52 protein-coding genes (2 of these 52 running past the window's edge) are annotated in these 56558 nt (G+C 68.6%); 36 read left to right on the top strand and 16 right to left on the bottom strand.

The window, feature by feature from the left end:
* From BU28_RS0107040 to BU28_RS0107010, 7 genes are all read right to left on the bottom strand, one after another.
* A protein-coding gene (locus tag BU28_RS0107040; protein WP_028718846.1) for an HlyD family type I secretion periplasmic adaptor subunit crosses the window boundary here: on the bottom strand, window positions 1-874 show its 5' portion. Its footprint begins 416 nt before the window's first position; only the first 874 of its 1290 coding nucleotides appear in the window; the start codon lies at window positions 872-874; the stop codon falls past the left edge of the window.
* Complete coding sequence (locus tag BU28_RS0107035; protein WP_036762211.1) at window positions 871-2592, bottom strand: type I secretion system permease/ATPase; 1722 nt, start codon at window positions 2590-2592, stop codon at window positions 871-873. Before BU28_RS0107035 ends, BU28_RS0107040 begins: the two co-directional genes overlap by 4 nt.
* Complete coding sequence (locus BU28_RS0107030) at window positions 2585-3865, bottom strand: glycosyltransferase family 4 protein (RefSeq protein WP_028718844.1); 1281 nt, start codon at window positions 3863-3865, stop codon at window positions 2585-2587. The genes BU28_RS0107035 and BU28_RS0107030 overlap by 8 nt, the downstream gene beginning before the upstream one ends.
* Complete coding sequence (locus BU28_RS22280) at window positions 3862-6018, bottom strand: hypothetical protein (RefSeq protein WP_051577952.1); 2157 nt, start codon at window positions 6016-6018, stop codon at window positions 3862-3864. Before BU28_RS22280 ends, BU28_RS0107030 begins: the two co-directional genes overlap by 4 nt.
* A complete protein-coding gene (locus tag BU28_RS0107020; protein WP_028718843.1) occupies window positions 6015-7256 on the bottom strand; it encodes a glycosyltransferase family 4 protein in 1242 nt (413 codons plus the stop codon). The genes BU28_RS22280 and BU28_RS0107020 overlap by 4 nt, the downstream gene beginning before the upstream one ends.
* Window positions 7253-9223, bottom strand: coding sequence for a hypothetical protein (locus tag BU28_RS0107015; RefSeq protein WP_028718842.1), 1971 nt, complete (start codon window positions 9221-9223; stop codon window positions 7253-7255). The genes BU28_RS0107020 and BU28_RS0107015 overlap by 4 nt, the downstream gene beginning before the upstream one ends.
* Before the next feature lie 69 nt (window positions 9224-9292).
* On the bottom strand, window positions 9293-10135 hold the full coding sequence (locus BU28_RS0107010; protein ID WP_028718841.1) for a calcium-binding protein: 843 nt from the start codon (window positions 10133-10135) through the stop codon (window positions 9293-9295).
* 198 nt (window positions 10136-10333) lie between these two features.
* Between BU28_RS0107010 and BU28_RS22275 the strand changes: the two genes are divergently transcribed.
* From BU28_RS22275 to BU28_RS0106940, 14 genes are all read left to right on the top strand, one after another.
* The gene (locus BU28_RS22275; RefSeq protein WP_051577944.1) at window positions 10334-11524 is read left to right on the top strand and encodes a calcium-binding protein; all 1191 of its coding nucleotides are present in this window, start codon (window positions 10334-10336) and stop codon (window positions 11522-11524) included.
* Between the two features lie 125 nt (window positions 11525-11649).
* Window positions 11650-13035, top strand: a complete 1386-nt coding sequence (ehuR, locus tag BU28_RS0107000; protein ID WP_028718840.1) for a MocR-like ectoine utilization transcription factor EhuR — start codon at window positions 11650-11652, stop codon at window positions 13033-13035.
* A 78-nt stretch (window positions 13036-13113) separates the two neighbouring features.
* A complete protein-coding gene (gene ehuA, locus BU28_RS0106995) occupies window positions 13114-13899 on the top strand; it encodes an ectoine/hydroxyectoine ABC transporter ATP-binding protein EhuA (RefSeq protein WP_028718839.1) in 786 nt (261 codons plus the stop codon).
* Window positions 13900-13926: 27 nt separating this feature from the next.
* Entirely contained in the window at window positions 13927-14748 is an 822-nt protein-coding gene (gene ehuB / locus BU28_RS0106990) for an ectoine/hydroxyectoine ABC transporter substrate-binding protein EhuB (RefSeq protein ID WP_028718838.1), read from the top strand.
* Between the two features lie 40 nt (window positions 14749-14788).
* Window positions 14789-15445 (top strand): ectoine/hydroxyectoine ABC transporter permease subunit EhuC, encoded by a 657-nt coding sequence (gene ehuC / locus BU28_RS0106985; RefSeq protein WP_028718837.1) that lies wholly within the window; start codon window positions 14789-14791, stop codon window positions 15443-15445.
* Window positions 15445-16104, top strand: coding sequence for an ectoine/hydroxyectoine ABC transporter permease subunit EhuD (ehuD, locus tag BU28_RS0106980; protein WP_028718836.1), 660 nt, complete (start codon window positions 15445-15447; stop codon window positions 16102-16104). Before ehuC ends, ehuD begins: the two co-directional genes overlap by 1 nt.
* Window positions 16101-16838: an ectoine utilization protein EutA gene (gene eutA, locus BU28_RS0106975; RefSeq protein WP_028718835.1), complete on the top strand. Its 738-nt coding sequence runs from the start codon at window positions 16101-16103 to the stop codon at window positions 16836-16838. Before ehuD ends, eutA begins: the two co-directional genes overlap by 4 nt.
* Window positions 16838-17794 (top strand): hydroxyectoine utilization dehydratase EutB, encoded by a 957-nt coding sequence (eutB, locus tag BU28_RS0106970; protein WP_028718834.1) that lies wholly within the window; start codon window positions 16838-16840, stop codon window positions 17792-17794. Before eutA ends, eutB begins: the two co-directional genes overlap by 1 nt.
* Entirely contained in the window at window positions 17791-18753 is a 963-nt protein-coding gene (locus BU28_RS0106965) for a cyclodeaminase (protein ID WP_028718833.1), read from the top strand. The genes eutB and BU28_RS0106965 overlap by 4 nt, the downstream gene beginning before the upstream one ends.
* A 10-nt stretch (window positions 18754-18763) precedes the next feature.
* Window positions 18764-19945 carry an ectoine hydrolase DoeA gene (doeA, locus tag BU28_RS0106960; RefSeq protein ID WP_028718832.1) on the top strand — a complete coding sequence of 394 codons (1182 nt, stop codon included), beginning with the start codon at window positions 18764-18766 and terminating at the stop codon, window positions 19943-19945.
* Window positions 19946-19949: 4 nt separating this feature from the next.
* A complete protein-coding gene (gene doeB, locus BU28_RS0106955) occupies window positions 19950-20960 on the top strand; it encodes a N(2)-acetyl-L-2,4-diaminobutanoate deacetylase DoeB (RefSeq protein ID WP_028718831.1) in 1011 nt (336 codons plus the stop codon).
* A 1-nt stretch (window position 20961) separates the two neighbouring features.
* On the top strand, window positions 20962-22425 hold the full coding sequence (locus tag BU28_RS0106950) for an NAD-dependent succinate-semialdehyde dehydrogenase (RefSeq protein ID WP_028718830.1): 1464 nt from the start codon (window positions 20962-20964) through the stop codon (window positions 22423-22425).
* Between the two features lie 23 nt (window positions 22426-22448).
* Window positions 22449-23822: an aspartate aminotransferase family protein gene (locus tag BU28_RS0106945; RefSeq protein ID WP_028718829.1), complete on the top strand. Its 1374-nt coding sequence runs from the start codon at window positions 22449-22451 to the stop codon at window positions 23820-23822.
* Window positions 23823-23844: 22 nt separating this feature from the next.
* The gene (locus BU28_RS0106940) at window positions 23845-24906 is read left to right on the top strand and encodes an alcohol dehydrogenase catalytic domain-containing protein (RefSeq protein WP_051577935.1); all 1062 of its coding nucleotides are present in this window, start codon (window positions 23845-23847) and stop codon (window positions 24904-24906) included.
* On the opposite strand, the gene BU28_RS0106935 is transcribed toward BU28_RS0106940, so the two are convergent.
* Window positions 24900-25454 carry a helix-turn-helix domain-containing protein gene (locus BU28_RS0106935; RefSeq protein WP_028718827.1) on the bottom strand — a complete coding sequence of 185 codons (555 nt, stop codon included), beginning with the start codon at window positions 25452-25454 and terminating at the stop codon, window positions 24900-24902. The two genes, BU28_RS0106940 and BU28_RS0106935, sit on opposite strands and share 7 nt — an antisense overlap.
* A 222-nt stretch (window positions 25455-25676) precedes the next feature.
* Here BU28_RS0106935 and BU28_RS0106930 point away from each other — a divergent pair, with 222 nt between their 5' ends.
* Complete coding sequence (locus BU28_RS0106930; protein ID WP_028718826.1) at window positions 25677-28124, top strand: GcvT family protein; 2448 nt, start codon at window positions 25677-25679, stop codon at window positions 28122-28124.
* Between the two features lie 12 nt (window positions 28125-28136).
* Here BU28_RS0106930 and nadC read toward each other — a convergent pair whose 3' ends face one another.
* The 3 genes from nadC to nadA are packed head-to-tail and all read right to left on the bottom strand — an operon-like array spanning window position 28137 to window position 31575.
* Window positions 28137-28985 carry a carboxylating nicotinate-nucleotide diphosphorylase gene (gene nadC, locus BU28_RS0106925; protein ID WP_028718825.1) on the bottom strand — a complete coding sequence of 283 codons (849 nt, stop codon included), beginning with the start codon at window positions 28983-28985 and terminating at the stop codon, window positions 28137-28139.
* On the bottom strand, window positions 28982-30526 hold the full coding sequence (locus tag BU28_RS0106920; protein WP_028718824.1) for an L-aspartate oxidase: 1545 nt from the start codon (window positions 30524-30526) through the stop codon (window positions 28982-28984). Before BU28_RS0106920 ends, nadC begins: the two co-directional genes overlap by 4 nt.
* On the bottom strand, window positions 30523-31575 hold the full coding sequence (gene nadA, locus BU28_RS0106915) for a quinolinate synthase NadA (RefSeq protein WP_028718823.1): 1053 nt from the start codon (window positions 31573-31575) through the stop codon (window positions 30523-30525). Before nadA ends, BU28_RS0106920 begins: the two co-directional genes overlap by 4 nt.
* Window positions 31576-32094: 519 nt before the next feature.
* Between nadA and BU28_RS22270 the strand changes: the two genes are divergently transcribed.
* Entirely contained in the window at window positions 32095-33891 is a 1797-nt protein-coding gene (locus BU28_RS22270) for a peroxidase family protein (RefSeq protein ID WP_051577926.1), read from the top strand.
* Window positions 33892-33924: 33 nt separating this feature from the next.
* On the opposite strand, the gene BU28_RS0106905 is transcribed toward BU28_RS22270, so the two are convergent.
* Both BU28_RS0106905 and BU28_RS0106900 read right to left on the bottom strand, forming a co-directional pair.
* Complete coding sequence (locus tag BU28_RS0106905) at window positions 33925-34941, bottom strand: nucleotidyltransferase family protein (RefSeq protein WP_028718822.1); 1017 nt, start codon at window positions 34939-34941, stop codon at window positions 33925-33927.
* Between the two features lie 102 nt (window positions 34942-35043).
* Window positions 35044-35646, bottom strand: coding sequence for an autoinducer binding domain-containing protein (locus BU28_RS0106900; protein WP_028718821.1), 603 nt, complete (start codon window positions 35644-35646; stop codon window positions 35044-35046).
* A 238-nt stretch (window positions 35647-35884) separates the two neighbouring features.
* Here BU28_RS0106900 and BU28_RS0106895 point away from each other — a divergent pair, with 238 nt between their 5' ends.
* The 18 genes from BU28_RS0106895 to BU28_RS25290 all read left to right on the top strand — a co-directional run bounded on the left by BU28_RS0106895 (window position 35885) and on the right by BU28_RS25290 (window position 52159).
* Complete coding sequence (locus BU28_RS0106895) at window positions 35885-36808, top strand: hypothetical protein (protein WP_028718820.1); 924 nt, start codon at window positions 35885-35887, stop codon at window positions 36806-36808.
* An 89-nt stretch (window positions 36809-36897) separates the two neighbouring features.
* A complete protein-coding gene (locus BU28_RS0106890; RefSeq protein WP_028718819.1) occupies window positions 36898-37629 on the top strand; it encodes a sulfotransferase in 732 nt (243 codons plus the stop codon).
* A 203-nt stretch (window positions 37630-37832) separates the two neighbouring features.
* Window positions 37833-39254, top strand: coding sequence for a DUF6212 domain-containing protein (locus tag BU28_RS22265; protein ID WP_198945027.1), 1422 nt, complete (start codon window positions 37833-37835; stop codon window positions 39252-39254).
* The gene (locus BU28_RS22260) at window positions 39251-41905 is read left to right on the top strand and encodes a glycosyltransferase (protein WP_051577917.1); all 2655 of its coding nucleotides are present in this window, start codon (window positions 39251-39253) and stop codon (window positions 41903-41905) included. Before BU28_RS22265 ends, BU28_RS22260 begins: the two co-directional genes overlap by 4 nt.
* Window positions 41906-42016: 111 nt before the next feature.
* Entirely contained in the window at window positions 42017-42424 is a 408-nt protein-coding gene (locus BU28_RS22255; protein WP_233145077.1) for a hypothetical protein, read from the top strand.
* 116 nt (window positions 42425-42540) lie between these two features.
* Complete coding sequence (locus BU28_RS0106870; protein WP_028718818.1) at window positions 42541-43410, top strand: LysR family transcriptional regulator; 870 nt, start codon at window positions 42541-42543, stop codon at window positions 43408-43410.
* Window positions 43411-43650: 240 nt separating this feature from the next.
* Complete coding sequence (locus BU28_RS0106865) at window positions 43651-44475, top strand: hypothetical protein (protein WP_028718817.1); 825 nt, start codon at window positions 43651-43653, stop codon at window positions 44473-44475.
* Between the two features lie 84 nt (window positions 44476-44559).
* Window positions 44560-45789 carry a methylamine dehydrogenase (amicyanin) large subunit gene (gene mauB, locus BU28_RS0106860; RefSeq protein ID WP_028718816.1) on the top strand — a complete coding sequence of 410 codons (1230 nt, stop codon included), beginning with the start codon at window positions 44560-44562 and terminating at the stop codon, window positions 45787-45789.
* Between the two features lies 1 nt (window position 45790).
* Window positions 45791-46354, top strand: a complete 564-nt coding sequence (locus BU28_RS0106855) for a MauE/DoxX family redox-associated membrane protein (RefSeq protein WP_036762205.1) — start codon at window positions 45791-45793, stop codon at window positions 46352-46354.
* Between the two features lies 1 nt (window position 46355).
* Entirely contained in the window at window positions 46356-46955 is a 600-nt protein-coding gene (mauD, locus tag BU28_RS0106850) for a methylamine dehydrogenase accessory protein MauD (RefSeq protein WP_028718814.1), read from the top strand.
* Window positions 46956-46997: 42 nt separating this feature from the next.
* Window positions 46998-47564 (top strand): methylamine dehydrogenase (amicyanin) small subunit, encoded by a 567-nt coding sequence (gene mauA / locus BU28_RS0106845; RefSeq protein ID WP_028718813.1) that lies wholly within the window; start codon window positions 46998-47000, stop codon window positions 47562-47564.
* A 67-nt stretch (window positions 47565-47631) separates the two neighbouring features.
* Entirely contained in the window at window positions 47632-48018 is a 387-nt protein-coding gene (locus BU28_RS0106840) for an amicyanin (protein ID WP_036762255.1), read from the top strand.
* A 22-nt stretch (window positions 48019-48040) separates the two neighbouring features.
* Complete coding sequence (gene mauJ, locus BU28_RS0106835; protein ID WP_028718811.1) at window positions 48041-48928, top strand: methylamine utilization protein MauJ; 888 nt, start codon at window positions 48041-48043, stop codon at window positions 48926-48928.
* A 3-nt stretch (window positions 48929-48931) separates the two neighbouring features.
* Complete coding sequence (locus BU28_RS0106830; protein WP_088239281.1) at window positions 48932-50119, top strand: cytochrome-c peroxidase; 1188 nt, start codon at window positions 48932-48934, stop codon at window positions 50117-50119.
* A gap of 26 nt (window positions 50120-50145) precedes the next feature.
* Window positions 50146-50811 (top strand): ferredoxin-type protein NapG, encoded by a 666-nt coding sequence (napG, locus tag BU28_RS0106825; protein WP_028718809.1) that lies wholly within the window; start codon window positions 50146-50148, stop codon window positions 50809-50811.
* The gene (gene napH, locus BU28_RS0106820) at window positions 50808-51674 is read left to right on the top strand and encodes a quinol dehydrogenase ferredoxin subunit NapH (protein WP_028718808.1); all 867 of its coding nucleotides are present in this window, start codon (window positions 50808-50810) and stop codon (window positions 51672-51674) included. The genes napG and napH overlap by 4 nt, the downstream gene beginning before the upstream one ends.
* A 56-nt stretch (window positions 51675-51730) precedes the next feature.
* Window positions 51731-51979 carry a hypothetical protein gene (locus tag BU28_RS0106815; RefSeq protein ID WP_028718807.1) on the top strand — a complete coding sequence of 83 codons (249 nt, stop codon included), beginning with the start codon at window positions 51731-51733 and terminating at the stop codon, window positions 51977-51979.
* A gap of 33 nt (window positions 51980-52012) precedes the next feature.
* Window positions 52013-52159: a hypothetical protein gene (locus BU28_RS25290; protein WP_155992520.1), complete on the top strand. Its 147-nt coding sequence runs from the start codon at window positions 52013-52015 to the stop codon at window positions 52157-52159.
* On the opposite strand, the gene fni is transcribed toward BU28_RS25290, so the two are convergent.
* Window positions 52150-53232 carry a type 2 isopentenyl-diphosphate Delta-isomerase gene (gene fni, locus BU28_RS0106805; RefSeq protein WP_198945026.1) on the bottom strand — a complete coding sequence of 361 codons (1083 nt, stop codon included), beginning with the start codon at window positions 53230-53232 and terminating at the stop codon, window positions 52150-52152. The genes BU28_RS25290 and fni overlap by 10 nt on opposite strands.
* A 72-nt stretch (window positions 53233-53304) precedes the next feature.
* Between fni and BU28_RS22250 the strand changes: the two genes are divergently transcribed.
* Both BU28_RS22250 and BU28_RS22245 read left to right on the top strand, forming a co-directional pair.
* Window positions 53305-54252, top strand: coding sequence for a polyprenyl synthetase family protein (locus tag BU28_RS22250; RefSeq protein WP_051577912.1), 948 nt, complete (start codon window positions 53305-53307; stop codon window positions 54250-54252).
* Window positions 54249-54776, top strand: coding sequence for a sterol desaturase family protein (locus tag BU28_RS22245; RefSeq protein WP_081791292.1), 528 nt, complete (start codon window positions 54249-54251; stop codon window positions 54774-54776). The genes BU28_RS22250 and BU28_RS22245 overlap by 4 nt, the downstream gene beginning before the upstream one ends.
* Here the strand turns inward: BU28_RS22245 and BU28_RS0106790 are convergent.
* Window positions 54711-55637 carry a phytoene/squalene synthase family protein gene (locus BU28_RS0106790; RefSeq protein WP_028718805.1) on the bottom strand — a complete coding sequence of 309 codons (927 nt, stop codon included), beginning with the start codon at window positions 55635-55637 and terminating at the stop codon, window positions 54711-54713. The genes BU28_RS22245 and BU28_RS0106790 overlap by 66 nt on opposite strands.
* Window positions 55634-56558: the 3' portion of a phytoene desaturase gene (locus BU28_RS0106785; RefSeq protein ID WP_028718804.1), read on the bottom strand. 557 nt of this gene lie beyond the right edge of the window; only the last 925 of its 1482 coding nucleotides appear in the window; the start codon falls outside the window, past its right edge — the gene reads right to left on this strand; it ends in the stop codon at window positions 55634-55636. Before BU28_RS0106785 ends, BU28_RS0106790 begins: the two co-directional genes overlap by 4 nt.

Raw genomic sequence — 56558 nt, 5'->3', positions numbered from 1 at the left:
TATCGACCACCAGGCCATCCTGCGGCGCGCGCAGGGTGCGGCGGCGAAGCACATCTTCCGTTGCGCGCATCTGCGCTTCAAGCGCGGGAAGACTGCGGCGGGATTGCGCCAGCATTTCGTTTGCTTCGGCCACGCGCTGCTGGCGAAGGGTTGCGATATCGGCCAGGACGCGCGCGCCGTCGCGTTCGTTCGCCTCGGCCAGCGCGGCATATTCGTCGCGCTCACCCTCCAGGACAGAGATGGTGCGGCCAAGCTCTCGGAGCTTCTGGGGGGTGGCGGCACCGCGCTCGACGAGGGTTTCGGTATTCGCCAGTTCCTGTCGCCAGCTTTCGATCTGGCGTTCCGAGGCGCGGGCCTGTGCGCGATTGGCTCTTGCCTGGGCCGACAGATGTTCGGCCTGGCGCATCATCGAGGCGATCTGCCCCTGATGCAGGGCAAGCCGTGCGTCGTGCAGTCCGGCCTGGGCTGCGATCCGCTGGGGGTCCGCCTCGGGGGCATTGGCGGTATCAAGGGGCGTTCCCTGTGCCTCGGCCTCCAACCGCCAGATGTCGAAGACCAGAGCGCGACGCTCGGCCTCCATCTGTGCCAGGCGCTCGCGGTCTTGGGTGGTGTCGAGCTGGGCGACCGGCTGGCCGGCCACGACCCGATCACCCGGCGCAACCAGAAGCCGGGACAGAATGCCGCCTTCCAGGTTCTCGACGGTCTTTCGCTTGCTTTCCGCAAGGATGACCCCCTGCGTGACCACCGCGCCGTCAAGCCGGGCGTAAACGCCCCATCCGCCCAGTGTGCAGACCAGGAACAGGATCGTCGCTAGCGCCGTCAGAAAGACCGGCCGATAGGTGGGCAGGATTTCGTCATCGGCTGTCACGCTCATGACATGCGCGCCTCTGCCGCGGGGACAAGCTTGCGTCGGCTGGGGCCCAGTGCCGCAAGCACCTCCGCCTTGTCGCCGTATTGCGCCACCGCGCCGTCGCGCAGCAAAAGCAAGCGATCGGCCTTGTTCAGGATCGACATGCGCTGCGCGACGATCAGCACGGCCGCTCCGCGGGCGCGGGCATGCTCAACCGCTTCGACCAGCGCCGCCTCGCCATCGGCGTCCAGCGATGAGTTCGGCTCATCCAACACCAGAAGCTTCGGCATACCGAAAACGGCGCGCGCCAGGGCGATGCGCTGGCGCTGCCCCCCCGAAAGGCGCGCTCCGGCATCGAGCAGAGGCGTTTCGTAGCCCTTGGGTAGGCGGCCGATCATTTCGTGAACCCCGGCCTGGCGGGCTGCGGCCACCACGTCCTCGATAGGCACATCGCGGAACCGCGCGATGTTTTCGCGAACCGTTCCGTCAAGCAGCAGTGGCTCTTGCGGAAGATAGCCCAGGGCGGCACCAAAACTGGCCCTTTCGTGCAGGAAGGTGGATTGCCCATCAAGGAAGATGCCCCCCGTGGTCGGTCGCCAGAGCCCGACAACCAGACGCGCCAGGGTCGATTTTCCGGCGCCCGAGGGACCGATCACGCCCACCATCTCGCCCGGCGCGATGGAAAAGCTGATGTTGCGCAGCAGGGGCGCATCCTGCCCGGGCGGCACATAGCTGAGCCGGTCGACTTTCAACTCTGCCCGACCGACCGGAACCGGCACGGCCGAGCGGGTTCTCGCCCCCTCGTGAAGAAGATCGCGCAGCCGCCGCGCCACGACCGAGGCATTGACCCATTGCCGCCAGCCATCGATCAGATGTTCGAACGGGGACAGCATGCGCGAGATGATGACCGCTGCGGCCATGATGGTGCCTGGGCTGACCTCTTGCCGAATGACCAGCGTGGCCCCGGTGCAGATCACCGCAATCTGTAGCCCGACCCGAGATCCGCGTGCCAGCGCGGCAAGGAATTTTGCCGTGGTTCCGCCCGCCTCGATGCTGTCAAGCGACATGGCCTGGCCGCGCCGCCACCGCCGCGACAGTTCGGGCAGCATGCCCATCGCCGCGATGACTTCGGAATTGCGGATCGCGCTGGCGGTGTCGGCTTGCAGCACGACGTTCTTCTGGACTGCATTTGCGGCAGGGCGGCGGCCCAGGATCTCGGTCGCCAGCGCGATCAGCGTCAGCAGCCCTGCCCCGCAAAGCCCGACCGTTCCGTAGAGCGGATGCAGCAGGAACAGCACGGTCAGCAGGATCGGCGTGAAGGCCATGTCCATCGGCAAGGTGATCGCACCCCCGGCGACAAAGCCGCGAAGTCCGTTCAGGTCGCGCATGGCGGTCGCGGCCGAGGCTGCCCCCGACTTCAACGCGTTTTCGATCGTTGCCTCGAACACTGGGCGGCCGAGCGCCGTTGAAAGCCGGGCTGCGACGACCAGCAGCAGGCGGGACCGCAGGAAGTCCAGCATCGACTGGAAGATGAACAGGAACCCCACGATCAGCGTCAGCGCGACCAGCGTGTCGAGGTTTCCCGACGAGATCACGCGGTCGAAGATCTGAGATTGGTAAAGCGGCAGCGACAGGTAAAGCAGGTTGACGAAGAAACCGACGCATGCCGCTGCCGCCACCCCCTTGGCCAGGTCGCCCAGGGCCGTGCGCCAGGGATCCTGCACCAGGCCGCCGTCACCCATGACGCACCGCCAGCCCGGCCTTGGCATTCCGGGCGAGGATCTTTTCGAACAGGCTGGCGTGCAGCCGCGCGGCCTCGTCCGCGCCCGTCGGGGGCCGGATGCCGGCATGGAGACGATCCCAGACCTGCGGGTCCATGGCACGGGTCATCGCCTCGGCCAGGCTTTCCGGGTTCGAGACGCGGAAGTGTATTCCGTCGATGCCATCCCGCACTTTTTCCGCCATTCCGCCGATGTCCGATGCGATGATCGGACGGCGGTGGTGAAACGCCTCCTGAATGACGACGGGCGCGTTCTCCCACCAGGTCGAGGGCACGATCGTCCAGTCCACCTCGCGCATCAGATGCGGCAGGTCGGCGCTTTTGTACGACCCCATGAACCGCAGGCGGCGGCCGGAAAGGCGGAACAGTTCTTTGACCTGCGCCTGAAATTCCTCGGGCTGGTGCTCCAGGTTGCCGCCGAAGATATAGAGGATACCGTCGCCCCAGGTCTTCTCGGGGATGCGGGTGACGGCTTCGACCAGGACCTTGATGCCCTTGAAGGGGTTGAGCTGTCCGAAATAGGCGAAGCGGTTGCGCCGTCCGCCCGGCGGCAGGGCGCGCGCCTGGGCGACCGGTCCGCCATCCAGGCCATTCTCGATCATCACCAGCTTTTCGCGGGGCAGGCCCCAGTCCTGAAAGCGCTTCAACAGGAAGCGCGAAGGAGAGACGAAGGCGTCGACCTGGGCAAGGAAGGATTTGATGAACAGTTCCCGGCGCAGCATGTTCGCCGCGCCGATCTGGGGAAAGCACATGCCGCAGTCCGAGGCTGAGGCCTTCATGCACAGGGCACCATTCTTGGCCTTGATCATCTGGCCGTGATGGGCGCAGATCGGCAGGAACTCGTGCAGGGTATAGACGATCGGCACGTCGCCCAAGGCGCGGCGCGTGGCGCGGATCGCCTGGATCCCGAAGCCCATGACGTGATGAAAGTTCACGATATCGGGCCGCAGGTCCGCCAGGAACCGTTCGAAATGCTGGATCAAGGCGCCCGTATCGTTCAGTCCCAGGTGGAACCAGTCGTAGTCATTGGTCCAGAACAGGGTTTCATCCGGTGCTTGGCCCAAGGACATCAGGGGCGTCGCGGCATGGCGCGCGACCGGGGGGCCGACCCCGGCGATGTAGTGTGCGTCCCAGCCCGGCTGTCGCTTCATCGCCTGGAACAGGTTGTAGGATGCGACCTGTGCCCCGCCGATGGAAAAGGCCGGGTGGGCATGGCTCAGCACAAGGGCTTTCATCCGAGTCGGTCTCCGCTGACGGTGAACGCCATCTTGCCCGTCAAAGATGAATCAACCCTTTCCAGCAGGCGAACGATTGCATCGGTGGGGCCGGGAAGGTCCTCAAGCGCCCAGAAATCGACGCTGCGCGATGCCCAGGTGCCGAAGCCCTGGTCGTGCAAGCGGCGGGCAAGGTCGCGGTGGACCATCGCATCGGAATAAAGCTGCCCCGAAAAGCCCCCTGCCGCAGCCATCGCCTGGCGGTCGATCAGGGCAAGCTGGGCCGCGCCGGCGGGCATGGGGCGCGGCGCGCCGCGGATCATCCACCCCAGCGGATAGCCCAGCATGGGCGTGCTGTTTTCCTCGGTCGCGCCTTCGCCGCCGTAAAGGATGGACCCATCCTCATAGACCAAGGTGGGCGAGATCAGGCCGGGCGTGCCCAGCCCCGCAAGCTCGTCCTCTAGCAGGTCGAGCCAGCCAGGCGTCGCGGGCAGGGCCGAGGGCTGCCAGAGCAGCACCCGCGAGCCCGCGGCATGGGCAAGCCCAGCCTCGACCCGGGTGCAGAAATCGGTCTGGTCCGGAACCAGAAGCAGCCTGCCGCGAAGCCCGTAGAAGGCGAAAAGATCCTTGAGCCGCGTCGGAACACCTGCGGCTGCGGCCCGCGCCATCACGATCACCAGATCAAGCCGGTCTGCCTCGGGTGTCCCGGCCAGAAGCGCCATCATCGGTTGCAAGTGGTCAAGCTTGCCAAGCGGGACAATGGCCGCGATCTCTCCGGCCTGAGTGGACAGCGGAATCGGTCGCTGCGGGGCGCGGTTTTTCCGCTGCCGCGGAGGAAGCCGCGCCAGGAATGGCGCCAGCGCATCCTCGATGATCTGGTCAAGCGCCGGATCGTGCAGGGGAATGGCCGGAAGGATATGCGGCAACAACTCACGCCCCTCGAGCCGGGTGATCTTCAGCGGGCGGAACAGGCAGCTGCCATCGTCAAGGATCAGTTCCAGATAGAATTCCTCGTCCCCCTTGCGCGGGCCACCCGGCGCGAAGGCGATGAAGCCATGCATGGTGTCGGCGGGATCGAGCAGGCGCGCAAAGCGGGGATCGGCCGCGAAGCCATCGTTCAGGTCGGCGCGAGGAAGCGGGTTCCAGCGGTCATGCAAAGGCGCATAAAGCCCGGTCGTGCTTTTGATGATGACGCGTTCGACCCGCCGCAGCGGGTCCAGCAGCCAACCCATCGCCAGAAGCCCGCCCAAGGGCGCCTCGAACACCGCATCGAAGGCGGCGGCCACCGGCAGGAGGGTCGACGACAGGGTGTCGGTACCCTGATAGCGGGGGCGGCAGATGCGCCGGAAAACGCCCGCCGCATCGGCGTCGCAATCCAGCCGGGGCAGCATGTGGCGGACATGATCGGTCGCGGCCTCGCCACGCAGCCTGAGGACCGCGCCGCGCACCACCTCAAGCCGCTTCAGGATGCCGTCCTGTTCATAGAACAGGCAGTCGAGCGTCTCCAGATCGGCCCCGCGCCAGTCCAGGCTGAACAGGCAAAACCCCGTGCCCGGCGGTGGGATGTCGTCGCGTGGAAAGACGGCGGCATTCGCGTTGCAAAGCTCCAGCGGGCCGTTCAGGCGGGCCAGCCGCTGGGGACCTGGGGCCAGCGCCATCGCCCAGCCCTGGGCGAAAAGACCGCCCGTATCAGGACAGGCGAGGATTTCGACAAAGCCGCCGGCCTCCGACGCCATGGACAGGAAGGCGGCCCCGAATTCGTGGTCGCTGCCGCGTGTCTCGCCGGTCGCGGACCCGGCCAGCGCCTCGGTCAGGAACTCGAACACCTTTCGGCTGTTCAGGCCGCTGCGGCGGACGAATTCCGCCAGCGGTCCCGGTGCGACATCCACGGCGCGCGGCGTGGCGATCTGTCGTTCGTCGCCGCCGGGGCCACGCAGCCGGCCGGTCCCGACCAGCGGCGTTTCGACAAGCGCCAGCCCGGCGCGCCCGTCCTGTGCGGGCCAGCAGGTCGCGCGCCAGGGCGCATCCCCGCAAAAGCCGCGCCGTGGCAGTGCGCTGCCCAGCTGCGACAGCGCCAGAAGCGTCCGCCCGCCGGGCAGGATGATCGCCAGATCGGGGGTCAGCACCGCGTCTTCGGGCGGGGCTGCGAAAAAGGCGCCGTCGGCGGGGCTCATGCCGAAACCTTTCGTGAGAGGGTGCGATAGATGTCCAGATGGGCGTCGACAAAGGCGCGATAGGCGTCATCCCTGTGCCGGCTGCGCTGCGCCGCCGCCATGCGCGCATGGGCTGTCGGATCGCTGGCGGCGGTGCGCATCGCCTCGGCCAGGGCGCGGGGATCGCCCGGGGGGACATGCAGGCCGGTCGTGCCATGCGCCACCATCTCGGCCATGCCGCCGATGCCCGAGCAGATCACCGGCAGGCCCGCCGCGCGGGCCTCCAGCACCACCAGCGGGGCGTTTTCCCACCAGAGCGACGGCAGGACCAGCCAGTCGGCGCGCGCCATCAGCGCCGGCAGATCCGCGCGGTTATAGGGGCCATGGTGGGCAGCGTTGGGGGTCGCTGCAAGCGCCTCGGCGAACTCGCGGCGAAACCCGGCCTCGGCGTGGCCCAGCCCGCCGTGCAGGTCCAGCGTAAGCGCCTCTCCCGCAAGGCGGGTCGCGGCCATCAGGGGCAGCACGCCCTTGTGCGTGGCGATATTGCCGAAATAGGCGAAGCGGTCGGGATTTGCACGCGGACCGCGCTGCGGGTGGGGCGCAGGCTGAACCTGGTTGGGCAGGACGGTGATCCGGCCCGCGTCGAGCCCCCAATCGACAAAGCGTTCCGCCAGAAAGCGCGACGGCGCGATGAAGACATCGACCAGCGAAAGCAGCGCCGTCAGATGCGCCTTGCGCAGCAGATGCGCTGCGGCGGGCATGTCCGGGTAACAGCGCCGGCAGCGGTCCTGCCCGGGATTTCGGCAGCGCGCACCTTCGGGGACCGTCAGCATCAACCCGTCGTTCGGACACAGGATCTGGTAATCGTGCAAGGTCAATACGATGCGCGCCCGGGGCGCGAGGCGTCGCAGCACCGCCAGCACCTCGGCCCCGATCCGGTCCAGCCCGTGCAAATGCACCACGTCGGGGCGGACATGGCCCAACAGCCGCCCCATCGAGGCGACCCATTCGGTGCCATCCTGCCGCAGCATGGAAAAGCGGTCATAGCGCCCGGTGCGCAGCAGGTGATCCCCGCCCTCCAGGCCCAAGGCTCCCGGCGCGTCGCTCGGGCGCTGCAGCGCGGTGGTCGCGGCCAGCAATCGCGTCCGCACCCCCGGGGTCGCATCCAGCGCGCGGGTCAGGTCATGGGCCAGGATTTCCGTTCCGCCGCTTGTATAGGCGGGGTGGTCATGAACGATGTGCAGCACCTGAAGGGTCATGCGCGATCCCTTTCCATCAAGGCAAACCCCGCCTCGGCCAAGGCGGTGGTAAAGGCGCCGGGCGCCGGTCCAGGGCCGAACCTGCGAAACGGTCGGCGCGTTTCGGTCCGGGCGCTGCCGCTCAGGGCCGAGGCGATCCAGAGCGCCGGATCGGGGTGCGGCGCGGCCTTCAGCAGCCGCGCGATTCCCGCAGGCCCAAGCGCCAGACAGTCGACCAGCGGTCGGCGGACCGGCCGGCCCGAGGCGGGCAGATCCGTGGCCGGCAATCCACGGCGGGGATCCTCACCCTCTTGCGTCGCGGCAATCGAGCCGTCGCTTGCCAGCAAGGCGGGGGCCAGGGCCTCTGGCTGGCGCAGGCGCCGCAGCCAGAAGGGCAGCCAGCCCCGGCCCTCGGGCAGGACATCGGCGCCCAGCAGCAGCGTCGGAACCTCTTGCGCTTCGGCCAGGGCAATACGCAACCGCTCGGCCACGCTGGCGACGCCGGGTAGCAGCACCAGCCGATGCGGGATGCCATAGATCGCCGCGGTCTGGGCCAGCGCATGACGCGCGCCTGCCGCCAGCGGTCCGTCGGTCATGGTGCAGATCACCTCGACCGGCGCGCCCTTCCCCTCGGCCAGGATCATGGCGGCGCGCGCCCGGATCATGTCGGCCGATTCGCCGATTGCAGTCACGATCTGCAGCCCGCATTTCTGCACGGGGCCGAAATACTGCGCGACGGACGGCGGCGTTGTGCGGCGAAAGCCGGCCCGGGCCCGGGCCAGCGGCGGCAGGACATCGGCGCCAAGCGCCCAGGCGTCCTCGAAACCTGGGGGGATGCTGCCGTCGTAGGCCGCGACCGGCGCCTCCGCCAGATTGCGCAGATGACCGGAACGGTACAGCACGCGAATGCGGCAGGTGTCGCGGGCCCGCATCTCGCCCGGCAGATCGGCAAGGCCTGCCAGGATCGTTGTCCCGTCGACCCCATGCGCCGGCGTCAGCGCGGCCTGCCGACCCTGCCGCTCAAGGATCACCTTGCGGATCAGGCGTGACGGGTCCGTGAGCACCAGGGCATGAAGCAGTCCCGAAGGCAGCGCCGACAGATGCCGGATCGCGATGCGGGGTTCGGTCAGCCCGCTGGCAGGACGGCGCCCCGTGGCGACCACGTCGGTCCCGACGCGCGTTGACAGCCAGTCGCGGCAGTCCTTTCCACGGTCCCGCAGCCAGGCCGCGGCCGGCTGGTGGCGCAGCGATCCGCCTCCCGCGCCCAGCCGAAGCGGCGCATCGGCGAAAGCCACGATCTGCGCGGGGGCAAGACCGCGCGGCAGCAGCACATGCAGCAGCGTCCCTTCGAACAGGCAATCGAAATCCTTGAACGGGACCGGGCGACCGTCCTGGATCGTCACGGCATTGCCGGGGCCGCGCAGGCCGGCAAGACCGGGCGCGACATAGCTGACCAGCGCCCGCCCCGCGACCTGCGTTTTCGCGATGGGGGCAAGGGCCGGAATGTTGCAGAGGTCCATCAGATGCAAGGCGGCCTCGGCAAGCCCCGCCTGTGCCTCGGCCGCGAAAAGCGAGGCTCCGGTGGTCAGCATCATCCGCAGCAGCCGGCACAGGCCCGGCGCCGAAAGCTGCGCGGCCAGCGTCGCGAGATCGCCTTGCGGCGCCTGCAGCCAGCCGGGGTCGATCTCGGCGGCCGGCAAGTCGTTCAGGCGCAACAGCAGGTGGCGCGTCAGCACGGCTTCGAGCCCCTGCGGAACGAACAGCACATGCCGCGTGCCCCCCGACCTCAGGCCCAGTTCCGCCGCGATAAAGGGGCGCGGGACGGGCTCGCCGTCCTGTTCCGCCTGCATCCTTTCGCGCCGTCCCCCGGGCCGGTCGAAAAAGATCGCGCTCAGCGACGGGCCCAACGCGACCGCCATCGCCTCGTCAAGGCGGGCGGGCAAGCGCGGAACCGGCGCGCGCAGCGTTCGGTCAAGAGGGATGTTCATGCCCTGGCACCTTGGACGAAGGGATGGAAAGGAAAGGTCCGGGCACGGAGGGCGCCCGGACCGTCCGCATCAGACCACGGTGAAGAAGCGGCCCGGGTCCGCGGTCACGTCGTCATAGGACACGCCGTGCAGCAGGACGCTGTCGCCCTGGCCGAAGTCGATCAGCGTGCCGGCGTCGCCAAGGTCGACGGCGAAATCGGCCACTTCCTCGGCCGAGCCCAGCGTCACCCCCTCCAGCCGCGAGGAGATCTGGATGATGTCGCCGTCGGTAAAGTCCATGACCACGTCGCCGCCGCCCGAGAAGGTGAACAGGTCCTCCCCCTCGCCGCCATAAAGGACGTCGTCGCCGGTGCCGCCGTCCAGGGTATCGCGACCGGCACCCCCTTCAAGCAGGTCGTCGCCTTCGCCGCCCAGCAGAAGATCATCGCCCAGCCCCCCAAGGATCTGGTCGTCGCCGGCGCCCCCCAGCAGCGTGTCGTCGCCGACGTCGCCCGAAAGTGTATCGTCGCCCGCACCGCCGTCCAGCAGATCGTCGCCGGTGCCGCCGGCCAGGGCATCGTCGCCCGCGCCGCCTTCCAGCGTGTCGTCGCCGGCACCGCCTGCCAGAAGGTCGCTGCCCGCGCCGCCCTGCATCAGGTCGTCGCCCGCACCGCCGGACAGGGTGTCGTCCCCTTCCCCGCCGTAAAGCGCATCGTCCCCGGTGCCGCCCAGCAGCTGGTCGTCGCCGGACCCGCCATACAGCCGGTCGTCGCCCGAACCGCCGTTCAGCAGGTCGTCGCCCGCCTCGCCGTGAACGATGTCGTCGCCCGAGCCGGACATGACGGTATCATGCCCCGCTCCGGCTGCGATGAAGTCCGAGAGCGACGTCCCGAACAAGAAGTCGCTGAACGCGCCCCCTGGTATCGTGGCCATGATGACCCCTTTCTTGCTGTGATCCAATGCGGCGGAAGCTAAACCAAAGCGGGCAGACGGCCGACGTCTATTTACTTAAAATTGCAGGCTTTTCCGGTTCGCTTCGGCAATGCGGTCCCGCTAGCATCCGTCCGACGTTCCAGTCCCGGGCATCACCGGGGCGCAGGATCAGGGCCGCTTCAAACTGGAAAAGCAACCATGGCGACGTATTCAGACCTGAAATCGACCATTCTGTCCGACGAACTCTTTCGCCTGCTGCCGACCGGCCTCGACCCGGCGGAATCCGAGGGGCTGGATTTCGCCAGGACCGCCATCGGCATCCTGGCCGGCGCCCTGTCCCAAGGCCTGCAAATCGGCGGAAGCGGGGCCGACACGCTTGCCGGCGGTCCGGGCAACGATGTCATGCTCGGGCTTGCCGGCGACGATTCCCTGCACGGCGGTGCGGGCTGGAACCTGCTGTTCGGAGGTGAGGGCAACGATGTGCTGGACGTGCGCTGGCTGACCGATCCCGACCGAGGCGGCCTGTCCTATGACGACTGGGCCGAGGCAAAGCGCGCCGCCGGGGACGGGTTGTTCGGCGGCGCGGGTAATGATTCGCTCTTTGCATCGTTCGGGTCCGATCTGCTGCTGGGTGGTGCGGGGAACGACCTTCTCAGCGGGCAGGATGGCAACGACCTGCTGGATGGCGGATCCGGCGACGACCGGCTCGAAGGCGATGCCGGGCGCGACAGCCTTCATGGCGGCGCAGGCAACGATACGCTGTCAGGGGACCTGGGCGAAGACCGGCTTTATGGCGGCGACGGCAGGGACAGGTTGCAGGGCGACAATGGCAACGACCTGCTGGACGGCGGCTTGGGAAACGACACGCTTCATGGCGGCTTTGGCGACGACAGCATCACGGGCGGCGCAGGCAACGACTGGGTGGACGCCGGCGGCGGCGACGACAGCATCGACCTTGGCGACGGCAATGATTTCGTCGCCGCGATCGAGGATTTCGGGCGCGGCGACGACTCCATCTTTGGCAGGGCGGGCAACGACACGCTGCATGGCGGGCGCGGCAACGACATGATCGACGGCGGCGCGGGCGACGATGCCCTGAATGGCGGCGCGGGCGACGATTTCCTGACCGGCGGCGGCGGTGCCGACCTGTTCCAGTTCCGCAGCGCGCATGGCGTGGACATCATCGCCGATTTTTCCGACGAGGATCGCCTGATCATCACCCGCAACATCAATGGCCAGTCCATCGACCCCGAATCGCTGGGCGACCGGTTGCACGACTTGGGCGATGCCGCTTACCTGGATCTGGGCAACGGTCATGGCGTGATCTTCCTTGGCCACGACGCCGAGACGCTGGGCGAGCTTTTGCAGACCAGGGTGGATTTCTGGTAAAGGCGGGACGGCTGGCGGCCGAGGCCACACAGGCCGAGCGCGGCTCAAGGCGTAAAGCTTGCGCAGGCAACAGCTGAATTTTCCACCTTCTGCCCAAAATTGAACTGCTTTAAGGTCATGTCATTATGACCCAATGGCGCCCCGATCCCGCCCGCCTTCGTCGACCGGCCTATCTGTCCCTGGCGGATCAATTCGCGCGGGCCATTGCGGACGGGCTGCTGCCCTCGGGCGCCAAGCTCAGGCCGCACCGGGACCTGGCCTATGAACTGGGGCTGTCGGTGCAGACCGTGTCGCGCGCCTATAACGACCTGATCCGGCGTAGGCTGATTGCGGGCAAGGTGGGCAGCGGGTCGTTCGTCCTGCCGCCGGCCGGCGACAGCAACCCGCCCTATATCGCCGACCGCAGCAGCGAGGTGATCGACCTTTCGATCCTGAAGCCGGTCAGCGACGACCACCACATCGCCCTGATGCGCGACGGGCTGCACTGGGTGGCCGACAACCTCAGTGCGTCCTCGGCGCTGTCATTCCGACCCAGTTCGGTCCTGCCGCATCACCGCCATGTCGCCGCCGGCTGGTTGAAGCGCAGCGGCATCGAGGTCGCGCCAGACAATATCGTCATCACGGACGGCGCCACCTCGGCCATCACCACCGCGGTGATGAGCGCGGTGCCCTGCGGTGCGACACTGGCGGCGCCCGCGCTGACCCATCACCTGCTGATGCCGCTGTGCAAGTATCTGGGCCTGCATCTGGATGGGCTGGCCTGCGACAGCGACGGCATCCTGCCGGATGCGCTTGATATGGCGGCGGAAAAAGGGCTGGTGCGCGCGGTCTATACCCAGCCCACCGCGATCAATCCGCGCGCCAATGTCACCAGCCTCGCGCGGCGGCGCGACATTGTGGACATCGCCCGGCGGCACGACCTGTTCATCGTCGAAAACGACATCCTGGGCGATGTGGTGGTGGACGCGCCCACGCCCTATGCCATGCTTGCGCCCGAGCGGGTCTTTCACATCCGCGGCTTTACCAAGGTCGCGCTGCCCGGGCTGCGGCTGGCCTATCTGTCCGCGCCGGAACGGGCGGCAGCCGTGGCGGCAAATCGCCATCTGGTGACAAGCTGGATGGCGACGCCGCTGATGGTCGAGTTGCTGAGCCACTGGATCGAGGACGGCACCCTGCACGGCCTGGTCGCCTGGCAGCGCGAGGCCCTGCAGCGCCGCCATGCCCTGGCGCAGGCGATCCTCACCGGCCTTGATTTCAGCGCCCATCCGCAGGGCCTGCATGTCTGGCTGAACCTGCCCGAAGGCGTGGACGAGGATCAGTTCGTCGCCCAGGCGCGGGTGCATGGCGTGGCCATCGCCTCGGGGCAGGCGTTCCGTGTCAACGATCATCAGCGCCGCAATGCCGTCCGCATCGCCCTGGGCACCAAGCGCGAGGACGATCTGCAGCGCGGCCTTGGCCTGGTGCGCGACCTGCTCCGCAGTTCGCCCGAGCCCCTGCTGCCACTGCTGTAGAATTGTCATGATACGATATAATAATTGACCTGATTTGGCAGCAATGCAAACCTGTCCGCGAACGGCAAGGGGACGGACGTGGGCGACCCAATCATCCGCATCGACAATCTGCGCAAATCCTTCGGCACGCTGACCGTCATCGACGGGCTGTCCTTTGACGTGCACAAGGGCGAAAAGCTGGCGCTGATCGGGCCTTCGGGCTCGGGCAAGACGACGATCCTGCGCATCCTGATGACGCTGGAATCGCTGTCGGGCGGCCGGATCGAGATCGACGGCCAGCCGCTTTACCACATGCAGAAGAACGGCGCCGAGGTGCCCGCGGACGAAGCGCATCTGCACAAGATGCGCGCCCGCATCGGCATGGTATTCCAGCATTTCAATCTGTTCCCGCACAAGTCCGTGCTGCAGAACATCACCCTGGCGCCGGTCCTGACCCAAGGCCAAAGCCGCACCGCCGCCGAAAGGCGCGGCCGCGAGCTTCTGGACATGGTCGGGCTTGCCGACAAGGCCGATGCCATGCCCTCGCAACTGTCGGGCGGGCAAAAGCAGCGCGTGGCGATCGCCCGCGCGCTGGCGCTGAACCCCGACATCATGCTGTTCGACGAGGTGACGTCCGCCCTTGACCCCGAACTGGTCGAGGAGGTTCTGCTGGTGATGAAGCGGCTGGCCGCCGAAACCGACATGACCATGCTGCTTGTCACCCACGAGATGGGCTTTGCCAGCGAATTCGCCGACCGCATCCTGTTCTTCGACAAGGGCCGGATCGTCGAGCAGGGCCCGCCAGAACAGATCTTCAAGAACCCCAAGGAAGAAAGAACCCGAGGCTTTCTGCGCAAGATCATCGCAGCCGGCCATCGGGTCTGACCAACAGAACCAACAGCGGAGATTGACATGAAGCTTTACCTGATGGCCGCCGTGATGCTGGCCGCTCCCCTGCCCGCGCTTGCCGATCTGGACACGCTGAGGGAACAGGGCTTTGCCCGCATCGCCATCGGCAACGAGCCGCCCTATACCGCCGTCGGCTCGGACGGCAAGGTCTCGGGCGCGGGTCCCGATGTCGCGCGCGAGGTGTTCAAGCGCCTGGGCGTCGCCGATGTCGAGGCCTCGATCCTGGAATATGGCGCGATGATCCCCAGCCTGCAGGCTGGCCGCGTCGATGCCGTGACGGCGGGTCTGTTCATGAAGCCCGAGCGCTGCGCCGCGGTCGCCTATTCCCAGCCGATCCTGTGCGATGCCGAGGCGCTGCTGGTGCCCAAGGGCAACCCCAAGAGCTTCCAGTTCTATGCCGATATCGCCAAGGACGAGACCGCACGGCTGGGAGCCCCCGGCGGCGGCACCGAGGAAAAGCTGGCGCTGGACGCGGGCGTGCCGCGCGACCGGCTGATCGTCGTGCCGGACCCGCAATCGGGGCTGAAGATGCTGCAGGACGGGCGCATCGACGCCTATTCGCTGCCGGTGCTGTCGCTGAACGAACTGCTGGCGAAATCCGGCGATGCCGGTCTGGAAATCTTTGCCCCGGTCAAGGATGCCCCGGTCTATTGCGACGGCGCGGCCTTCAACAAGAAGGACACGGCGCTGCGCGACGCCTTCGACGTGGAACTGGCCAAGATGAAGGAAACGGACGACTTCGCCAAGATCGTCGAGCCCTACGGCTTCAGCGCCGAGGCCGCGCTGTCGACCGACCGCGATACGCTTTGCGCCGCGCCGCAATAAGCCGAACCGCAGACCCCAACAGCAAGGCAGGCATCAGCGCATGGGCGACTGGGCAGGATATCTGACACTCATCCTTCAGGGGGCCTGGGTCACGGTGCAACTGACCGTGATGGGCTGCGCGGTCGCGCTGGTCGTGGCCTTCCTGGCTGGCTTGGGCCGGGTGTCGCGTCACGCCGGCCTGCGCTGGCTGGCCAGCATCTATATCGAGTTCTTTCGCGGCACCTCGATCTTTGTGCAGCTGTTCTGGATCTATTACGTCCTGCCGCTGACCGGCGTATCGCTTAGCCCGATGCAGGCGGGGGTGATGGCGCTGGGTCTGAACGTCGGCGCCTATGCGGCCGAGGTGGTGCGCGGCGCCATCCTGTCGGTGCCGCGCGACCAGCACGAGGCGACGGTTGCGCTGAACCTGACCGGCTATCAGCGGATGCGCCATGTCATCCTGCCCCAGGCCCTGCCGCTGATGCTGCCGACCTTCGGCAACAATGCCATCGAACTGCTGAAGGCCACTTCGGTCGTGTCGCTGATCTCGCTGTCCGACATGACGTTCCAGGCGCAGGTGGTGCGGTCGCAGACCGGCAGCACGCTGGTCCCCTTTGTCGCGATCCTGGTGATGTATTTCGCGCTCTCCTCGCTGATTTCGGCCGGGATGCGCTGGTTGGAACGGCGCGCGACGCGCGGGCTGGACGGGGTGCGCTGATGGAATGGGATTGGGATTTCGCGCTGAGCATCCTGCCGACCCTGTTGCAGGGCTTGCAGATCACGCTGCTGGCGACCGTGCTGGGCGTCATCGTGGCCGCCGTCCTGGGCCTTGTCTTTGCGCTGCTGCGGCGCTCGCCCAGCCGCACCGTCACCCGCACGACCGGCTTCGTGGTCGAGTTCATCCGGGGCACGCCGCTGCTGGTGCAGCTGTACTTCATCTTCTACGTCCTGCCCGACATCGGACTGCGGCTGCCGGCGCTGGCGGCGGGCGTGCTGGGCATGGGCCTGCATTACGCGGCCTATTTCGCCGAGGTCTATCGCGGCGGCATCGAATCCGTGCCGCGCGGCCAGTGGGAGGCGGCGCGCGCCACCAACCTGACCGCGCGCCAGACCTGGATGCATGTCGTCCTGCCGCAGGCGGTCCCGCCGATGATCCCGGCCATGGCGAACTATGTCCTGGCCATGTTCAAGGAAACGCCCCTGCTGTCGGCGATCACCGTGATGGAGCTGATGGGCCAGGCCCGTTCGGTTGCGAATTCGACCTATCGCTATGTCGAGCCGATCACCCTGGTTGGCGTGTGCTTCCTGATCGTCAGCATCATCTCGGTCGTCGGCTTGCGCTGGCTGGAACGCCGCTTTGGAAGGTTCGGAAAATGACCGTGGAACTGCATCTGGACGACCGACCCCTGCCCCGCCGCATCGGCCTGATCGCGCTGGCGACCGACCACACGACCGAGCCGGATTTCCATCGCATCCTGTCGCCGCGCGGCATCGGCGTCTATGCGACGCGCATCCCCTTCGCCAATCCGGTGACGCCTGAAACCCTGGCTGCCATGGCGGGCGACGTGACCGGCGCCGCCGCGCTGATCCTGCCGGGCGAGGATCTGGATGCGGTGGTCTATGGTTGCACCTCGGCCTCGGTCGTGATCGGGGACCGGGCGGTGCGCGACGCGATCGCGGCGGGCAAGCCCGGAACGGTGGCGATCACGCCGATCTCGGCCGGGTTCGCGGGTCTGCGCGCGCTTGGCGCGCAGCGGATCACGCTGCTGACCCCCTATGTGCCCGAAACCACCGCACCCATGGCCGCCTGTTTCGAGGCCGGCGGCTTCACCCTGCAAGGCGTCACCAGCCTTGGCCTGACCGACGACCGCGCCATGGCGCGGCTGTCGCCCGACAGCATCGTCGCGGCGGCCAGGGATGCGCTGGTGCCGGGCAGCGAGGCGATCTTCGTGTCCTGCACCGCCGTCCGCGCCGCCGGGGTGATCGACCGGATCGAGGATGCGACCGGCGTACCGGCGGTGTCGTCGAACTATGCCGCCGCCTGGGCAGTGCTGCGCGCCTGTGGCGACACCGGCGTCGCCGCGCCCGGCCAGCTGATGAGGCTGCCGTGATGCCCGTCACCTTGGCCGACATCCGCGCCGCCAGCGCCCGCATCGCGCCGCATGTCGCGCGCACGCCTCTGGTCGCCGACCCGCGCCTGCCGCAGCTCTGGCTGAAATGCGAACACCGCCAGCCGACCGGCGCCTTCAAGCTGCGCGGCGGGACCAATGCGGTGCTGACCCTGCCCAGGCGCGCACGGGCCGTCGTCACCGCCTCGACCGGCAATCACGGTCGCGCGCTGGCCCATGCGGCGCAGGCGGCGGGTATTCCCGCGACGGTCTGCCTGTCGCACCTGGTCCCCGACAACAAGGTCCGCGCCATCCGCGAGCTGGGCGCCGAGGTCCGCGTCACCGGCGCCAGCCAGGACGAGGCGATGGCCGAGGTCGCCCGCGCCGTGGCCCGCGAAGGCATGACGCGGATCGACCCCTTCGACGATCCCGCCGTGGTTGCGGGACAGGGCACCATCGGGCTGGAACTGGCCGAGGACCGGCCCGACCTGCACAGCGTCCTGGTGCCCCTGTCGGGGGGTGGGCTGGCGGCGGGCATTGCCGTCGCCGTCAAGGCCCTGATCCCTACCGCCCGCGTGATCGGCGTCAGCATGGAAAACGGCGCCGCCATGGCCGCGAGCCTGGCCGCCGGCCATCCGGTCGAGGTGATCGAAACCGCAAGCCTGGCGGATTCCCTTGGCGGCGGCATCGGGGCGGACAACCGGGTGACCTTTCCCCTGTGCCGCGCGCTGCTGGACGGCGTGATCCTGGTCTCCGAGGCCGAGATCGCCGCCGCCCTGCGCCATCTGGCGGCGGCGGGCCATGTGGTCGAGGGCGCGGCGGCCGTGGGCCATGCCGCCATCCTGTCGGGCCGCTTCCGCCCCGAGGGGCCGACCGTCACCATCCTGTCGGGCGGCAACATCGACCCGGGCCTGCACGCCCGCATCGTCGCCGGCGCCAACTCCGTCGAGGCCGCATGAGAACGCCCGTCATCATCCTGACCGAGACCGATCTGCGCCGGCTGGTGCCCCTGGACCTTGCCGCCGTCGATTGCATCGAGGATGCCTTCCGCGCACTGGCGACCCAGGCCGTTGCCATGCCGCCGGTCCTGCGCCTCGACATTCCCGAACACCGGGGCGAGGTCGACGTGAAGACCGCCTATGTCCCCGGGATCGACCATTTCGCGATCAAGATCAGCCCCGGTTTTTTCGACAATCCGACGCTGGGCCTGCCGTCGACGAACGGCATGATGGTGGTCCTGTCCGCCCGCACCGGGCTGGTTCAGGCGCTGCTTCTGGACAACGGCTATCTGACCGACGTGCGCACCGCCGCCGCCGGGGCCGTCGCCGCGCGGCATCTGGCGCGGCAGGACGCTGAAAGCGCCGCGATCCTGGGGGCGGGGATGCAGGCCCGGATGCAGTTGCGCGCGCTGGCGCTGGTCCGGCCGCTGACCCGCGCCACCGTCTGGGCCCGCGACGCGGCCAAGGCCCGCGCACTCGCCGATGAGATGACGGCCGCGCTTGGCTTTCCCGTCACACCGGCCGTGACGCCCGAGGCGCAGGCGGATGTGATCGTGACCACCACGCCCGCCGAAAGCCCCATCCTGGCCAGCGCCCCGCCCGGCAGCCACATCACCGCCATGGGCTCGGACGCCGGGCACAAGAACGAGATCGCGCCTGACCTGCTGGCGGCCGCCCATTACGTCGCCGACCGCCTGTCCCAGACCCGCGCCCTGGGCGAGTTGCACCATTCCCCCCTGGCCGGGACCGAGTTCCCCGAGCTTGGCCAGGTCATCGCCGGAATCGCGCCGGGCCGCACGTCGGACCGGCAGATCACGCTGGCCGACCTGACCGGCACCGGCATCCAGGACACCGCCATCGCCGCCCTTGCCCTTGCCCGTGCGCGGGCCGCCGGGGCCGGCCAGACCTTCACCCCTTGAAAGCAGCGCCATGACAGAAGCAGCCTTGAAATTCAGCCGCGCCGAATATGCCGACCGCCTGCGCAAGACCCGCCAGGCGATGGAGGAGAAGGGCGTCGATCTGCTGATCGTCACCGATCCCTCGAACATGAACTGGCTGACCGGCTATGACGGCTGGTCGTTCTATGTGCACCAATGCGTCGTGGTCCCGCCCGAGGGCGAGCCGATCTTCTTCGGCCGGGCCATGGATGCCGTGGGCGCACGCTTCACCGCCTATCTGAACGAAGCCAATGTCATCGGCTATCCCGACGACTATGTGCAGAACACCCAGAAACATCCGATGGACCTGCTGTCGCAGATCCTCAAGGACAAGGGCTGGGGCGCGAAACGCATCGGCGCCGAGATGGACAACTACTGGTTCACCGCCGCCGCCTTCGCCGCCCTGCAAAGGCACCTGCCCGACGCGACGTTCAGCGACACGACCGGGCTGGTGAACTGGCAGCGCGCGGTGAAATCCCCGACCGAGCTTGACTACATGCGCAAGGCCGGGGCCATCGTGACGAAGATGCACGAACGCATCTTCGAGAAGATCGAGCCGGGGATGCGCAAATGCGACCTGGTGGCGGAAATCTATGACGCGGGCATCCGTGGCACCGACGGCTTTGGCGGCGATTATCCGGCCATCGTGCCGCTGCTGCCCTCGGGGCGCGAGGCGGCGGCCGCGCATCTGACCTGGGACGACCGGCCGATGCGCGCGGGCGAGGGCACCTTCTTTGAAATCGCGGGTTGCTATAACCGCTATCACGCGCCCTTGTCGCGAACGGTTTTCCTGGGCAAGCCGCCCAAGGTTTTCACCGAAGGCGAACAGGCCGTGCTGGAGGGCATGGAGGCCGGGCTCGAGGCCGCGCGCGCGGGCAATACCTGCGAACAGTTCGCTGGAGCCTTCTTTGCCGTGCTGAAGAAATACGGCATCGTCAAGGACGGCCGCACCGGATACGGCATCGGCGTCAGCTATCCGCCCGACTGGGGCGAACGCACCATGTCGCTGCGTCCGGGCGACCGCACCGTGCTGCAACCCGGCATGACCTTCCATTTCATGACCGGCCTCTGGACCGACGAGATGGGGCTGGAGATCACCGAAAGCGTCGTCATCACCGAGGGCGCGCCGGAACTGCTGGCCTCGGTGCCGCGCAAGCTGTTCGTGAAGGACTGACGCCATGTTGCAGATGCAGCTGACGCCGTCGCCCATCACGGCGACGGTGGATTTCTCGGCGCCCGGGGTCAGCCACGGCTTCCTGCGCCTGCCCTATTCGCGCGACGACGCGGCCTGGGGGTCGATCATGACCCCCATCACCGTGGTCAACAATGGCGAAGGCCCGACCGCCCTGCTGACCGGGGCGAACCACGGCGACGAATACGAAGGCCCGATCGCATTGTTCGACCTGGCCGCGACCATCCGGGCCGAGGACGTGACCGGCCGGATCATCATCGTGCCGGCAATGAACTATCCGGCCTTCGGGGCGGGCACGCGCACCTCGCCCATCGACCGGGGCAACCTGAACCGCAGCTTTCCGGGGCGTCCCGACGGCACGGTGACGCAGAAGATCGCCGACTACTTCCAGCGGGTTCTGCTGCCCATGGCCGATGTGGTGGTGGATTTCCATTCGGGCGGCCGGACGCTGGACTTCCTGCCCTATTGCGCCGCCCATATCCTGCCCGACAAGCGGCAGGAGGGGCAGAGCTTCGACCTGGTGCGGGCCTTCGGGGCACCCTGGTCGGTCAGGATGCTGGAAATCGACGCCGTCGGCATGTACGACACCGCCGCCGAGGAGATGGGCAAGATCTTTGTCACCACCGAACTGGGCGGCGGCGGCACAGCGACCGCGCGCACGGCGGGCATCGCCAAGCGCGGCCTGCGGAACCTGCTGATCGCCGCCGGCGCGATGCGGGGCGAGGTCCGGGCCCAGCCGACGCAATGGCTGGACATGCCCGACGCCGATTGCTTCACCTTTGCCGAGGACGGCGGGCTGATCGAATTCCTGGCCGACCTGGGCGACAGCGTCGAACAGGGCCAGCCCATCGCCCGCATCTATCCGATGACCCGCACCGGCATCGCCCCGGTCACGGTCACGGTCAACCGCGCGGGCCTGTTCATGGCCCGGCATTTTCCCGGAATCGTCAAGCCCGGCGACTGCGTGGCAGTCGTCGGCGTGGAAATCGAGGCATGAGATGCTGGACCTTCCTTCCTTCGTTGCCGACCCCGCGCTGATCCGCGCCGATGCCCATGTCGGCGGCCAGTGGCAGGGCGCCGCGCGGCGCTTTGCCGTGACCGACCCCGCCACGGGCCAGACCATTGCGCAGGTGGCGCGGCTGGACGCCGATGCCGCCCGCGCCGCCGTCGATGTGGCCCAGGCCGCCTTTCACGACTGGGCCTGGCGCCTGCCGCAGGACCGCGCCGCCATCCTGCAGCGCTGGTTCCACCTGGTGCAGGACGCGCGCGAGGACCTGGCCCGGATCATGACCGCCGAACAGGGCAAGCCGCTGTCCGAAGCGCGGGGCGAGATCGACTATGCCGCCAGCTTCATCGAATTCTATGCCGAAGAGGCGCGCCGCCCGAACATCGAAAGCGTCACCTCGCATCTGGCCACGGCCGAGATGGAACTGTGGCGCGAACCCGTGGGCGTCGCAGCCCTGGTCACGCCCTGGAATTTCCCCTGCGCGATGATCACCCGCAAGGCCGCCGCCGCGCTGGCGGCGGGCTGCACGGTGGTCGTCCACCCCTCGGCCGAAACGCCGCTGTCGGCGCTGGCCTTGGCGGAACTGGCGCAGCGCGCGGGCTTTCTGCCGGGCGTGTTCAACGTGGTGACGGGCGACGCGCCCGAGATCGTGGGCGCCTGGTGCCAGGATGCGCGGGTGCGGGCGCTGTCCTTTACCGGTTCGACCCGCGTGGGCAAGCTGCTTTACCGGCAGTCCTCGGATACGGTCAAGCGGCTGGTGCTGGAACTGGGCGGCCACGCCCCCTTCATCGTCTTTGCCGAGGCCGACCTGGACCAGGCGCTGGACGAGGCGATCAAGGCCAAGTTCGCGACCTCGGGCCAGGACTGCCTGGGGGCCAACCGCTTCCTGGTCGAACGCCCGGTCTATGACGCCTTTTGCAAAGGCTTTGCCGCCCGCACCCGCGCCCTGACCCTGGGCCCGGGCGTCGAGGACCGCGACCTCGGCCCCCTGATGAACGAGGCCGCCATAGCCAAGCAGGAGGAACACGTCGCCGATGCCCTGGCCCGCGGCGCGCGCCTGCTGACGGGCGGACAGCGCGATCCGCAGGGGCCGCTGTTCTATCAGCCGACCGTGCTGGCCGACGTGCCGCGCGACGCGCTGATCTTTCACGAGGAAACCTTCGGCCCGGTCGCCGCCATCGCCCCCTTCGACGACGAAGCCGAGGCCATCGCCATCGCGAACGCCACCGAATACGGGCTGGTCGCCTATCTGCACAGCCAGGACCCGCGCCGCATCTATCGCCTGTCGCGCGCGCTGGAGTTCGGCATGGTTGCCGTCAACCGCACCAAGGTCACCGGCGCGCCGATCCCCTTTGGTGGCATGAAGCAGTCGGGCCTGGCCCGCGAAGGCTCGCGCCATGGGCTCGAGGCCTTCACCGACATCAAATACGTCTGCCGCGACTGGAGCCAGTCATGAGCAGCGCCCTGAAAGGAGACACCATGCTGACCAATGACGAGCTTGCGAAATGGGACCGCGAGAATTTCATGCACCCCTCGACCAACCTGGCGCAATTCGCGCGGGGCGAGGCGCCGCAGCGCATCGTGACGGGGGGTGAGGGCGTCCATATCACCGATCGCGACGGCAATCGCCTGCTGGACGGCTTTGCCGGGCTTTACTGCGTGAACGTGGGCTATGGCCGGACCGAGATCAGCGAGGCCATCGCCGCGCAAGCGCGCGAACTGGCCTATTACCACGCCTATGCCGGGCACGGCTCCGAGGCGTCGATCACGCTGGCAAAGATGGTGATGGAGCGCGCGCCCGAAGGCATGGCGCGGGTCTATTTCGGCCTGGGCGGGTCGGACGCCAATGAAACCAACGTCAAGCTTGTCTGGTATTACAACAACATCCGCGGCCTGCCGCAGAAGAAGAAGATCATCTCGCGCTGGCGCGGCTATCACGGCTCGGGGCTGGTCACGGGCTCGCTGACGGGACTGGAGCTGTTCCACAAGAAATTCGACCTGCCGCTGGCGCAGGTGATCCATACCGAGGCGCCTTACTACTTCCGCCGCAAGGACGCGGGCATGACCGAGGAAGCGTTCAGCGCCCATTGCGCCGACGAACTGGACAAGCTGATCGCCCGCGAAGGCGCAGACACCATCGCCGCCTTCATCGGCGAGCCGGTGCTGGGCACGGGGGGCATCGTGCCGCCCCCGCGCGGTTACTGGGACGCCATTCAGAAGGTGCTGGCGCGCCATGACATCCTGCTGATCGCGGATGAGGTGGTGACGGGGTTCGGCCGACTGGGCAGCATGTTCGGCAGCGACCATTACGGGCTGAAGCCGGACCTGATCACCATCGCAAAGGGGCTGACCTCGGCCTATGCGCCGTTGTCGGGCAGCATCGTCGGGCAAAGGATGTGGGACGTGCTGGTGCAGGGTGCCGACGAATTCGGCGTGCTGGGCCACGGCTGGACCTATTCCGCCCATCCCATTGGCGCGGCCGCCGGCATCGCCAACCTCAAGCTGATCGACGAACTGGGCCTGCTCGGCAATGCCGCGCGCACCGGCGCCTATCTGAACGCGCAGATGCAGGCGGCGCTGGCCGATCACCCGAACGTGGGCGAAATCCGGGGCGAGGGCATGCTGTGCGCCGTCGAACTGGTCGTGGACCGCACCGCCCGCCGGCATTTCGATCCCGCCCAGGCAATGGGCGCCAAGGTCGTCGCCGCCATGTTGAAGCGCGGCGTGATCGCGCGCGCCATGCCGCAAGGCGACATCCTGGGCTTTGCCCCGCCGCTCTGCCTGACCGAGGCCGAGGCCGACACCATCGTCGGCGTCACCGCCGAGGCCCTGGCCGAGGTCTGCGGTGGCTGAGATCCCGCAAAGGATGCGCGCCATGGTCCTGACGGGCCATGGCGGCATCGACCGGCTGGAATGGCGCACCGACTGGCCGGTGCCCGTCCCGAAAGCGGGCGAGGTTCTGGTCCGCATCACCGCCTGCGCCAAGAACAACACCGACCGCAAGGTGCGCGAGGGGCTTTACTCCACCGCGGACGACGGCGCGGTGACATCATTCGCCATGGCCGGAGACACGTTGCGCTTTCCCCGCATCCTGGGGGCGGATGTCGTGGGCCATGTGGTCGCGGTGGGCAAAGACGTGTCGCCCGAACGGATCGGCGAACGCGGCCTGCTGGACTTCAACATCTATCCCGATGCCCGGCGGGACCTGAACCTCGCGCCCGACTATTACGGGCATGGCGCCGATGGCGGCTATGCCGAATACGGCGCCTTCCCCTCGGACCAGTTCCACCACATTCCGAACCCCGACCTGTCGGATGCCGAATTGGCGACGCTGGGCCTGTGTTCGTGGCAGACGGGCTATCACATGCTGACCTCGGCTGGCGTCGCGGCGGGCGAACATGTGCTGGTCACGGGCGCCTCGGGTGGGGTCGGGACGGCGCTGATCCAGCTGTGCCGCGTGATCGGGGCGGTGCCGCACGCGATCGCCAGCCCGGGCAAGGCGGATGCGCTGAAGGCGCTGGGGGCGGAGACCGTGCTGGACCGCAGCGGCGACTGGCCCCGGGCGCTTGCCGGCATCGCCATCGACGCGGCGATGGACCTGGTCGGCGGCGCCATGACGGTGCCGCTGATCCAGGCCATGTGCCGCGACCTGCGCGCCCGCAGGACCCCGCCGCGCCTGTCCATTGCCGGGGCCGGCGGCGGCAATGTCACGCCCCTGCCCTGGACGCTGATCTATCTGAACCAGGTGCAGATCTTTGGCGTCTCGCACGGCACCCGGGCCGAGGCCGAGCAGTTGATCGCCTGGATCCGCGACGGCCGGCTGAAGCCGGTGCTGGCCGAAACCCTGCCGCTGTCGCGCCTGCACGACGCCGAAACCCGCTTCACCGCCCGCGGCGCGGACTTCGTCGGCAAGATGGTGATCGTCCCCGATCAATAGACGGGCGGCGCCACGATCCAGACGACCACCGCCGGTTCATCGCCGGGATTGCGCCAGGCATAGGACTTGCCGGCGAACTGGAAGCTGTCGCCGGGGGCCAGGTCGAATGCGGTGCCGTCGATGGTCAGCCGCAACTGCCCCGAGATCAGCACGCCGCCATCCTCGCGGGGGGCGGCGGGCCGGACGGCGGCGCTTTCCGAGCGGGGGGCAAAGGTCGACTTGATCATCTCGAACGAGCCGCTGAGCGCGGGCGACAGCAACTCCTCGGTCAATCCGCTTTCCGGGGTGCCGATGGCCATGCGGTCCGCGGCGCGCAGGATCAGGCCGCGTTCCTCGGGCGCGCGGGAGGATGAGCGAAAGAAGAAGCTGATGCTGACGCCAAGCCGGTTCGCGATGGCGCCCAGATCATGGACCGACGGGGTCGTCTGGCCGCGCTCGACCTGGCTCAGCCAGCCGACCGAGCGGCCGACGGCGGCCGAAAGCTCGGCCAGCCGCAGGTTGCGTGATTTCCGCAGCGACCGGATGTCTTCACCCACATGATGGTTCATCGGCTCTCCCTCGGGGACGGTCGCAGGCTGCCGTGATTGGAATGAAATTTCAACAGCGGGTGGCCGTAGTATGTGAAATGTGGTGATACTAATTTTCTGAAATGAAAATTTCCATTGATTTTTCACTTTCGCGGTGAATAGTCGGCTTGACGGCCGCAGCCCTGCCCCTTTCCTCCCGGGGCGGCTGCGCCCCTTGCCCGGTTCAACAGCGGATCACCCACCATGGCCGAACTGCCCACCCAAGCCCGCGTCGTCATTATCGGAGGCGGCATTTCCGGCTGTTCCGTCGCCTATCACCTGGCGCAGCTCGGCTGGACCGACATCCTGCTGCTCGAGCGCAAGCAGCTGACCTCGGGCACCACCTGGCATGCGGCGGGGCTGATCGGTCAGCTGCGCGCCAGCCAGAACATGACGCGGCTGGCGAAATATTCCGCCGATCTTTACACCCGGCTTGAGGCGGAAACCGGGCTGGCGACCGGCTTGCGGCAATGCGGCTCGATCACCGTCGCGCTGACCGGGGAGCGGCGCGAGGAGATCCTGCGCCAGGCGGCCCTGGCCCGCGCCTTCGGCGTGGACGTGAACGAGCTTTCCCCGCGCGAAGTGCTGGCGCTTTACCCCCATCTGGAGGTTTCGGACGTGGTGGCGGGCGTCCACCTGCCGCTGGATGGGCAGGCCGATCCGGGCAATATCGCGCTGGCACTGGCCAAGGGCGCACGGATGCGCGGGGCCCGCATCGTCGAGCAGGTCAGGGTCACGCGCGTCACCACCGCCAACGGCCGCGTGTCCGGTGTCGACTGGGCATGCGGCAGCGAAAGCGGCCATATTGCCTGCGAAAACGTGGTGAACTGCGGCGGCATGTGGGGCCGCGATCTGGCCGCCCAGAACGATGTCACCCTGCCGCTGCACGCCTGCGAGCATTTCTATATCGTTACCGAAACCATTCCCGAACTTGCCCGGCTTCCCGTGCTGCGCGTCCCCGACGAATGCGCCTATTACAAGGAGGACGCGGGCAAGATCCTGCTGGGTGCGTTCGAACCCAGGGCAAAGCCCTGGGGCATGGCGGGCATCCCCGAGGATTTTTGCTTTGACCAGTTGCCCGAGGATTTCGACCATTTCGAACCGATCCTGGAAAAGGCCATCGCCCGCATGCCGCTGCTGGCGCAGGCGGGGATCCATACCTTCTTCAACGGTCCCGAAAGCTTCACCCCCGATGACCGCTATTATCTGGGCGAGGCGCCGGAGCTGAAAGGCTATTGGGTCGCGGCGGGCTATAATTCCATCGGCATCGCGTCCTCGGGCGGGGCGGGCATGGCGCTGGCGCAGTGGATGGCCGACGGCGAGCCCCCCTTCGACCTGTGGGAGGTCGATATCCGCCGCGCCCAACCCTTCCAGAAGAACCGCCACTATCTGAAGGAACGCGTGACCGAAACGCTGGGCCTGCTTTACGCCGACCATTTCCCCTATCGGCAGATGGCCACGGCGCGCGGCATCCGCCGCTCGCCCCTGCATGGGCATCTGAAGGCACGCGGCGCCGTTTTTGGCGAGGTCGCGGGCTGGGAACGGGCCAACTGGTTCGCGCGTGAAGGCCAGCCCCGCGAATACCGCTATTCCTGGCAGCGCCAGAACTGGTTCGACAACCAGCGCGCCGAGCATATGGCCCTGCGCGAGGGCGTGGGCCTGCTGGACATGTCCAGTTTCGGAAAGATCCGGGTCGAGGGGCGCGACGCGCTTGCCTTCCTGCAACGGCTTTGCGCAGCCGACATGGCGGTGCCGGCGGGCCGCATCGTCTATAGCCAGATGCTGAACGCGCGCGGCGGCATCGAGTCGGACCTGACCGTGACCCGGCTGTCGGAAACGGCCTTCCTGCTGGTGGTGCCCGGCGCCACCTTGCAGCGGGACCTGGCCTGGCTGCGCCGGCATCTGGGCGACGAATGGGCGGTCATCACCGACATCACCGCAGCCGAGGCTGTGCTGCCGCTGATGGGCCCGCGCTCGCGCGCGCTTTTGTCGCTGGTCTCGCCCAACGATTTCTCGAACGCGGCGCATCCCTTCGGCACGGCCCGCGACATCGAGATCGGCATGGGCCTGGCCCGGGCCCATCGCGTGACCTATGTGGGCGAACTCGGGTGGGAGCTTTACGTCCCGACCGACCAGGCCGCGCATGTGTTCGAGACTCTGGTCGAGGCGGGCGAACAGGTCGGGCTGACGCTATGCGGCCTGCACGCCATGGATTCATGCCGCATTGAAAAGGCCTATCGCCATTTCGGCCATGACATCACCGACGAGGATCACGTGCTGGAGGCGGGCTTGGGCTTTGCCGTCAAGACCCGCAAGGGCGATTTCATCGGCCGCGATGCCGTGCTGAGAAAGCGCGACGCGGGGCTGGGGCGCCGCCTGGTCCAGTTCCGGCTGCGCGACCCTGGACCGCTGCTGTTTCACAACGAACCCATCCTGCGCGATGGCAGGATCGTGGGCCAGCTTACCTCGGGCAACTACGGCCATGCGCTTGGCGCGGCCATCGGCCTCGGCTATGTGCCCTGCCGCCCGGACGAGACGCCCGAGGAGATGCTGGCCGCCGACTACAGCATCGACGTTGCCGGCCGCATCGTCCCGGCCGAGGCCAGCCTGTCCCCGCTTTACGACCCCAGGTCGGCCCGCGTACGCAGCTGATCGGGCTGTTCCTTATTCGGAAACGTCCAGCCCCAGGTCCAGCACCGGCGCCGAATGGGTCAGCGCCCCGACCGAGATGTAATCCACCCCCGTCGCGGCGACCTCGGCGATGCGGTCCAGCCGCATGTTGCCCGAGGCCTCGGTGACCAGCCGGCCCGCGACCATGCCGACCGCGTTTCGCAGCGTGGGCGTGTCCATGTTGTCCAGCAGCACGACGTCGGCGCCGCCCTCGTCCAGGGCTTCGGCCAGCTGGTCCAGCCGGTCGACCTCGATCTCGACCCGGATCATGTGCGAGGCGCGGGCCTTGACCGCCTGCAGGACGGGCCGAATGCCGCCCGCCGCCGCGATGTGGTTGTCCTTGATCAGGATCGCGTCCGACAGGCTGAAGCGGTGGTTGAAGCCGCCGCCGTGCAGCACGGCCTGCTTTTCGACCAGGCGCAGGCCCGGGGTGGTCTTGCGCGTGCAGGTGATCCGCGCCTTCGTTCCGGCCGCCTGCGCGACGAAATCCGCCGTCCGGGTCGCGATGCCGCACAGCCTGCCGGCAAAGTTCAGCGCCACCCGCTCGGCCGACAGGATGGCGGCGGCGTCGCCCGCGACCTCGGCCAGGGTCTGGCCCTTGTCAAAGCGGGTGCCGTCGGGAACCAGGATCTGCAAGGCCAGCGCCGGATCGACCAGCCGGAAGGCGATGGCCGCAAGCTGCATCCCCGAAGCGACGCCCGCCTCGCGCGCGACGATCCGGGCGGCATAGCGGGTGCCGGGCGCAATGACCGTGCGCGTGGTCAGGTCGCCATAGGTGCCCAGGTCCTCGAGCAGGGCGGCGCGGACCAAGGGCTCAAGGATCATGTCGGGGAACGGGGTCATGCGGTTTCCTTCTGGCTGGCACGGGCCTCGGCCAGGGTCATGCGGCTGCGCCGGCCGGCGGGATGGGTGTCGGGATGATCGCTGCGGCAATGCGCGCCGCGGCTTTCGCGCCGGGCAAGGGCGGCGGCGCAGATCAGCGTCGCGGTGGCGGTCATGTTGCCCAGGGGCGCGCAATCGGGCTGGGCCGCCTCGATGGCCGCGATCTCGTGCAGGCAGGCGGCCAGCCCCGCCGCGTCGCGCACGACGCCCGCCCCCGCCGTCATCGCCTGGCGCAGGCGCCGGACCAGCGCCGGGTCGGGCGGCGGGGCATCGGCCAGTTCGGGCAGGACAACCCGGGCGTGGTCCCCCGCCGCGACCTCGGCCCCGATCGACGCCGCCGCGCGCGCCGCAAAGACCAGCGCCTCGAGCAGCCCGTTCGAGGCAAGGCGGTTCGCGCCGTGCAGCCCGGTCGAGGCCGCCTCGCCGCAGACCCACAGACCGGGCAGGCTGCTGCGCCCGTCGCGGTCGCTTTCGACCCCGCCCATGTGGTAATGCGCCGCAGCGGCGACCGGGATCGGCGCGCGGGTGGGGTCGATCCCCGCCCGGGCACAGGCAGCCGCCACCGCCGGGAATTCCGTCAGGATCCGCGGCCCCAGGCAATGCCGGGTGTCAAGCGCCGGCCGCAGCCCCGCCTGCGCCTGCAGATAGACGGCACGGGCCACCACGTCGCGCGGCGCAAGCTCGGCATCGGGGTGCACGGCCAGCATGAAGCGCACGCCCTGAGCATTGACCAGATGCGCGCCCTCGCCCCGCAGGGCTTCGGTCGCCAGGGGCGCGGGGTCCAGGCCCACGTCCATCGCGGTCGGGTGGAACTGCACGAATTCGGCATCGGCAATCACCGCGCCTGCCCGGGCGGCCATGCCGACCGCCTGGCCTGCGATGCGGGGCGGATTCGTCGTCAGCGCGTAAAGCCCGCCGACGCCGCCGGCCGCCAGCAGCACCGCCGGCGCGTGCAGCACGACCTGGGCCGAGGCCGGGGTCCGCATCAGCCGGACGCCGATGACGCGGCCGGCGCGCGTTTCCAGCCCCGTGGCCATCGCCCCTTCCAGCACCTGGACCGAAGGCGCACGCCGTACCGCCGCCACCATCGCCCGCATGATTTCCGCCCCTGCGCTGTCGCCCCCGACCCGGACCACGCGGGATGCGGAATGCGCGGCCTCGCGCGACAGCACATAGGCCCCGGTTTCCGTGCGGTCGAAGGGCGCGCCAAGGGCCGTCAGGTCGCGGATGTGGTCGGGCGCGGCCCCCGTCACCAGCCGCGCCACCTCGGCCTCGACCAGGCCGGCACCGGCGCGCAGCGTGTCCGCGGCATGGGCCTCGGGGCTGTCGGCGGGGTCCATCGCCGCCGCCACCCCGCCCTGCGCCCAGGCCGAGCTGGCCCCCTGCCCCAGGGGATCGGGCGAGACGACCAGCACCGGGCGCGGCGCCAGACGCAGCGCGGCCGACAGCGCCGCAAGCCCCGCGCCCAGGATGACGATGCGCCCGGTGGCAAGCGCCGTCATCCCGCCAGCCTGCGCGACAGGTCGATCATGCGCTGCACGGCACGGCGGGCCGGTTCGGCGACGCCTGGGTCGACCTCGACCACGCCGGTCATGGAATGCAGCGACCACAGCACCTTTTCCAGCGTGATCTTCTGCATATAGGGGCACATGTTGCAGGGGCCCAGAAACTCGACCTCCGGGTTCGCGTCCGAGATGTTCGAGGCCATTGAACATTCCGTCACCAGCATGACCTGCTTGGGCTGCTCGGCCGTCACCCAATCCTGGATATTCGCGGTCGAGCCGGCGTAATCCGCCTCGGCCACCACCTCGGGCGGGCATTCGGGATGGGCGATGATCTTCAGCCCCGGGTTCCAGTCGCGGAAGTCGCGCAGGTCCTGGGCCGTGAACTGTTCATGCACGATGCAGGCGCCGTCCCACCAGACCACCCGCTTGTGCGGCACCTTCAGCGCCACGTTCTGCGCCAGCCATTTGTCGGGCGTCATGATGATGGTATCGCTCTCCATCGCCGAAACGATCTGCACCGCGTTGGCGCTGGTGCAGCAGATGTCGGACGCGGCCTTCACCTCGGCGGTGGTGTTGACATAGCTGACCACCGGCGCGCCCGGATAGCGCGCGCGCATCTCGGCGATGCCTGCGGCGGTGATGCTTTCGGCCAGCGAACAGCCGGCCTCCATGTCCGGCATCAGCACGGTCTTTTGCGGGTTCAGGATCTTCGAGGTCTCGGCCATGAAATGCACGCCGCATTGCACGATCACATCGGCCTCGACCTCGGTCGCCTTGATCGCCAGGTGCAGGCTGTCGCCCACCACGTCGGCGATGCCGTGATAGATCTGCGGCGTCATGTAGTTATGCGCCAGCACGACGGCGTTGCGCTGCCTTTTCAACTCGTTGATGGCGCGGACATAGGGCGCGTGAATGGCCCAGTCGACCATCGGCATCACCCGGCCCATGCGGGCGTGGATGTCCGACATCGCCTCGGCGAGCGCCAGCGAGGGTTCCAGGTCGTAATGCGCGCGCAGCGTGCCGCGAATGTCGGTCAGGTCCAGCATGGCCGTCGTGCCCCCCGCTCTACCAGAACAAAGCCGCGCCCCGGACCCCGGCGGCGCGCGCTGGCTATGCTCTGTAAGGATGACGCAACGTCAAGGCAACAAGGGATTGCCGCTGCTGCGACAAGGGCGCCAGGGGCCGGACGGCAAGCCCCTGCCACGTTGAAAAAACCCGGCGGGAAAATCCATTCAGGAAGGACGTTTCCTTCAAGGCAGAGGCAAGACAATCCTGAATGGTTGCAACCCCGTGCCATAATGCAACTGCGGGCCACCGTTCCAAAAAATCCTTTTGAAATGAAACTGCAAATCCGGTGGGTCCGGCCCATCCCGCCGATATTCTTGGCTCAAGGGCCGCTTTCGTGATATTTTCCGGAAATCTGAAACGACTCGCGCCGGCCATTTCCCGCGGCGCGGGATTATACTGCGCCCAAGACATTTTCCATAAAGACAGGCAACGCCGCATGGCGGATTTCTTCGCCACGGCATCCCCATAGTTCGATGACCAGTTGACGGAGTATTGTCATGCTCTTTTCGCTTAGCCACGGGATGCATGTCGTCCAGGACAGCGCCCCCCTTCAGCCAATCGCCGCCGACAGCACGCGTTCGCGCGGCGCAACCGCAGTCGAAGCCGCCCAGACCGAGGCCGGGGTCATCCCGATCGACGCCGTGGTGGACGAAACCCGGGGGACGACCCGGGGCCTTGCCCTGGAACGGGCCATGCGCTCGGCCACCGCGCCCGGGGCCTTTCGCTATCTGTTCCGCAACGCGGCCGGGATACCGACCGGCCCGCAGGCGCTGGCCGCGCTGGATGCCCTGGCCGACAGCATGGCGACCGAGGCGCCCGGCCCTTCGGAAAGCGCGCTGCCCCCGATCCTGACCTATTTCGGGCAGTTCATCGACCACGACATCACTGCCAATACCGACCGCGAGGTCGTCGGCCTGTCCGAAATTGCGGGCGACATCCACCCCATGGACCGCGGCACGGTCGAGGCGGGCCTGGGCAACCTGCGCGACGGGTCGCTGGGACTGGACAGCCTTTATGGTGACAAGCCCGGCCAGGGGCCCTTTGCCACCAAGCTGGCGCGGCTGATGCGGCACCCGACCCTGACCGACAAGATGCGGCTGGGGATGACGGCCGATTCCGGCGGCGGCCGTCCGCCGCTGCCCGCCGACCCCGCCGCCGACCTGCTGCGGCTGGGCTTTCTGCTGGATCGTGGCGAGATCACCGAGGCCGAACTGAACGCGCTCGATCCTGCGTTGCGGGCGAACTTCGTGGATAGCGCGGGGCCGATCCGCACCCGCGCCATCATCGGCGACGGGCGCAACGACGAAAACCTGCTGGTCGCCCAGTTGCATGTCGCCTTCCTGCGGCTGCACAACTGTTTCGTGGACGTGCTGGGCGATTTCGACGCCGCGCGTCAAGCGACGCGCTTTCATTACCAATGGCTGGTTCTGCACCAGTATCTGCCGGCGATCTGCGCGGGCAACGTGCTGGACGAGGTGCTGGCCACGGGCGCGCCGCTTTATGCCGAGTTCCACGACGCGAACCGGCCCGCCGACCCCGACCAGCTGCCGATGCCGCTGGAGTTTTCGGTCGCGGGCTTCCGCTTTGGCCATTCGATGGTGCGCGGGGCCTATGACCACAACCGCTTCTTCGGCACGGCCGTCGCGGGCTCGACCCAGCTGACCCCGTTCGCGACCTTCCAGCAGCTGTTCGAGTTCACCGGCAACGGGCGCATGCCCTCGCCGCTGACCGCCGATCCCAAGACCGCGCTGCCGGGGAACTGGGTGATCGAATGGGAACGCTTCGTCCATGCCGAAAGCCCGGCCCATTCCGCGCGCAAGATCGACACCCATCTGGCCCCGCCGCTGGCGGACCTGCTGAACGAACCCGCCAATCCCGCCGTCATGAAGCGGCTGGCGCAGCGCAACCTGCGGCGCGGCTATCGGCTGAACCTGCCCTCGGGTCAGGCCATGGCCGAGGCGATCAACGCGACGGGGTTGTACCGCCCGATCCCGATCCTGACGCCCGAGCAGGTGCGCGAGGGGCGCGCGTTCCTGCAGGCGCCTGGCCTGGACGCCGCGACCCCGGCCTGGTTCTATGTCCTGCGCGAGGCCGAGCTGACGGGCGGCAACCATCTGGGTCCTCTGGGCAGCCATCTGGTCGCCAACACGCTGGTCGGGCTGGTGGTGCACGATGCCTCGTCCTATTGGAACGCCCGGATCGGCGGGCACCGCTGGTCGCCCAGCCTGTTCCGCCCGGCCGAGCCCATCGACAGCCTCAAGGCCATGCTGCGCTTCGTGGGTCTGCTGGTCTGAGCCCCTGGGGGCGGCGCTGGCCCGTGCCGCCCTTCAGCCAAGCCCGCGCAGGATTTCGTCCGTCTGTGGCATGCGCGCCAGGCTTGCCCCGATCCGGGCCCGCCAGCGCGGGCCCCGCGACAGGGCATCGCGATAGGCGTCGCGCAGGTCCTCGGGCCGGTCCTCGGCCAGGACCTGGACCAGAAAGGCAGCCTGGCCCCGGTCCTTGCGCGCCTTGGCCTGGTCGGGCCCGCCGCGCCTGCGGTCGGCCACGATCAGCTTGTGGATGGCAAAGCGTTCGGGCCGGGGGATCTGCACCAGCACCCCCGAGCGGTACAGGGCGACCGCCGGGATCGGCTCGGCGATCAGGAAGTTCAGATAGTTCAGCGCCTGCGCGCTGACCCCCAGCGCCGGCAGCGGCTTGACCTGTTCCTGACCAAAGGCGGGGGTCAGGAACTCGACCATCGCCTCGCCCCGGCCCTGGCGCCATTTCCAGACCTGGCGGTCGCCCACGCCCGGCACCGGGTCGAACTTCAGTGCGCGCAGGATGTCGTCCGGGGTCTCCTCGACCCGGTCGTCCAGCGCGACCGACAGCCGATGAAAGCTCGCCAGGTCTATGTCCCCGGTCCGGGCCAGCTCCTCGGTGTCGAAGCGCACGCCCAGTTCGCCCTGATACAGCGCATAGGCCGCCGTTCCGACCAGCGTGCCGCCCAGCCGGAACACCCCCGCCCGGGCAAAGGCCAGCAGCATCGAGCCGGTGTCGCGGTCCGTGGCGATCATGCCCTCGGCCCGCAGGATGCGCGCCAGCCGCGCCATCCGGTCGTGGCGCGCATCCGCATCGGCGCGCAGGGCAGCAGCACGGGCCAGACGCTCGCGCAGTTCGGGCGTGCCCTCGCCCAGATAGCGGCTTTTCATCTCGGACCCCAGGCGAAAACGGTCGTAAAGATAGGTCCGGCCGTTCCTGTGCCGCTCCTCGACGCTGCCCAGAAGCGCAGAGGCCCCCTCGTCCAGATGCAACCGCAGCAGGTCCTGATAGGCGACCTGCGCGGTGCGGGAATGCGACACGGGCATCACCTGCGCCCCCGGTGTGGATCAAATTTATTTCTGCTGCACATGAATTGTGGGTATCGCATTATTTCATGCTGCACAACAGGTCCGACAGGATGGCCGGCCCTAGACGATATTGCGCCGCCGCGCGACCTGGATCGCCTCGGGGATGGTGGGGGCGCCCAGCCGGCTGCGCACCGAGGTCAGGCGGGCCCGCAGCGCGCCCGTCGAGATGCCCAGCATATGCGCGGCAATCGCATAGGGCTTGCCCGCGGCGACCAGCCGCAGCGCCTGCAATTCGCGAAAGGTGATCGACTGCGGCAGGTTGCGGGTGTGCAGCCGCTGCACGGCATCCTGCAGCCATTCGATCTCGTCGCGCGCGAAGGGCCGGTCCGGCCGCGCAAAGCCCGCAAGGGTGCGCGCCTTGATCTCGCCCGTCCCGATGACCAGGCCATGCTTCAGGCCGTGGGCCGCCGCATCGGCAAAGATCCCCGCGGTATCCAGATGGGCCAGCGCGCTCCACCGTGCGGCGCCGTTGTTGGCAAAGCCCCAGGCGATGGTCGGGTCGCGCAGCCGATAGGACATGGCGGCATACCGCTCCTGCCATTCGGGGGGATAGGTGTTGAACACCAGATCCGCCTTGGACTGGCGGATCCGGATTCCCATGTAATACCCGGCCGGGGCCAGCGCCTTGATGATTTCCCGGTCCTTATCCGCACTGAACGCCACCGCAGGTCCTCGCCAGACATCATTCCTTGCGGCTTGCTGGCCCCGATGCGGGACCAAGCGCCGGAATCGGCGCTGCGATACCAAAGCTTCCCGCCCAGGGCCACGGGCAACCTGCGGCTGTGCAGGCCCGCGTGCCCGGCCGGCCACAGCCCGGCGCCGCAACCGCCCGCAGCTTGCCCGCGCCCGCTTTCCTGCCTAGAGCTTGACCCTGGAAATGCCAAATTGCGGGAGCATCGCGATGCGCGAACTTGTCTTGCTGCGGACCCATATCTTTGACGAGGCCACGCGCAGCTTCTGCGACTATCTGCGCGAAACCTCGGGACGCGACGTGGCGCTGATCTGCGAAGAAGGGGGCGGGCCTGTCGACGTCGGCAAGGGCCGCGCCAAGATCGGCCTGGACCGCGCCCATGTCGAGGCGATGGGCCTGCACACGCCCAAGAACTTCGGCTGGCTCTGCGGCGATTACTTCCTTTACGTCGGGATGCAGGCGCTGCCCCATTACGACCGTTACTGGCTGGTCGAATACGACGTGCGGCTGAACTTTGCCGAAGCGCGCGAGTTCTTCGACCTGTTCGCCGATCCCGGCGTGGATTTCCTGGCCTTCATGATGCACGAGGCCGGCCCGAACTGGAACTGGCACGCGGTCATGCTGCCCTTCAGCCCCCGCGTCCACGCCTGCAACTTCTCGATCGTGGCCGCCAGCCGCAAGGCGCTGGACCATGCGCTGGCGGCGCGGCGCCGCATGTCCCAGGGCTTTGCCGAAACCCAGGCCCAGGACCCGGCGCGGCGCTGGCCGAACGACGAATCCTTCATGGCGACGCTGCTGAACGAAGGCGGCTTTCGCTGCCGCGGCCTGAACGGCATGGGCCGGCGCCTGTCCACCCCCGAAACCTATCGCGAAGGCGCGCCCATGTCGCATCGTCGCATTGCCGGGATGACGCCGAACGGGATGGTCTATCACCCGGTCCATGTCGGCGAACGCTTCCTGCGCAAGGCCGACAGCTTTGTCCAGATGCACGAGGGGCGCGGCATCAGCCTGGCCCGGGCCGAGGCGCTGTTCACCCAGGAGCTGCGCGACGACATCCTGCTGGAAGGCGGGCCCGAGGCGCTGGCGCGCCACGACCGCCGCATCGCCGCGCTGAAGCAGCGCCTGACTGCCTGACGAAGGGTCCCGGTCTTTCGACAGGCCGCGCGTTGGGCTAAGGCTGGACCCGGGCCCGCGCGGCCCCCTGCCCCAGGAGTCGTCCAGGAATGCCAGCCTATCGCCATCTTTACGCCCCGCAGGGGGGGTACGTGTTCGTCGTCACCTATGGACGCTCGGGCTCGACCCTGACGCAGAACCTGCTGAACGCGATCCCCGGCTACGCCATCCGGGGCGAGAATGCGAACCTGACCCATCTGTTCGCCAAGGCCATCCACCTGGTGCGCGAACACGAGATGTTCCGCTGGCGCCGCGAGGACCTGGAAAAGCCCCGCGACGAACGGCGGCCCTATCTGAAACCCATCCTGGGCAAGCCCTGGGACCCCTGGGCGGGCGCCGAAAAGGTCGATCCCGACCAGTTCAGCCTGGCCCTGATGGATCTTTTCGTGCGCCAGGTGCTGCGGCCGCCCAAGGATTGCCGGGTCAGCGGCTTCAAAGAGATCCGCTTTCACGAGGACGCGGCCTTTTTCCGCGACCACCTCGACATCATGCGCACCGTCTTTCCCAAGGCGCGCTTCCTGTTCCAGCGCCGCAACCACGAGGCGGTCGCCAAGTCCAGCTGGTGGGCAAAGCAGCCGCGCGAAAAGGTCTTTGCCCAGTTGCGCCAGGCCGAGCAGCTGTTTCTGGCCTATGCCGCGGCCCATCCCGACTGCGCGATGATGCTGGACTACGAAGGGCTGGTCTCGGGGCCCGACTATATCCGCGGCATGCACGATTTCCTGGGCGAACCGATGGACCGCCAGGCGGTCGAGGCGGTGCTGGCCCGCAGCTTGCGGCACTAGGTCAAGCATCGCCCCCTGATCGGACGGTCGCCGTGGTTCGGAACCGCACGGTTTCGTGACTGGCCCTCTGGCGCCGTCGACGATTTGCCGCTAGGCAACGGTTCAGCCGGAGAGGAGGCGTCACGCCCCCTCGCCACGGGCAGACTATGTGCTAGATTGACAATCCTTAGACGGATAATTGCAGACTGCAGGGTAATTGGTCCATGATCTCGTTTGTTGTCGATGAGCGCGTGCAGGATATGGTCCGCGCTCTTCTGCCCAAGAACGTGACACTTGAATCCATCGCATTGGCTGACATTTCGGCCCGACGCGACGGTCCGGTTTCGCGGCCCGCCCTGGCGGCGGTGGCACTGGCCGGCCACGCCGAGACGATGCGTGCGGCCCTGGCCGAGGGCCCGGATGCCCAGGCCATGATCGTCGAGCTGGATCCCGCCCGACCCGAAGCCGCCTGCGCGACCCTGCTGGGGATTTTCGCGGACGAGGTCGCCGCAGCCCATCGCCGTACCGGCGAGGCGCGGGCCATCGCCGCGCAGTTTCGCGCCGACAGCCTGACCACCACGACCCGCCTGCGCGAAATCGAGAACCTGCTTTACAGCCTGGGCAACCCGCAGCTGGTCAGCACCCTGGCCTGGCCGCCCACCGGCCGGATGCTGGTGCTTGAACCCGGACAATCCGTCGAACAGGCGCTGCCCCTGAACGCGGTCAGCCTGTCGGCCATCGACCTGTGGTTCCCGCAGGTCGTGCTGCCGCAGATCGGCGATCTGGCCGCGGAAATCCGCGATGCCTCGGGCCAGGCGCATGTCCTTTATGCCGCCATCCCCGACATGGGGATCGAGACGGGCTGGGTGCGGTTTGTCCTGGACGAGCCCGTCGCCGGCGTCGGCCGCGATTGCCGGCTGCGCCTGGCCTGGACGGGCGGCGAGGACCTGACCATCGGCCTGGGCCTGCCGGTGCCCGACCCGCGGTTCCGCGCCGGGATCTCGGCCGGCACCGCGCCCGAGGAAACGCTGGCCCTGCGGGTCTGGCAGTCGCTGGGCGGCGTGCGCCTGCCCGCCTGCACCCCGGCCTTTACCGGCGGCGGCACGACCACGATCCGCCGGGCGGAATTCGTGCTGCCTTCGGCCCTGCCCCGGCCCGAGGTTTTCGCGCTGCCCATGACGGCCCAGGACCATGTCTCGACCGATTTCTGGTCGAAAGAGGATGCGATCTTTGTCCACCCCTCGCGCCAGGGGGCCGTGTGCGCGATCATCCGCGGCGTGGATCTGGCGGGGCTGTCGCATGTCGCGGCCCTGGTGACGGTGGGCCATGCCCGCGCGCCCAACCTGAACTTCGCCATCGGCGTCGCCCCGCATGGCCGGGTGGACGAGGACGGCTTCTGGCAGCGCCGCCTGGGCCCCTGGGTCACGGGCCTGCCGGCGCGCGGCTGGGGCCAGGCCCATTGCATCCCGGTCGAGCCGATCACCGGCAAGGCCGACATCCTGATGGCCGTGTCGCTGGCGACGGATGTGCCGAACGACCTCAGCTGGGGCCTGTTCCGGGGCTTCCGCTTCTCGCGCGGCGACGGTGCGGCGGCGCAGGACGAAGCCCAGGGTCACAGCAGCCCGGTGCGGGAAGCCGCGCCATGACCCCCGCCCCGGAGGACGGCGCCCCGCAGGCCAGGCCCCCCGTCATCAGCGTCGTGGTCCCGATCAAGGGCCATCCGGTCCTGCTGGACGACGCCCTCGCCTCGGCCCACCGCGAGATCGCGACGGGCGCGATCCAGCGCGTGATCGCCGTCGACGACGGCTGCGCCTATGCCGAAACCCGCGAAAGCCTGGCCGACTGGCAGGCGGTGCTGGGCGACCGGATGCTGGTCCTGCACTGCACCAACGGGGGCCTCAGCGCGGCGCGCAACCGCGGCATCGCCGCCGCCCTGCGGCGCGACCCGGACCTGGACGCGATCTTTCTGCTGGACGCCGACAACATGCTGGCACCGGGCGCGGGCGCGGCCATGCGGCGGCTGCTGGACAGCGCCCCGCAGGCCGACTGGTTCTATCCCGATTTCGACTTCTTCGGCCAGGACGGGCACTATATCACCGAACGCGCGTATGACCTTCTGTTCCACGCTCGCATCAACCTGTGCGAGGCCGGCAGCCTGATCCGGCGCCGCGTGTTCGACGCCGGCGTCCGCTTCGACGAGACGATGAAGCGGGGCTACGAGGATTGGGATTTCTGGCTGTCGGCAGCCCAAAAGGGGTTTCGCGGCCAGGCCGCCGCCCAGCCCCTGCTGCTTTACCGCAAGCGCCCCGTCAGCATGCTGAGCAATTCGCATGACCTGGACGCCGAACTGCGCCGGCACCTGGAACAAAAGCACGACTGGCTGTTCAACACCCCCAAGCTGCTGGCGCTCGAGGCCGCGCGCTTTCCCCGCTTTGCCGTGATCGAGGGCGAGGGCGCCACCCTGCGCCTGCAGACCGACCCTGGCCAAAGCCGCGACATCACCCTGGCCGAGCTTGAGCGGCAGATCATGGCGCATCTGGCCGAGCCCTTCGCCAACCACGCGCCGGCCTATCTGGTGTTCCTGCGCGACGGGGTTTCCGACCGGCTGCAGGACCACCGGCTGCTGCACAGCTTTTTCTGGAACGCCGAGCGGCGCTGGACCCGGGCCTGGGAGCGGCCCCAGCTTGACCTGTTCTTCCTGGACCCCGCCACCTCCGGCTATCGGATCGACAGCGACATGGGCAACCCCGACCGCCAGGCCGATGGGGTGGTGATCGACCTGGCCGCGGTGCGCGACCTGCTGGCCGCCCCCGAGGACGCGTTGCGCCGGCTGGACCATACGCCGACGGATTTTCGCGTCCGCAGCTGGGGCATGGCGCTGGAGCACATGGCCCGGCTGGACCGCAGGACGGCCAGCGCGCAGGAACTGCTGCGCGGCTTCATGCTGCAACTGGCGCGCAGCCGGTTCCGCGCCGCCCTGGGTCAGCCCTGGGAATGGCGCGCGCAGGGGGGTGCGGTGGACCGCGCCACGGCGGTCGAAATCCCCCGCAAGCCCTCGGCCGGGGGGGTGGTCTTTCCGCTGCTGAAACAGGCCGGGCTTCGGGATGTGGGCTTTGTCCTGCCGATCTTCGACTTCGGCGGGGTGGAAAAGGTCGCGGCCTCGATGGCGCGCGAACTGGCGCAGAACGGCTATCGCTGCCACCTGTTCGTCATCAGCGACCGGCCGATCCATCCCGACAGCTGGGCGCTGCAAGCCTTCGCGACGGTGAACTGGATGCCCGACGCCAGCGCCATCGACTGGACGGGTACCGAGTTCCTGGGCACGGCCGAACCCAGCTGGGGCAATCCGCAGGAGCGGGCCGACCTGATGGGCCTGCTGTCGTCGATGGACGTGATCGTCAACGCCCATTCCGGCGCGCTGCACAAGGTCGCCGACCAGCTGCGCCGGCGCGGCATCACCATGATCGACCACGAACACCTGCTGGAACGCAGCACCTATGGTCGCAGCTATGGCCCGCCCAAGCTGGCCCTGGCCTATGAATATGCCTATGACCTGATCCTGACCTGCTCCGAGGCGCTGCGGGTCTGGATGCACGGGCAGGGCGTGCCGCGCGAAAAGCTGATGGCGGTGGTGAACGCGCCCGGCTACCCCCTGCCTTCCGGCGCCGCCCGCGCGGTGATGGAGACGCGGGCCATGCGCGACCCGCAAGCCCCCCTGCGCGTGCTGTTCATGGGCCGGCTGGACCCGCAAAAGGGCGTGCACCGGCTGTCGTCGATCTATCACGCGCTGGCGCTGCGCGCGCCCCGGATCAACCTGACGATCGCCGGCGGCTCGGTCGTGGACGCAGCCCGGGCCGAGTTCTCGTTCCCGCGCCAGACGCGGATGCTGGGCCCGGTGCGCGGGCAGGAAGCGCTGACCCTGCTGCTGGCCGACGCGGATGTCATGGTGCTGCCGTCGCATTACGAGGGGCTGCCCCTGTCGGTGCTTGAGGCGCAGCGCTGCGGCGTGGTGGTTCTGGCGACCGAGGTGGGCGCCATGGAGGAAGCGATCCAGCACGGCAGCACGGGCTTCATCCTGCCCGAGGCCGGCTGCGAGGACAGTTTCGTCGACATGATCCTGACGCTCGACAGCGACCGCGCGCTGCTGGCGCAGGTGTCGCAGAACGCCGCCCGCATGGCGCGCGACTGGTCGCTGGCCGTCGCCCCCGTGCTGGCCTGGCTGAAGCGACGCGAGGAGCCCGGGTCCCCCGGCGAAACCGGGTCCGAGCAGCCCGAGGGCATCCAGGGCAGGGGGTGACGGACGGGCCGGCGCCCCGGCCCCGCATGCAACCTTTGGCAATTCCGCGAACAAGGACTCGCCCGGCCTGGGCTTCTGGCGTAGCATGGACCGGCAACACGGATGCCGCCCATGACCCGCCTTGTCATCACCTGCGCGACGCTTCTTGCCCTGGCCTCATGCGGCACGCCGCAGGAGCGATGCGAACAGCAGGTGTCGTCGGAATATCGCCAGGTCTCGCGCCTTCTGAACGAGGTCAACCAGAACCTGGCCCGGGGCTATGCCTGGGACGACGGCGCGCGCCGCAGCAACGTCAGCTTCTGCGCGGGTGGGTTCAGGAGCCGTGGCTGGGGCGGCGGCATCGGGTTTGGCTATGGCACCTGCTATGACCTGGACAGCCCGCGCAGGCGGGTGCCCATCGACCCCGTCTCTGAAATGCGCAAGCGCGACGCCCTGCAACAGCGGCTGGCCGCCCTGTCCCAGCGCGGTCCGGCCACCTGCATGGCGCGCTATGGCACGGGCGCCGCGACAGGGGGATAGGACGGCAGCCAGGCGGCCGGGCGCGGCCGGGCCTGTCTCGCGGCGCTGGTCTATTGCCCGCCAAGGCCCTATCTGCTTCGGTCGGCCCGCTTGGCGACGGGCAGGAGGGTGGCCGCATGAACTGGGATGATTTCAGGATCGTTTCCGCCGTCTGCAAGACCGGCTCGTTCACCCGGGCCGGGCGGCTTTTGCAGATCAACGAAACCACGGTGGGCCGCCGCATCGGCCGGCTGGAAACGGACATGGGGCTGACCCTGTTCGATGCGGTGGACGGCATGCGCCAGCCGACGCAGGCCTGCATGGCAATCCTGCGCGGCCTCAAGGACATGGAAAAGGCCGCCGACGAAATACGCCGCGTGCTGCGCGGCCACGACCTTGCGCAGCGCCGCTTTCGCCTGTCGACCATCGCGGCCATCGCTGAACACTGGCTGGCCCCGCAGTTGCCGCAGCTGCTGACCGATCTGCCCGACCTGTCGCTCAGCATCGACACGTCCGACCAGAACGTCGACATGTCCCGGTGGGAGGCCGATTTCGCCCTGCGCCTGGGCCGGCCCAAGCAGGGCTCGTTCCTGATGCGGCGGATCGGGCAGATCGACTTTGTGCTGGTGCGCCCCCGCGCGCCGGTGCCCGAGCCGCTGCTGATCGCCTATCCCGAGGCGCTGATCGAAATGCCCGAGATGGAGGCCCTGTTCCACAAGGCCGGCACCCGCAACCCGCGGCTGGAAACCTCGAGCCTGAACCTGATGCGCGAGATCCTGTCCAGCGGCCGCGCCCTGGGCGTCCTGCCCGAGACCATGGCCGGAGGCCTGCGCGGGCGGGCCGACCTGTGCGTGACCGAAACCGGCGTTTCGCGCGACATCTGGCTGCTGTCCCAGCCTTCGCTGCGCGACGATCCGATCGCGCGGCGGTTGTCGGCATGGCTGTCGTCCCTGTTCGCGCTGCGCGAGGAATCGGCAGACCTGCTACCAAAGAACGAGTTTTCCTAGCCGTTTTTTGGGCAGTTTTTCCTGACTGGAAAATCGTTTTCCTTCAACATTTGCTGGCCGAACGCGTGATTCCGCAGGCAGCTGTGCGTTTTTGCAGCCCGTGGTTGCCGAAATAGGGGTTCCGAACTCAAGGCGGCGGACGCACTGTCACATGACTGTCAGGTGTGCCTTTTCGACGGAATATCAATTCCATCGCGACGGGCAGGCCTTCGAAGGGTCCCGAACGAGAGGAGGCGTGAGGTGACTTGGATTTCGCAGGACGAGGTTGCTGGCGTGCAGGATTGCACGGTTTTCCCCGACAGCTATTCGCGGGTCAGCCGTGCCCTTGTTTTGGGCAGCAGCCTGATTGTGGGGGGCGCGGGCGGCCTGGTCCTCAGGGGCCTGCCGGACCTCGCCGCAGGATTGTGGGGCGTGATCGGCGCCGCGGCCTTTGCGGGCGGGTTGCTGTCGACCTGGTCGCCGTGCGGCTATTCCTCGATCTCGCTGCTCAGGCCGACCGGCAGGGGGCTGCGGGCGCTGCGGGACTGGATGCCGACTTTTGCCGCGCATGGCGCGGGCTATGCGGTGGGGGCGCTGGCGCTCGGGGCGCTTCTGGGTGGCATCGGGGCCCTGCTGGGGTTCTCGGGCCTGGCCACGGGCCCGGGCCTTGCGGTTCTGGCGCTGATCGGGCTGGTCTATGGCGCCCATCAGCTGGATTTCCTGCGTGTGCCCTATCCGCAGCGCCGGGCGCAGGTGCCCCATGACGCGCGCCAGCGGTTCCCGAAATGGGTCGTGGGCGGGCTTTACGGACTGTCGCTGGGGCTGGATTACCTGACCTATGTGCAGACGCCGCTGCTGTATCTGGCGACCGCCGCCGCCATCCTGACCGGGAATTTCGCCGAGGCCATCGCCATCGTGGCCATCTTCAACCTGGGACGCTTCCTGCCGGTCGCGGTGAACCTGTTCCCGGTGACCGATTATGCGATCCAGGCCTGGCTTGGCCGGCACCAGGAACGCGCGGCAATCTGCGACGGCGCGATCCTGACGGCGCTGGGGGCGGGCTTTGCCGTCCTCGCGCTGGCCTGACGCCGGCCCCCCTTTCCCGACCCCTTTCATGCTCGGCCCCCGACCTGTCGCCGGGGCCCGGGGAGCCATCACACGGAGGAAACCATGGCTTCTAGCAGCAGACCCATCCCCGGATACCTGACCTTTCTAGGCACGGTCGCCATGGCCTCGGGCCTTGCGCTTGGCGCGGCCGCGGCGCAGGACGCCCAGACCGATGGCCAGCGCGCCGCCGCCGAGGCCGCGCGCCTGCTGGCCGAGGGCCAGGCCGACGAGCCGGTGGTGCTGAACGCGCCCAAGCCCGACGCCCGCCGCGTCTATGTCCAGGACCCGGCGCATTTCGCCGCGATCACCCAGCAATTCGCCATCGACGGCGAAACCGGCCGCGTGGTCGGCATCACGGACGGGGGCTTCCTGCCCCAGCCCCTGGTCGCGGACGACGGTTCGTTCATCGCCCAGGCCAGCACGGTCTTTTCACGCATCGCGCGCGGCACCCGCACCGATTACGTCGAGGTCTTCGACCCCGAGACCTTCGAGCCGACGGCGGATATCGAACTGCCCAAGGATGCGCGCTTCCTGATCGGGACCTATCAGTGGATGAACGCGCTGACGCCGGACAAGAAGAAGCTGTTGTTCTATCAGTTCTCGCCCGCGCCGGCGGTCGGCATCGTCGATCTGGAAGGCAAGAAATTCGACCGCATGGTCGATGTGCCGGACTGCTATCACATCTTCCCGGCCTCGCCGACGGTGTTCTACATGAACTGCCGCGACGGCAGCCTGGCGCGCGTGGACATCGCCGAGACCGAGCCCAAGATCACCAACACCGAGGTCTTCCACGCCGAGGACGAGCTGCTGATCAACCATCCCGCCTATTCGAAGCGGGCCGGGCGGCTGGTCTGGCCGACCTATACCGGCAAGATCTTCCAGATCGACCTGACCGAGGAAAAGGCCACGTTCCGCGAGCCCGTCGAGGCCCTGACCGAGGCCGAGCGCGCCGACAACTGGCGTCCCGGCGGCTGGCAGCAGACCGCCTATCACCGCGCCTCGGACCGCATCTTCCTGCTGGTCGACCAACGCGACCAGTGGCGCCACAAGACGGCCAGCCGGTTCGTGGTGGTCCTCGATGCGGCCACGGGCGAGCGCATCAGCAAGATCGAACTGGGCCACGAGATCGACTCGATCAACGTCAGCCAGGATGCCGAGCCGCTGCTTTACGCCCTGTCCGCCGGCACGCAGACGCTGCATATCTTCGACGCCGGCACGGGCAAGGAGCTGCGCAAGGTCACGCATCTGGGCCGCGGCCCGCAGATCCTGACCACCCATGACATGGGGTCCTGAGATGCTGTCCGCCATCCTGCACGAGCCTCTGGTCGTCTGGACGCTGCGCAGCTTTCTGGCCGCGCTGTTCCTGACCGCCGCGCTGTCGAAGCTGACCGCCATCGACGAATTCCACGGCGTGGTGCGCAATTTCCGCCTGCTGCCCGACGGTCTGGCGCGGCCGGTCGCGATGGTGCTGCCGGTGGTCGAGATGGCCATCGCCGCCGGGCTGCTGATCGGCCCGCTGGCGCGCCCCGCGGCGCTGGTCGCCGCCGCCCTGCTGGCTGTCTTTGGCCTGGCCATCGCAGTCAACGTGCTGCGCGGCCGGACCCAGATCGACTGCGGCTGTTTCCGCAACGGCATGAAGCAGCGCATCGGCTGGGCGACGGTCGCGCGCAACGGCGTCCTGACGGCGCTGGCGCTTGGCGCGGGCGCGCTGCTGGCGCAGGGCCGGGCTGCCTCGGCGGGCGACATCGCCACCGGCCTTGCCGCCGGGCTGACGCTGACGCTGCTTTACATGGGCGCTGAAATGCTTGGCGGGTTCGTCGCCATGAACAACCGGGCTTCTTCCACGAAAGGCCGCTGACATGACTTATCTTATCGCTTCCAACATCGTGCTGTGGATCGCCGTCCTGGGCCTGACCGTGGTCATGCTGGGCCTGATGCGCCAGGTCGGGCTGCTGCACGAACGCTCGTCCCCCATGGGCGCGATGATCACCGATCACGGCCCCGACATCGGCGACAAGGCGCCCGAGTTCGAGTTGCCCGACTATTTCGGGCGCAGCGCGCGGCTTGGCGGCGTCGCGGCCGACGGCCGCCCGACGCTGGTGATGTTCACGGCCCCGACCTGCCCGGTCTGCGACAAGCTGTTTCCGATCATCAAGTCCATCGCGCGGGCCGAGAACATCGGCGTCATCATGGTCAGCGACGGCGCCCCCGAGGAACACGCCCGCTTTCTGGAAAGCCATGAGCTGGGCCAGATCCGCTATGTCGTCTCGGCCGAGATCGGCATGGCCTTCCAGGTCGGCAAGATCCCCTATGGCGTGCTGCTGGACGGCCAGGGCGTGATCCGCGCCAAGGGGCTGACCAACACGCGCGAGCATCTGGAAAGCCTGCTCGAGGCCGACAAGACCGGCTTCGCCTCGCTTCAGCAGTTCATGACCAGCCGCAGGAAGACCGCGGCCTGACCCGGCCTTCCGGCCCCAACCCATGCAGAGGGAGGATAAACGATGCTGGGAAATTTCGGTTTCGACACCCTGGTCGAAAAGATGTCGCGCCGCGTGGCGGGACGCACCAGCCGCCGCGGCGCCCTGGGCCGGCTCGGCACGGTGCTGGCGGGCGTCGCGCTGGTGCCGCTGCTGCCGGTGGACCGCCGCGGCCGCGTCAGCCGCGCCAATGCGGCGACCCCCGCCGCCGGCACGGACCCGCGCGCCAAGTTCGTGCCGCAGGACACCGACATCCAGTCCTGCGACTACTGGCGGCACTGTTCCATCGACGGCAACATCTGCGACTGCTCGGGCGGGTCGCTGACGAACTGCCCGCCGGGCACCAAGCTCGCCTCGGCGTCCTGGGTCGCCAGCTGCTATAACCCGACCGACGGGCAAAGCTATCTGATCGCCTATCGCGACTGCTGCGGGCAGAACGTCTCGGGCCGCTGCGCCTGCCTGAACACCGAAGGCGAGCTGCCGGTCTATCGGCCCGAATTCGCCAACGACATCATCTGGTGCTTTGGCGCCGAGGATGACGCCATGACCTATCACTGCACCATTTCCCCCATCGTCGGCAAAGCCAGCTGACGCCGGACCGGGCGCGGCACGTCCGCGTCCGGGCCCACCCCGACAGGAGCATTCGATGAACGTCCCCATGAAACCCCGGTCCCTTCTTGCCGCCCTGCTGATCGGCGCACTGACCGCGACCGGCGCCCTGGCCGCCGACAAGATCACGGTGCCGAACGAAAAGCCGGTGGCCGAGGCCGAGGCGCCCCCGGCCGCCGTGGTCGTCCATATCGACAAGATGAAATACGACGCGCCCGAAGTGACGGTGAAGGCGGGCGACACCGTCGTCTGGGTGAACCAGGAAGCCATGCCCCACAACGTCGCCTTCAAGAAGGGCGTGGTGGGCGAGGACGCCTTCAAGGGCGCGATGCTGAAGAAGGGCGAGGCCTATGCCATCACCTTCGACGCGGCCGGAACCTATGACTATACCTGCACGCCCCACCCGTTCATGCGCGGCAAGGTGATCGTCGAATAACCCCGCGCGCAAGGAGCCGACGATGTGGATCCCCTATGACATCCGCGCCTCGCTCAAGGCCGACAGCCCGCCCGAGGCGATCCGGCAGTCGCTGGCCGACGCCGGGCCGCGCGAATTCCTGGTGGGCTTTTTCCTGCGCAACCCCGTGACCCAGGCGTGGGAGGCCGACATTGCCGTGGAGGGCGCGCCGGCCGAGATGGCAGCGGGCCCCGACCTGCCCGGCGCCCGCATCAGCTTTCACGGCAACGATGGGGGCAAGCTCTCCGAGGTGATCTATCGGCTGGACGCGACCGCGCACGACCAGGCGCTGGCCCGGGCCCATGCTGACATGCAGCGCCGGATGCTGCGCTGGCTGGTCCAGATCGGCCGGGGCCTGGCCCTGGCCGGCTGGCGCATCGCCGATCCGGCGCATGGCGCGCGCTGGCGCTGCACGCCGTTCCGCCCCAGCGCGATGCGCGCCGACCATATCCCGCTGGACCCGATGCCGCCCGATCTTGCGCCCTTGGCCGAACTGTTCCAGCGCGCCCGCAACGCGCCCGATGCCGCAAGCCGGCTGCTGGCGGCCTTTGCGCTGCTGCACGCGGCGCGGGACCATCCGGCCCTGGCGCGGGCGGACGTCCCCGCGTTCCGCGTGACCCAGGACATGCTGATCCATTCCGGCGCCATCGCCTGCCCCGAACCGCTCGAGGGTCTGGACCTGGGCCAGCTGATCGCCCACCTGCGCCCCCATCACGACCGGCTGGTCGGGCCCGGCGGGATCCTCGCGCCGGTGCTGGACGACCTTGCGGGGCAGCGGCGGCTGGCGCAGCTGGCGAACCTGGCCGACCTGGCGGCCCACCGCCTGATCCTGGCCGAGCTGCGCGCCCGGCAGGGCGCCGCTGCGGACGCGGCCCTGCGCGCCGGGGCCTGAGCCGTGACCGGCCGTCTTCCCTCTCGCCTGCTGGTTCTGGCCATTCCCCTGGCCGGGGCGGTTCTGGTCGGCGCGGCGGCCGGCCGGCAGCCCGCACCGCCCGCGCCGGGCGATCTGGCCGCGCTGGGGCAGCGGCTGTTTCACGACACTGCCCTGTCGCGGACGGGCACGCAATCCTGCGCCACCTGCCACGACCCCGAACACGCCTTCACCGACCCCCGCGAAGGGGCGGCGGGACGGGCGGTGTCCTTGGGCGACGACGGCGTTTCCTATGGCGACCGCAACACGCCGACCCTGTCCTATGCCGCGCTGAGCCCGGACTTTCACCGCGACGACAAGGGCCGCTACAAGGGCGGCCAGTTCTGGGACGGCCGTGCCGACGATCTGGCCGACCAGGCCGGCCAGCCGATGCTGAACCCGGTCGAGATGGGCATGCCCGACAAGGCCGCCGTGGTCGAGCGGCTGCGCGCCGATCCCGGCTATGCCCAGGACTTCGCGGCGCTGTTCGGCCCCCAGGCGCTTGGCGACGTGGACCGCGCCTTCGACCATGCGGCCGAAGCCCTGGCCGCCTATCAGCGCACCGAAACCTTCATGCCCTTCGATTCCCGCTATGACCGCTTCCTGCGCGGCGAAGAGGAACTGACCGCGCAGGAACGCTTCGGCCACACCGTCTTCATCACCTGGAACTGCCGCCTGTGCCACCAGCTGCAAAAGCAGGGCATCGTCGAACGCGAGACCTTCACCAGCTTTGAATACCACAACATCGGCGTGCCGGTGAACCGGGCAGCACGGGACGCGAACGGCCTTGGCCCGAACCATCTGGACCTGGGCCTGCTGGACCGGCCCGGGATCGACGACCCCGCCCAGGCGGGGCGGATGAAGGTGCCGACCCTGCGCAACGTGGCCGTGACCGGGCCCTATATGCACAACGGCGCCTTTTCCGACCTGCGCACGGCGGTTCTGTTCTACAACAAATACACCAGCCGGCGCCCCGGGTCGCAGATCAACCCCGAGACCGGCGAGGACTGGGGCCCGGCCGAGATCGACCGGAACCTGTCGCTGACCGAGTTGCAATCGGGGCTGATGCTGGACGATGCGCGCGTCGATGCGCTGGTGGCCTTCCTGGAAACGCTGACCGACCGCCGCTACGAGCCGCTGCTGGCCGAGCGCAAACGCGACGCCGCGGACTAGGCCGGGCAAAGGCAAGGGGGGACAGGATGGCATCCAGCAAACGCAAGATGAGCCGCCGCACCGCCATGACCGAGATCGCACGCGGCGCCGGCGCCGTGTGCCTGGCCGGCGTGTCCCTGGTCGCCCTGGTCGAGGCCACGGACCGCGCCGATGCCCGCGCCCTGCGCCCGCCCGGCGCCCTGCCCGAGGACGATTTCCTGGCCGCCTGCGTGCGCTGCGGCCTGTGCGTGCAGGCCTGCCCCTATCACACGCTTTCGCTGGCCGAATGGGGGCAGGAGGCCGCGGTCGGAACGCCCTTTTTCACGCCGCGCGACACGCCCTGCTACATGTGCCGCGACGTGCCTTGCGCGCGGGCCTGCCCGACCGGCGCGCTGGACCGCCAGATCCCGTCGATCCGCGATGCCGACATGGGCGTCGCGGTGCTGGTGGGGCATGAGACCTGCCTGAACTACAAGGGGATGAACTGCAGCATCTGCGTCCGCGTCTGCCCGATCCGGGGCGATGCGATCACGCTGGAGCCGGCCGAGGTCGACGGCCGCCGCATCCTGGTGCCGACGGTCCATTCCAGCCATTGCACCGGCTGCGGCACCTGCGAAAAGCATTGCGTGACCGGCCATGCCTCGATCCGGGTGCTGCCGCGCGATCTGGGGCTGGGCGGCGACGGCCGCAACCGGGCGGGGCGGGCGACATGATCGGGCGGCTGGTGTCGGAAAACCGCAGGCTCAGCGTCCAGGCCCGCGGCCTGCTGCGGTCCCACAAATGGTGGCTGCTGCGCCGGTCAAGCCAGGTTCTGGTGCTGGGACTGTTCATGCTGGGCCCCTGGCTTGGGATCTGGATCGCGCGGGGCAATTTCGGCGCCAGCCGGATCGGCGACATGCTGACCCTGGCAGATCCCTATGTCCTGTTGCAGGGCATCGCGGGCGGCACCTCGCCCGCCATGCCGGTCGCAATCGGGGCGGCGACGGTCGCGCTGGCCTATCTGGTGCTGGGCGGGCGGGCCTATTGCGGCTGGGTCTGCCCGGTGAATGTCGTCACCGACACCGCCTTCTGGCTGCGCGAAAAGACCGGGCTGACCCGCGACCGCAAGCTCGACCGCCGCGCGCGGCTGGCGATCCTGGCCGGGACGCTTCTGGCCTCGGCCGTGACGGGCACCGTGGCGTGGGAATTCGTGAACCCCGTCAGCCTGCTGCAGCGCGCCCTGATCGGCGGCATCGGGCTGGGCTGGGCCATCATTGCGGCGGTGTTCCTGCTGGACCTGTTCGTGTCGCGCCGTGCCTGGTGCAGCCACCTGTGCCCGGTCGGCGCCTTCTACGGATTGATCGGGCGGGGGTCGGTGGTCCGCGTCTCGGCCGCGCGGCGCGACGCCTGCACCGATTGCGGCGCCTGTTTCAACATCTGCCCCGAGCCGCATGTGATCGTCCCCGCGCTGAAGGGCCAGGGCAGCCCGCTGATCCTGTCGGGCGACTGCCAGAACTGCGGCGGCTGCATCGACGCCTGCCCGGTCAGCGTGTTCCGCATGTCGAGCCGGGCGCACGGTCGGGCGCCCCGTCCCTGACGGAACAATCACCCCCGCCAGCCGTTGATCCTGACCAAGCGATGAGGAGAGCGCGCATGGCAAACGCAAGCCACAAGAAGTTCGGCGCCGGTCAGCAGGACCAGGGCAAGGGCGACGGCACCGGCGCCCTTGGTCCTGACGAGATCGAGGAGCTGCCCCCCGGCGAAATCCTGTCCAACCGCGACAAGTCGCGCCATTCGGACCAGCGCGGGCTGGATTCGCGCCACGTCCAGACCCAGCAGCACCACGACCACGTCGACAACCGCGACGGCGACCGGGACGACGACACGCCGGGTCAGGCCTGAACCCTGGCCCAGGAACGAACAGGAGCCAAGACCATGACCGGCAAGAAGACCCACGAACAGCAGCAGAAGATCATCGAAAAGCGGGTGGATACGACAAACGCCGACAAGGATTTCGACCCGCGCCCCGATCTCAAGGCATCCGACCGGCGCGAGGCGCGCAAGGACGAGGATCAGGAATAGGGCTCGGTCCCGGCGGGCAACAGTCGTGCCTGGCGCAACTGCGCCAGGTCGGCGCTGCCGGTGCAGAAACAGGCGGTGCGCAGTTGCGCCAGAACGATGCCAAGGTGTTGTTCCAGCGTGGCGGGTCCTTCCAGAGCAGCCTGCAGGACCGCACCCGCCATCGAGACCAGATCTGCGCCTAGCCGGATGGCCCGGGCCGCGTCCAGCCCCGTGACAATTCCGCCCGAGCCGATGATGGTTGCCTTGGGCGCGGCCGCGCGCGCCATGCGGATCGCGGTGGCGGTGGGTATTCCCCAGCCTGCGAAGCAGGCCGCGACCTCGGCTTGGGCTTGCGACCCTGCCCGGGCGGCCTCGACTCGCGCCCAGTCCGTCCCGCCCGCCCCCGCCACGTCGAAGATGCCGATCCCCGCCTCGGCCAGCCGTGCGACAACGGCGGCGGAAAGGCCTGCGCCGACCTCCTTTACGATCACCGGCACGGGCAGGGCGCGCGCCAGGTCGCCGATCTTGTCGGTCAGGCCACGCCAATCGCGGTCGCCCTCGGGCTGGACCGCCTCTTGCAGGGGGTTCAGGTGCAGGATCAGGGCTTGGGCGTCGATCGCCTCGATGGCGCGCAGTGCCTGGTCGCGGCCATAGCCCCGGTTCAGTTGCGCCGCGCCCAGATTGGCCAGGATCGGGATGTCGGGGGCGATGCGGCGCAGGCCCCGGTCAAGACCGCCGTCCCTGTCCCCCTCGATCATCACCCGCTGCGAGCCGACGGCCAGCGGAATGCGCAGCGCCTGGCAGGCCCCGGCCAGGGTACGGTTGATCTGCGCCGCCCGGCTTGGTCCCCCGGTCATCGACCCGATCAGCAGCGGCGCCCCGATGGGCCGGCCCAGGAAGCGCGTGGACAAATTGATCGCCTCCCACGAAACTTCCGGCAGCGCCACGTGTTCAAACCGGACGGCCTCCAGCCCGGTTGTCGTGACCGCCGATGCTTTTCCCGCCAGCACCGCATCCAGATGCTGCTCCTTCCGAGAGGTCAACGTGCCCGCTTTCGCCCCCGAGCCCCTGCCCTGCCGTCCGATCATGGTCATGCGCTGTCGCCCCGGGGCCCCAGTGCCCGCAAGGGAACGCGGCAGGATCGCCAAAGGATCATTCCCGTGGCGATGATTTCCGCTGCGGACCCCGGCAGAGATCCGGCTGGAACGGAGGACGCGGGTTTCGTCGCCCTGCTCGAGGCACGGATCGCGCGGCATCTGGCCGATCTTTCCCCTGCCCCCCAGCGCCTGGTCGCCGCCGCCCGCGGGGCCATGGCGCATGGCAAGCGGCTGCGGCCCTGTCTGCTGAACCACGTCGCGGGCAAGGACGCCGACCCCGATGCCGTGCTCGACATGGCCGTGGCCTTCGAGATGGTCCATTCCGCCTCGCTGATCCTGGACGACCTGCCGGCGATGGACAATGCGCTGCTGCGCCGGGGCCGGCCCACCACCCATGTCTTGCATGGCGAGGCGACGGCGATCCTGGCCGCCATCGGCCTGCTGAACCAGGCCATCGCCATCGCGAACGCGCTGCCCGGGGTGGATGCCGCGGACCGCCAGCGGCTGGTCGCCATCCTGACCGGGGTGATGGGCTGGAACGGGCTGGTCGCGGGACAGGAACTGGACCTGAACGGCTTTTCGCCCGGCGACGCGGGGGCCTGCGACCCGCAGGAGCGCATCTGCCGCGTCAACCGGCTCAAGACCGGCATCCTGCTGTGCGCCGCGGTCGAGGCGGGAGCGCTGCTTGGCCGGCACCCCGAGGCGGCCTGCACCCAGCTGTTGCGCTTTGCCGGGGCGCTGGGGCAGGCGTTCCAGATCGCCGACGATCTGGGCGACGCGCATCGGCGCAGCGACCAGACCGGCAAGGACTGCGGCAAGGACGCCGGCAAGGAAACCTTCCTGGCCGTCTTCGGCACGGCAGAGGCGCTGAACCGCTGCCATGCCCTGCTGGCCGAGGCGGACGGCGCCCTGCACGCCAGCGGCATCGACGCCCGCCCGTTGCGCCGCATGGTGGGGGCGATCTTCGGGCCGATGCTGTCCCTGCCGCCCGACGACATCCTGCAGGCGGCGGAATGACCTGGGTGGGGCCCCTGCTGATCGTGATCGGCACCGTCGCCGCGATGGAGGCGGTGGCCTGGGCGGTCCACAAATACATCATGCATGGCTGGGGCTGGGGCTGGCACAAGTCGCACCACGAACCCCATGACGGCGGGTTCGAGTTGAACGACCTTTACGCGCTGGTCTTTGCCGCGGGCTCGGTCGGGCTGTTCTGGTGGGGCCGGGACTGGTGGCCCGCGACCTGGCTGGGGGCCGGGATGGCGGTCTATGGCCTGCTTTACTTCATCGCCCACGACGGGCTGGTCCACAAGCGATGGCCCCTCAGCTATATCCCCCGGCGCGGCTATCTCAAGCGGCTGTATCAGGCCCACCGGCTGCATCACGCGGTCGAGGGGCGGGACGGCTGCGTCAGCTTCGGCTTTCTTTACGCTCCGCCCATCGCCCGGCTCAAGGCGCGGCTGGCACGGGGCCGGGGATCAGCCCGGCCGCCGGAACAGGGCCGAGCGATCGAACCGGGGAACGGGCCGGCGCAGGGCCAGTAACGTGCCGGGCGCCGCCCCGGCGATCAGCCGCAGCTTTCCGGCGGTCGTGGTCGAGATCCGGCGGTCCCAGGCGTCCGGGCCCCGCCGCCGCAGGATCACGCCGATTTCACGATAGATGGCCTGCGCCGCCGCGATGGCAAAGGCGGGACGGCGATCCAGCGCCGCGACGCCCACGGCGGCGCTGCGGTAATAATCCTCGGCCAGGTCCAGCAGGTGCAGCGCGCAGCGGTGCAAGGCGGCGCGGTCGGCCCGGTTGTCGGGATCGACGCCCTCCAGCCCCTGGGTCCGCAGCAGCGCCCGGGGCAGATAGACCCGGCCGATGCGCGCGTCGTCGATCACGTCGCGGGCGATGTTGGTCAGCTGAAAGGCGATCCCCAGGTCGCTGGCGCGGTCCAGTGTGCCCGGATCGGTGGCTCCCATGATGCGGGCCATCATCACCCCCACCACCCCCGCGACGTGATAGCAGTAGTCCAGCAGGTCCGAGATCGTTTCATAGCGCCGCCCGGCGACATCCATGCCGAACCCGTCCAGCATCTCGTCCACGTGCCGGTGCGGAATGGCATGGCGCGAAACCACCCGGGCGAGCCCGGCAAAGACCTCGGTGGCAGACCCGCCGGCCAGGGCCTGGTGGGTTTCGTCCCGCAGCGCCTGCAGCCGCTCTGCCGGTGGCGTGGCATCGGTGCCGGCGCCGGCAAAGCCTGCATCCTGCCCGTCGATCACGTCGTCGGCATGGCGGCACCAGGCGTAAAGCATCACGCAATCCTGCGACATGGCGGGCGGCAGCAGCCGCGCCGCCAGACCGAAGCTTTTCGACCCCGCCTTGATGGAACGGCGGGCATTGGCCACGGTGCTGTCCGTCATGGCCCCTCCGGCGTCAGGATCAGCGAGGCCGTCGCCTCGGCCGAGCCGATGACGCCCGGCAGGCCTGCGCCGGGATGGGTGCCGGCGCCGACCAGGAACAGGTTGTCCAGCCGGTCGTCGCGGTTGTGGGGACGAAACCAGGCGCTTTGGGTCAGGATCGGCTCGATGGAAAAGGCCGAGCCGAGATGCGCGTTCAGCTGCATCTTGAAGTCCAGCGGCGTGAAATGGCGCAGCGTGACCAGATCGCGCCGCAGGTTCGGGATATGGCGCGCCTCGAGATAGTCGAGGATGCGGTCGCGATAGGCGGGTGCTGCGCTTTCCCAGTCCGGGTCCGCCGTGCCCAGATGCGGCACCGGCGCCAGGACGTAATAGGCGCTGTGACCCGGCGGGGCCAGGCTGTCGTCCGTGACCGAAGGCGCGTGCAGGTAAAGCGAGAAATCCTGCGCCAGGCCGTTGCCGTGAAAGATCTGGTCGACCAGCCCGCGATAGCGCGGGCCGAACAGCACCATGTGGTGGCGCAGATGCGGGCGCAGGCCGCGCAGGCCGAAATAGACGACGAACAGCGACATCGAATGGCGCCGCGCCGCCAGCCGGTCGCCCCGGGCAGCATCGCTCAGCAGGGCGCGATAGGTATGGACCACATCGGCATTGCTGGCGATCACGTCGAAGGCGTGGCGCCCGCCGCCCGCATGGATCGCGGTGGCGCGGCGGCCCTCGGTCTCGATCCGCTCGACGGGGCTGTTCAGGCGCAGCGTCCCGCCCAGCCGCTGGAAATGGCGCACCATGCCCGCGACCAGCGCGCCGGTGCCACCCTTGGCGAACCAGACCCCGCCCTTGCGTTCCAGCGCATGGATCAGCGCATAGATGGCCGAGGTCGAGAACGGGTTCCCGCCCACCAGCAGCGTGTGAAAGCTGAAAGCC

It is taken from the genome of Paracoccus yeei ATCC BAA-599 (assembly GCF_000622145.1).
GTDB lineage: Bacteria > Pseudomonadota > Alphaproteobacteria > Rhodobacterales > Rhodobacteraceae > Paracoccus > Paracoccus yeei.
The sequence above is the reverse complement of the archived record's forward strand: the minus strand, read 5'-3'. Positions and strand labels throughout refer to the sequence as shown.

What these genes read in the sequence shown, in the direction of transcription:
- BU28_RS0107035 (WP_036762211.1), bottom strand. Translation starts at nt 2,592, where the DNA reads ATGGGTGACGGCGGCCTGGTGCAGGATCCCTGGCGCACGGCCCTGGGC.
- BU28_RS0107030 (WP_028718844.1), bottom strand. Translation starts at nt 3,865, where the DNA reads ATGAAAGCCCTTGTGCTGAGCCATGCCCACCCGGCCTTTTCCATCGGC.
- BU28_RS22280 (WP_051577952.1), bottom strand. Translation starts at nt 6,018, where the DNA reads ATGAGCCCCGCCGACGGCGCCTTTTTCGCAGCCCCGCCCGAAGACGCG.
- BU28_RS0107020 (WP_028718843.1), bottom strand. Translation starts at nt 7,256, where the DNA reads ATGACCCTTCAGGTGCTGCACATCGTTCATGACCACCCCGCCTATACA.
- BU28_RS0107015 (WP_028718842.1), bottom strand. Translation starts at nt 9,223, where the DNA reads ATGAACATCCCTCTTGACCGAACGCTGCGCGCGCCGGTTCCGCGCTTG.
- BU28_RS0107010 (WP_028718841.1), bottom strand. Translation starts at nt 10,135, where the DNA reads ATGGCCACGATACCAGGGGGCGCGTTCAGCGACTTCTTGTTCGGGACG.
- BU28_RS22275 (WP_051577944.1), top strand. Translation starts at nt 10,334, where the DNA reads ATGGCGACGTATTCAGACCTGAAATCGACCATTCTGTCCGACGAACTC.
- ehuR (WP_028718840.1), top strand. Translation starts at nt 11,650, where the DNA reads ATGACCCAATGGCGCCCCGATCCCGCCCGCCTTCGTCGACCGGCCTAT.
- ehuB (WP_028718838.1), top strand. Translation starts at nt 13,927, where the DNA reads ATGAAGCTTTACCTGATGGCCGCCGTGATGCTGGCCGCTCCCCTGCCC.
- ehuC (WP_028718837.1), top strand. Translation starts at nt 14,789, where the DNA reads ATGGGCGACTGGGCAGGATATCTGACACTCATCCTTCAGGGGGCCTGG.
- ehuD (WP_028718836.1), top strand. Translation starts at nt 15,445, where the DNA reads ATGGAATGGGATTGGGATTTCGCGCTGAGCATCCTGCCGACCCTGTTG.
- eutA (WP_028718835.1), top strand. Translation starts at nt 16,101, where the DNA reads ATGACCGTGGAACTGCATCTGGACGACCGACCCCTGCCCCGCCGCATC.
- eutB (WP_028718834.1), top strand. Translation starts at nt 16,838, where the DNA reads ATGCCCGTCACCTTGGCCGACATCCGCGCCGCCAGCGCCCGCATCGCG.
- BU28_RS0106965 (WP_028718833.1), top strand. Translation starts at nt 17,791, where the DNA reads ATGAGAACGCCCGTCATCATCCTGACCGAGACCGATCTGCGCCGGCTG.
- doeA (WP_028718832.1), top strand. Translation starts at nt 18,764, where the DNA reads ATGACAGAAGCAGCCTTGAAATTCAGCCGCGCCGAATATGCCGACCGC.
- doeB (WP_028718831.1), top strand. Translation starts at nt 19,950, where the DNA reads ATGTTGCAGATGCAGCTGACGCCGTCGCCCATCACGGCGACGGTGGAT.
- BU28_RS0106950 (WP_028718830.1), top strand. Translation starts at nt 20,962, where the DNA reads ATGCTGGACCTTCCTTCCTTCGTTGCCGACCCCGCGCTGATCCGCGCC.
- BU28_RS0106945 (WP_028718829.1), top strand. Translation starts at nt 22,449, where the DNA reads ATGCTGACCAATGACGAGCTTGCGAAATGGGACCGCGAGAATTTCATG.
- BU28_RS0106940 (WP_051577935.1), top strand. Translation starts at nt 23,845, where the DNA reads ATGGTCCTGACGGGCCATGGCGGCATCGACCGGCTGGAATGGCGCACC.
- BU28_RS0106935 (WP_028718827.1), bottom strand. Translation starts at nt 25,454, where the DNA reads ATGAACCATCATGTGGGTGAAGACATCCGGTCGCTGCGGAAATCACGC.
- BU28_RS0106930 (WP_028718826.1), top strand. Translation starts at nt 25,677, where the DNA reads ATGGCCGAACTGCCCACCCAAGCCCGCGTCGTCATTATCGGAGGCGGC.
- nadC (WP_028718825.1), bottom strand. Translation starts at nt 28,985, where the DNA reads ATGACCCCGTTCCCCGACATGATCCTTGAGCCCTTGGTCCGCGCCGCC.
- BU28_RS0106920 (WP_028718824.1), bottom strand. Translation starts at nt 30,526, where the DNA reads ATGACGGCGCTTGCCACCGGGCGCATCGTCATCCTGGGCGCGGGGCTT.
- nadA (WP_028718823.1), bottom strand. Translation starts at nt 31,575, where the DNA reads ATGCTGGACCTGACCGACATTCGCGGCACGCTGCGCGCGCATTACGAC.
- BU28_RS22270 (WP_051577926.1), top strand. Translation starts at nt 32,095, where the DNA reads ATGCTCTTTTCGCTTAGCCACGGGATGCATGTCGTCCAGGACAGCGCC.
- BU28_RS0106905 (WP_028718822.1), bottom strand. Translation starts at nt 34,941, where the DNA reads ATGCCCGTGTCGCATTCCCGCACCGCGCAGGTCGCCTATCAGGACCTG.
- BU28_RS0106895 (WP_028718820.1), top strand. Translation starts at nt 35,885, where the DNA reads ATGCGCGAACTTGTCTTGCTGCGGACCCATATCTTTGACGAGGCCACG.
- BU28_RS0106890 (WP_028718819.1), top strand. Translation starts at nt 36,898, where the DNA reads ATGCCAGCCTATCGCCATCTTTACGCCCCGCAGGGGGGGTACGTGTTC.
- BU28_RS22265 (WP_198945027.1), top strand. Translation starts at nt 37,833, where the DNA reads ATGATCTCGTTTGTTGTCGATGAGCGCGTGCAGGATATGGTCCGCGCT.
- BU28_RS22260 (WP_051577917.1), top strand. Translation starts at nt 39,251, where the DNA reads ATGACCCCCGCCCCGGAGGACGGCGCCCCGCAGGCCAGGCCCCCCGTC.
- BU28_RS22255 (WP_233145077.1), top strand. Translation starts at nt 42,017, where the DNA reads ATGACCCGCCTTGTCATCACCTGCGCGACGCTTCTTGCCCTGGCCTCA.
- BU28_RS0106870 (WP_028718818.1), top strand. Translation starts at nt 42,541, where the DNA reads ATGAACTGGGATGATTTCAGGATCGTTTCCGCCGTCTGCAAGACCGGC.
- mauB (WP_028718816.1), top strand. Translation starts at nt 44,560, where the DNA reads ATGGCTTCTAGCAGCAGACCCATCCCCGGATACCTGACCTTTCTAGGC.
- BU28_RS0106855 (WP_036762205.1), top strand. Translation starts at nt 45,791, where the DNA reads ATGCTGTCCGCCATCCTGCACGAGCCTCTGGTCGTCTGGACGCTGCGC.
- mauD (WP_028718814.1), top strand. Translation starts at nt 46,356, where the DNA reads ATGACTTATCTTATCGCTTCCAACATCGTGCTGTGGATCGCCGTCCTG.
- mauA (WP_028718813.1), top strand. Translation starts at nt 46,998, where the DNA reads ATGCTGGGAAATTTCGGTTTCGACACCCTGGTCGAAAAGATGTCGCGC.
- BU28_RS0106840 (WP_036762255.1), top strand. Translation starts at nt 47,632, where the DNA reads ATGAAACCCCGGTCCCTTCTTGCCGCCCTGCTGATCGGCGCACTGACC.
- mauJ (WP_028718811.1), top strand. Translation starts at nt 48,041, where the DNA reads ATGTGGATCCCCTATGACATCCGCGCCTCGCTCAAGGCCGACAGCCCG.
- napG (WP_028718809.1), top strand. Translation starts at nt 50,146, where the DNA reads ATGGCATCCAGCAAACGCAAGATGAGCCGCCGCACCGCCATGACCGAG.
- napH (WP_028718808.1), top strand. Translation starts at nt 50,808, where the DNA reads ATGATCGGGCGGCTGGTGTCGGAAAACCGCAGGCTCAGCGTCCAGGCC.
- BU28_RS0106815 (WP_028718807.1), top strand. Translation starts at nt 51,731, where the DNA reads ATGGCAAACGCAAGCCACAAGAAGTTCGGCGCCGGTCAGCAGGACCAG.
- BU28_RS25290 (WP_155992520.1), top strand. Translation starts at nt 52,013, where the DNA reads ATGACCGGCAAGAAGACCCACGAACAGCAGCAGAAGATCATCGAAAAG.
- fni (WP_198945026.1), bottom strand. Translation starts at nt 53,232, where the DNA reads ATGACCATGATCGGACGGCAGGGCAGGGGCTCGGGGGCGAAAGCGGGC.
- BU28_RS22250 (WP_051577912.1), top strand. Translation starts at nt 53,305, where the DNA reads ATGATTTCCGCTGCGGACCCCGGCAGAGATCCGGCTGGAACGGAGGAC.
- BU28_RS22245 (WP_081791292.1), top strand. Translation starts at nt 54,249, where the DNA reads ATGACCTGGGTGGGGCCCCTGCTGATCGTGATCGGCACCGTCGCCGCG.
- BU28_RS0106790 (WP_028718805.1), bottom strand. Translation starts at nt 55,637, where the DNA reads ATGACGGACAGCACCGTGGCCAATGCCCGCCGTTCCATCAAGGCGGGG.